At 56.2% G+C, this 57,671-nt stretch carries 44 protein-coding genes and 1 tRNA gene (2 of these 45 cut by a window edge); 14 read left to right on the top strand and 31 right to left on the bottom strand.

The annotated features are described in order from the left end of the window. Both AAGD24_RS07515 and AAGD24_RS07510 read right to left on the bottom strand, forming a co-directional pair. On the bottom strand, positions 1-439 hold the 5' end (the start) of the coding sequence (locus AAGD24_RS07515; RefSeq protein WP_075194511.1) for a mannose-1-phosphate guanylyltransferase/mannose-6-phosphate isomerase. 968 nt of this gene lie to the left of the window's left edge; only the first 439 of its 1,407 coding nucleotides appear in the window; it begins with the start codon at positions 437-439; its stop codon lies beyond the left edge, outside the window. Positions 440-559: 120 nt separating this feature from the next. After that, positions 560-1,000 carry a VOC family protein gene (locus tag AAGD24_RS07510; protein WP_075194510.1) on the bottom strand — a complete coding sequence of 147 codons (441 nt, stop codon included), beginning with the start codon at positions 998-1,000 and terminating at the stop codon, positions 560-562. Between the two features lie 77 nt (positions 1,001-1,077). On the opposite strand from AAGD24_RS07510, the gene AAGD24_RS07505 reads away from it, so the two are divergent. The 3 genes from AAGD24_RS07505 (at position 1,078) to AAGD24_RS07495 (ending at position 5,051) form a co-directional block, all read left to right on the top strand. After that, positions 1,078-2,010 (top strand): DUF1853 family protein, encoded by a 933-nt coding sequence (locus tag AAGD24_RS07505; RefSeq protein WP_379867023.1) that lies wholly within the window; start codon positions 1,078-1,080, stop codon positions 2,008-2,010. A 149-nt stretch (positions 2,011-2,159) separates the two neighbouring features. Then, positions 2,160-4,037: an MFS transporter gene (locus AAGD24_RS07500; RefSeq protein ID WP_379867021.1), complete on the top strand. Its 1,878-nt coding sequence runs from the start codon at positions 2,160-2,162 to the stop codon at positions 4,035-4,037. Positions 4,038-4,178: 141 nt separating this feature from the next. Beyond that, positions 4,179-5,051: an ABC transporter substrate-binding protein gene (locus AAGD24_RS07495; RefSeq protein WP_228210833.1), complete on the top strand. Its 873-nt coding sequence runs from the start codon at positions 4,179-4,181 to the stop codon at positions 5,049-5,051. Between the two features lie 6 nt (positions 5,052-5,057). Here AAGD24_RS07495 and AAGD24_RS07490 read toward each other — a convergent pair whose 3' ends face one another. Genes AAGD24_RS07490 through AAGD24_RS07470 form a run of 5 tightly spaced genes read right to left on the bottom strand, consistent with a single transcriptional unit; the run spans position 5,058 to position 13,441 of the window. After that, a complete protein-coding gene (locus AAGD24_RS07490; RefSeq protein ID WP_085681329.1) occupies positions 5,058-5,441 on the bottom strand; it encodes a hypothetical protein in 384 nt (127 codons plus the stop codon). Positions 5,442-5,498: 57 nt separating this feature from the next. Then, positions 5,499-5,723 carry a hypothetical protein gene (locus tag AAGD24_RS07485; RefSeq protein ID WP_085681330.1) on the bottom strand — a complete coding sequence of 75 codons (225 nt, stop codon included), beginning with the start codon at positions 5,721-5,723 and terminating at the stop codon, positions 5,499-5,501. After that, positions 5,723-10,585, bottom strand: a complete 4,863-nt coding sequence (locus AAGD24_RS07480; RefSeq protein ID WP_379867019.1) for an RHS repeat-associated core domain-containing protein — start codon at positions 10,583-10,585, stop codon at positions 5,723-5,725. The genes AAGD24_RS07485 and AAGD24_RS07480 overlap by 1 nt, the downstream gene beginning before the upstream one ends. Positions 10,586-10,599: 14 nt before the next feature. Further along, on the bottom strand, positions 10,600-11,382 hold the full coding sequence (locus AAGD24_RS07475) for a DUF4123 domain-containing protein (protein WP_136633646.1): 783 nt from the start codon (positions 11,380-11,382) through the stop codon (positions 10,600-10,602). Beyond that, positions 11,375-13,441, bottom strand: a complete 2,067-nt coding sequence (locus AAGD24_RS07470; protein WP_379867017.1) for a type VI secretion system Vgr family protein — start codon at positions 13,439-13,441, stop codon at positions 11,375-11,377. Before AAGD24_RS07470 ends, AAGD24_RS07475 begins: the two co-directional genes overlap by 8 nt. 181 nt (positions 13,442-13,622) lie before the next feature. Between AAGD24_RS07470 and AAGD24_RS07465 the strand changes: the two genes are divergently transcribed. Continuing rightward, complete coding sequence (locus tag AAGD24_RS07465; protein ID WP_379867016.1) at positions 13,623-14,648, top strand: NADP-dependent oxidoreductase; 1,026 nt, start codon at positions 13,623-13,625, stop codon at positions 14,646-14,648. A gap of 26 nt (positions 14,649-14,674) precedes the next feature. Here AAGD24_RS07465 and AAGD24_RS07460 read toward each other — a convergent pair whose 3' ends face one another. From AAGD24_RS07460 to AAGD24_RS07435, 6 genes are read right to left on the bottom strand one after another with little or no spacing between them, the layout of a single operon-like run. Beyond that, positions 14,675-15,640: an NAD(P)H-quinone oxidoreductase gene (locus tag AAGD24_RS07460; RefSeq protein WP_036206891.1), complete on the bottom strand. Its 966-nt coding sequence runs from the start codon at positions 15,638-15,640 to the stop codon at positions 14,675-14,677. Positions 15,641-15,672: 32 nt separating this feature from the next. Next, on the bottom strand, positions 15,673-16,785 hold the full coding sequence (locus tag AAGD24_RS07455) for a DUF3524 domain-containing protein (protein ID WP_036206063.1): 1,113 nt from the start codon (positions 16,783-16,785) through the stop codon (positions 15,673-15,675). Between the two features lie 15 nt (positions 16,786-16,800). Further along, complete coding sequence (locus tag AAGD24_RS07450; protein ID WP_126810389.1) at positions 16,801-18,531, bottom strand: sugar phosphorylase; 1,731 nt, start codon at positions 18,529-18,531, stop codon at positions 16,801-16,803. A gap of 1 nt (position 18,532) precedes the next feature. Continuing rightward, the gene (locus AAGD24_RS07445) at positions 18,533-19,753 is read right to left on the bottom strand and encodes a glycosyl transferase (protein WP_036206058.1); all 1,221 of its coding nucleotides are present in this window, start codon (positions 19,751-19,753) and stop codon (positions 18,533-18,535) included. 29 nt (positions 19,754-19,782) lie between these two features. Then, positions 19,783-20,586, bottom strand: coding sequence for a mannosyl-3-phosphoglycerate phosphatase (locus AAGD24_RS07440; RefSeq protein WP_075195568.1), 804 nt, complete (start codon positions 20,584-20,586; stop codon positions 19,783-19,785). A gap of 11 nt (positions 20,587-20,597) precedes the next feature. Beyond that, the gene (locus tag AAGD24_RS07435) at positions 20,598-21,545 is read right to left on the bottom strand and encodes a hypothetical protein (protein ID WP_227544243.1); all 948 of its coding nucleotides are present in this window, start codon (positions 21,543-21,545) and stop codon (positions 20,598-20,600) included. 115 nt (positions 21,546-21,660) lie between these two features. Here AAGD24_RS07435 and AAGD24_RS07430 point away from each other — a divergent pair, with 115 nt between their 5' ends. Next, positions 21,661-23,115 carry a YdiU family protein gene (locus AAGD24_RS07430; RefSeq protein ID WP_379867013.1) on the top strand — a complete coding sequence of 485 codons (1,455 nt, stop codon included), beginning with the start codon at positions 21,661-21,663 and terminating at the stop codon, positions 23,113-23,115. A 13-nt stretch (positions 23,116-23,128) separates the two neighbouring features. On the opposite strand, the gene AAGD24_RS07425 is transcribed toward AAGD24_RS07430, so the two are convergent. Next, positions 23,129-24,643, bottom strand: coding sequence for a fumarate hydratase (locus tag AAGD24_RS07425; protein ID WP_075195570.1), 1,515 nt, complete (start codon positions 24,641-24,643; stop codon positions 23,129-23,131). Positions 24,644-24,838: 195 nt separating this feature from the next. Here AAGD24_RS07425 and AAGD24_RS07420 point away from each other — a divergent pair, with 195 nt between their 5' ends. Both AAGD24_RS07420 and AAGD24_RS07415 read left to right on the top strand, forming a co-directional pair. Next, positions 24,839-25,612 (top strand): enoyl-CoA hydratase, encoded by a 774-nt coding sequence (locus AAGD24_RS07420; RefSeq protein ID WP_036206050.1) that lies wholly within the window; start codon positions 24,839-24,841, stop codon positions 25,610-25,612. Between the two features lie 295 nt (positions 25,613-25,907). Beyond that, positions 25,908-28,784, top strand: a complete 2,877-nt coding sequence (locus tag AAGD24_RS07415) for an MECDP-synthase (RefSeq protein WP_036206048.1) — start codon at positions 25,908-25,910, stop codon at positions 28,782-28,784. Between the two features lie 121 nt (positions 28,785-28,905). Here AAGD24_RS07415 and AAGD24_RS07410 read toward each other — a convergent pair whose 3' ends face one another. Then, positions 28,906-31,377 carry a penicillin acylase family protein gene (locus tag AAGD24_RS07410; RefSeq protein WP_379867011.1) on the bottom strand — a complete coding sequence of 824 codons (2,472 nt, stop codon included), beginning with the start codon at positions 31,375-31,377 and terminating at the stop codon, positions 28,906-28,908. Positions 31,378-31,706: 329 nt separating this feature from the next. After that, a complete protein-coding gene (locus AAGD24_RS07405; RefSeq protein WP_379867009.1) occupies positions 31,707-32,825 on the bottom strand; it encodes a CaiB/BaiF CoA transferase family protein in 1,119 nt (372 codons plus the stop codon). 177 nt (positions 32,826-33,002) lie between these two features. Between AAGD24_RS07405 and AAGD24_RS07400 the strand changes: the two genes are divergently transcribed. Then, complete coding sequence (locus tag AAGD24_RS07400) at positions 33,003-34,022, top strand: AraC family transcriptional regulator (RefSeq protein ID WP_075195573.1); 1,020 nt, start codon at positions 33,003-33,005, stop codon at positions 34,020-34,022. On the opposite strand, the gene AAGD24_RS07395 is transcribed toward AAGD24_RS07400, so the two are convergent. Then, entirely contained in the window at positions 34,013-34,873 is an 861-nt protein-coding gene (locus tag AAGD24_RS07395) for a hypothetical protein (RefSeq protein ID WP_136633171.1), read from the bottom strand. The two genes, AAGD24_RS07400 and AAGD24_RS07395, sit on opposite strands and share 10 nt — an antisense overlap. Positions 34,874-34,878: 5 nt before the next feature. After that, positions 34,879-36,354: a DNA recombination protein RmuC gene (rmuC, locus tag AAGD24_RS07390; protein ID WP_379867315.1), complete on the bottom strand. Its 1,476-nt coding sequence runs from the start codon at positions 36,352-36,354 to the stop codon at positions 34,879-34,881. A 367-nt stretch (positions 36,355-36,721) separates the two neighbouring features. Here rmuC and AAGD24_RS07385 point away from each other — a divergent pair, with 367 nt between their 5' ends. The 4 genes from AAGD24_RS07385 (at position 36,722) to AAGD24_RS07370 (ending at position 40,524) form a co-directional block, all read left to right on the top strand. Beyond that, positions 36,722-37,108 (top strand): hypothetical protein, encoded by a 387-nt coding sequence (locus AAGD24_RS07385; protein WP_036206881.1) that lies wholly within the window; start codon positions 36,722-36,724, stop codon positions 37,106-37,108. A gap of 154 nt (positions 37,109-37,262) precedes the next feature. Further along, the gene (locus AAGD24_RS07380) at positions 37,263-38,060 is read left to right on the top strand and encodes a RimK/LysX family protein (protein ID WP_126810392.1); all 798 of its coding nucleotides are present in this window, start codon (positions 37,263-37,265) and stop codon (positions 38,058-38,060) included. Next, positions 38,057-39,574 carry an inactive transglutaminase family protein gene (locus tag AAGD24_RS07375; protein ID WP_091644480.1) on the top strand — a complete coding sequence of 506 codons (1,518 nt, stop codon included), beginning with the start codon at positions 38,057-38,059 and terminating at the stop codon, positions 39,572-39,574. The genes AAGD24_RS07380 and AAGD24_RS07375 overlap by 4 nt, the downstream gene beginning before the upstream one ends. Continuing rightward, positions 39,574-40,524: an alpha-L-glutamate ligase-like protein gene (locus AAGD24_RS07370; RefSeq protein WP_036206034.1), complete on the top strand. Its 951-nt coding sequence runs from the start codon at positions 39,574-39,576 to the stop codon at positions 40,522-40,524. Before AAGD24_RS07375 ends, AAGD24_RS07370 begins: the two co-directional genes overlap by 1 nt. Before the next feature lie 63 nt (positions 40,525-40,587). Here AAGD24_RS07370 and AAGD24_RS07365 read toward each other — a convergent pair whose 3' ends face one another. Beyond that, the gene (locus AAGD24_RS07365; RefSeq protein ID WP_075195576.1) at positions 40,588-42,177 is read right to left on the bottom strand and encodes a BCCT family transporter; all 1,590 of its coding nucleotides are present in this window, start codon (positions 42,175-42,177) and stop codon (positions 40,588-40,590) included. A 248-nt stretch (positions 42,178-42,425) separates the two neighbouring features. Here AAGD24_RS07365 and AAGD24_RS07360 point away from each other — a divergent pair, with 248 nt between their 5' ends. Together AAGD24_RS07360 and AAGD24_RS07355 are read left to right on the top strand one after the other, a co-directional pair. Beyond that, positions 42,426-44,072, top strand: coding sequence for an FMN-binding glutamate synthase family protein (locus AAGD24_RS07360; RefSeq protein WP_127400829.1), 1,647 nt, complete (start codon positions 42,426-42,428; stop codon positions 44,070-44,072). 116 nt (positions 44,073-44,188) lie between these two features. Then, a tRNA-Pro gene (locus tag AAGD24_RS07355) sits at positions 44,189-44,265 on the top strand. Between the two features lie 60 nt (positions 44,266-44,325). On the opposite strand, the gene AAGD24_RS07350 is transcribed toward AAGD24_RS07355, so the two are convergent. From AAGD24_RS07350 to AAGD24_RS07295, 12 genes are all read right to left on the bottom strand, one after another. Beyond that, positions 44,326-44,697, bottom strand: coding sequence for a VOC family protein (locus AAGD24_RS07350; RefSeq protein WP_075195578.1), 372 nt, complete (start codon positions 44,695-44,697; stop codon positions 44,326-44,328). 116 nt (positions 44,698-44,813) lie between these two features. Next, positions 44,814-45,179, bottom strand: coding sequence for a MerR family transcriptional regulator (locus tag AAGD24_RS07345; RefSeq protein WP_036204624.1), 366 nt, complete (start codon positions 45,177-45,179; stop codon positions 44,814-44,816). Then, positions 45,160-45,462 carry an integration host factor subunit alpha gene (ihfA, locus tag AAGD24_RS07340; RefSeq protein ID WP_007151838.1) on the bottom strand — a complete coding sequence of 101 codons (303 nt, stop codon included), beginning with the start codon at positions 45,460-45,462 and terminating at the stop codon, positions 45,160-45,162. The genes AAGD24_RS07345 and ihfA overlap by 20 nt, the downstream gene beginning before the upstream one ends. A gap of 3 nt (positions 45,463-45,465) precedes the next feature. Continuing rightward, positions 45,466-47,838: a phenylalanine--tRNA ligase subunit beta gene (pheT, locus tag AAGD24_RS07335; protein WP_379867005.1), complete on the bottom strand. Its 2,373-nt coding sequence runs from the start codon at positions 47,836-47,838 to the stop codon at positions 45,466-45,468. A 59-nt stretch (positions 47,839-47,897) separates the two neighbouring features. Then, positions 47,898-48,896 carry a phenylalanine--tRNA ligase subunit alpha gene (gene pheS, locus AAGD24_RS07330; RefSeq protein ID WP_036204614.1) on the bottom strand — a complete coding sequence of 333 codons (999 nt, stop codon included), beginning with the start codon at positions 48,894-48,896 and terminating at the stop codon, positions 47,898-47,900. Between the two features lie 139 nt (positions 48,897-49,035). Further along, on the bottom strand, positions 49,036-49,389 hold the full coding sequence (gene rplT, locus AAGD24_RS07325) for a 50S ribosomal protein L20 (protein ID WP_007151841.1): 354 nt from the start codon (positions 49,387-49,389) through the stop codon (positions 49,036-49,038). Positions 49,390-49,439: 50 nt separating this feature from the next. After that, positions 49,440-49,631: a 50S ribosomal protein L35 gene (gene rpmI / locus AAGD24_RS07320; protein ID WP_007151842.1), complete on the bottom strand. Its 192-nt coding sequence runs from the start codon at positions 49,629-49,631 to the stop codon at positions 49,440-49,442. A 93-nt stretch (positions 49,632-49,724) separates the two neighbouring features. Further along, positions 49,725-50,267 (bottom strand): translation initiation factor IF-3, encoded by a 543-nt coding sequence (infC, locus tag AAGD24_RS07315; RefSeq protein ID WP_075195579.1) that lies wholly within the window; start codon positions 50,265-50,267, stop codon positions 49,725-49,727. Continuing rightward, complete coding sequence (thrS, locus tag AAGD24_RS07310; protein WP_075195580.1) at positions 50,264-52,189, bottom strand: threonine--tRNA ligase; 1,926 nt, start codon at positions 52,187-52,189, stop codon at positions 50,264-50,266. Before thrS ends, infC begins: the two co-directional genes overlap by 4 nt. A 146-nt stretch (positions 52,190-52,335) precedes the next feature. Next, on the bottom strand, positions 52,336-54,933 hold the full coding sequence (locus tag AAGD24_RS07305; protein WP_379867001.1) for a TRAP transporter permease: 2,598 nt from the start codon (positions 54,931-54,933) through the stop codon (positions 52,336-52,338). Positions 54,934-55,019: 86 nt separating this feature from the next. Beyond that, positions 55,020-56,003 carry a TAXI family TRAP transporter solute-binding subunit gene (locus AAGD24_RS07300; protein WP_036204607.1) on the bottom strand — a complete coding sequence of 328 codons (984 nt, stop codon included), beginning with the start codon at positions 56,001-56,003 and terminating at the stop codon, positions 55,020-55,022. Between the two features lie 188 nt (positions 56,004-56,191). Further along, positions 56,192-57,671, bottom strand: partial view of an RND family transporter gene (locus AAGD24_RS07295; RefSeq protein ID WP_036204606.1) — the 3' portion only. 905 nt of this gene lie beyond the right edge of the window; the window shows 1,480 of its 2,385 coding nt (coding positions 906-2,385); its start codon lies off the right edge, out of view; the stop codon is at positions 56,192-56,194.

The following is a 57,671-nucleotide window of genomic DNA, read 5'->3' as shown; positions in this document are numbered from 1 at the left end:
TGGGCACAATACCGAAGGTAACCAGTTTGCCGGAACGGGCGGCTTCAGCGCCCTGACTCACCGCCTGGCGGAAAACATCCTGATTCTTCAATACGTGGTCCGAAGGCATCACCAGAAGCAGCTCTTCCGGGTTTTCTTCAGCAGCGGCGAGGGCCGCGAGGGCAATGGCCGGGGCCGTATTGCGACCGACCGGCTCGAGGATGATCCCGGCGGTACGCTCCGGTGCCTGAGCCTGCAAATGGGCGGCGACCACAAACCGGTGCTCTTCATTGGTGATGGCCAACACCCGGGCTTTGTCATCCAGTGCCAGGCCACGATCGATCGTTTCCGCCAGCAGGGAATCGTCAGACACCACCGGCAGAAACTGCTTGGGATAGGCTTCACGGGACAACGGCCAGAGACGGGTGCCGGAACCACCAGAAAGAATCACTGCGAGCATGGGTCGTCCTTGTCTTGAATTTTCGCGAATTTTACCCCAAAAACCGCCAACCTGTCCTGCCAGTGACGATTAAACCGGTTCTAACGTGCAAACCTTCACACCTTCGTACCAGGCGCCGGCTTACCAGGTGCCGGTGTTTTCCATACTGGCCCAGGGTTCCTTCGCTGGTAGCGACTCCCCCTTCTGGAGCAGTTCAATGGAAATGCCGTCCGGCGACCGGATAAACGCCATACGCCCGTCACGCGGGGGACGATTGATGGTAACGCCGTTGGCCTGAAGGTGACTACACAATGCATAGATGTCGTCCACCCGATACGCCAGATGCCCGAAATTGCGACCACCAGTATATTCTTCCGGGTCCCAGTTATAGGTGAGTTCTATCATTGGAGCCCGCTCTTCCCTCGCCCGCGCCTCATCCTCGGCAGCCGCAAGGAAAACCAACGTAAAGCGCCCCTTTTCACTGCTCTTGCGACTGATTTCCACCATACCCAGTAGCTCGCAGAAAAAGTGCAGGGTTTTTTCCAGGTTGCTGACCCGGATCATTGTGTGAAGGTACTGCATATCGCCTCTCCTGATGCGTTGCCCCGAGGCCTATGACGGGGACTGATCAAATCAATGGTTTAGGGTATCCTGCCAGAATGAACCGACGCCCTGAAACCACCGCCCATCTCCAGTACCGAGTTCCAGCCGTGCGCCACTTGGCGTGGATGTGTCATGCTCCCCAGCTTATCAGTTCTCCCATGGGTTTTGCCCCGGAAACTTACCTGCCGGATGATGCTGAAGAGCGCCTGAAGGTATGGGACAGTGCGCCCGAACTTGGCCCGGAGGTACTCACGGAACCACCGGCGCGACGGCTTGGGCACTATTTCGAGCGCCTGTACGAATGCCTGATGCAGGACCTCCTGGGCTGGGAGGTTATTCTCAAGAACCAGCCGGTCCGCAGCAACGGCATTACACTGGGCGAACTCGATTTCCTGGTCCGCAACCCTGCCGATAACGTGGTCGAACACCACGAAATTGCCGTGAAGTTTTACCTCGGCCATCAGAATGACGGTCAGGCGAGGCCACTCTGGTACGGGCCTAATACTCGGGACCGTCTGGATCTCAAAACCCAACGTCTGACCGACCACCAGAGCCAACTCACAGCAAGACCCGAGACCCGCAACCTTCTGGCGTCCCTGGACATCCAAACACCCGTTCGTCCACGGATTTTCATGCCGGGGTATCTGTTCTATCCCCTGGATATGCCCCTATCGCCACCGGAGTGCATCCCGGTGGGACACCTGCGTGGTGACTGGCTCTATATCAGCGATCTGGACGAAATGAATGCGACGGGAAACGTAACGGCCGCCGACGGAAAACGATGGATTCCGCTGGTTAAACCTCACTGGCTCGGCCCCTGGCGCCAACAAGAGACCCCCGATCCACAGAGCACCGAAGACGCATTGGCCGTCGTTCGATCGGCCGGTGTCCCCCGCCTGTTTGCAGTGCTGGAGCGGTCGCCAGAGGACGGCTACTGGAGTGAGACCTCCCGGGTGTTTGTGGTTCCGAGTACCTGGCCTGACTCATAAACAGCAACGTCCAAAGCAGTTGCCATCATGTTATTCCGAAAATGACAAACCTGCTCATCACGTGAAGCTCCCTGCAACCAGAACCCTGTTTCAGTAACCGGTTTGTGGCAGAATATTCTCCATCAACAACGAGATGATGGATCGCTATCATGGACGACCACGGCCAGTTCCGGCTGCTTTCAGAGCGACGCTTCCTGCCGTTCTTCCTGACCCAGTTCTCAGGCGCCTTTAACGACAACCTGTTCCGCAACATCCTGCTGTTGCTGATTACTTACACGGCTGGTGGGCTGCTGGGGCTGCCCATTGATGTGGTGGTCAACATCGCGGCGTTGCTGTTTATCCTGCCCTTTTTCCTGTTTTCAGGTATCGCTGGCCAACTGGCGGACAAGTATGAAAAGTCCCGTGTGATTCGCTGGGTAAAACTCGCGGAGATCGCCATTATGGCGCTGGCCGCCGCCGGGCTCTGGGTCGGCTGGTACGAATCGCTGCTGCTGTTATTGTTCCTGATGGGCGTGCAATCCACCTTCTTCGGCCCGGTGAAGTACGCCATCCTGCCCCAGGTGCTTCGGGACGACGAACTGGTGGGCGGAAACGCGCTGGTGGAAATGGGTACCTTCGTGGCTATTCTTGTGGGCACACTCGCCGCTGGCCTGCTTATGGGCAGCGACCAACCGGAGAAACTCGCAGCAATCGGGGTCCTCGCCCTGGCCGTCATCGGCTACCTGGCAGCGCGGCAAGTCCCGGTGACCGGCACCACCAATCCCGACATGACCATACGCCTGAACCCACTGCGGGAAACCTGGCATCTGATGCGCCTGGCCGCGGAAAATCACTCGGTGTTGCTGTGCATTATGGCGATTTCCTGGTTCTGGTTCCTCGGCGCCGCCTACCTCACCCAGTTCCCCAGCTTTGCCCAGACCGACCTTATGGGTGATGAAACCGTGGTCACCCTGCTGCTGGCCATCTTCACCATCGGCATTGCGTTAGGCTCTGTCGCCTGCGAACGGCTTTCCGGCCATCGGATAGAACTGGGTATTGTGCCCATTGGCTCCCTGGGCATCAGCCTGTTCGGGCTCGACCTCTACTTCAACATGCCCGCCAACCCGGTACCAACCGACTGGTGGATGATGATCAGCGACAGCCAGCACCGGCAAGTGGCCATCGATCTGCTGGGGATCGGCTTTTTTGGTGGCCTGTTTATCGTGCCCCTTTACGCATTTGTGCAACGGGAAACCCCGGAGGAACGGCGCGCCCGTGTTATTGCGGCACTGAACGTGTTCAACGCCCTGTTCATGGTGGTCAGCGCCATCATGGGCGTAATGATGCTGGGCGTGATCGGCCTCAGCATCCCCGAATTCTTCCTGGTACTGGCCATCATGAACCTGATTGTGGCGGGCTTTGTGTACCAGCAGGTGCCCGAATTCGCCCTTCGTTTTATTGTCTGGGTGCTTTCCCACACTATTTACCGGGTACACCACGAAGGCCTGAATCGCATTCCCGAGGAAGGACCGGCACTGCTGGTCTGCAACCACGTCACCTACATGGACGCCCTCGTGATTGCCGGCGCGATCAGGCGGCCTGTCCGATTCGTGATGGACTACCAGATCTTTAAAACGCCGGTACTCGGCGCGATTTTCAAGCTTGCCAAAACCATTCCCATTGGCTCCCGCAATCGGGTACCGGAGATCTACGACGCCGCCTTCGAGCGCATTGACGAAGAACTGGACGCCGGCCATGTCGTCTGCATCTTTCCCGAGGGCCGCCTGACCTCCGACGGTGAGGTAGCCACCTTCCGCGGCGGCGTGGATATTATCCTGGAGCGACGCCCGGTACCAGTCGTTCCCATGGCCCTGCGAGGCCTGTGGGGCAGCTTCTTCAGCCACTGCGGCGGGCCTGCGTTGAAACATCTTCCCAAGCGCTTCTGGTCGCGGATTGAACTCATTGCCGGTGAGCCAGCAACCGCGCAGGAGGCCAATGCGGAAATGCTGGAAGAAAAGGTCAAAGCCCTGAGGGGCAATCACCGCTAGGCATCCCCAAAATCGACTGGTTGTAATGATCTGAGCGACTGCTACTCTTTGACTATCATCAACTTCTAGTGCGACCGATCGATGACGGTGTTGTGAACCACCCCCGCCATCCGGCCAGCACCTGCTTTGGTGGATGGACAGATGTTTAAGCAGGGATCGCCCAAGCACGATCGACGACTCATTCGGTTGATCAGGCAGCTATTGAGTCACCTCTACACTACCCTTACCAGTGCGCTGATGGCCTGCGCCCTCGCCTTGCCGCTTCAAGCCGACGAAGCGGCTCCGACCATCAGGCTCACCAATGGGCACTGGCCTCCCTACATGGAAAACACACCACCTCATTACGGGGTCATTTCCCAAATCGTCACCCTGGCCTTCGCCAAGAAAGACATTCCCGTATCCTATGGCTTTTTCCCTTGGTCCCGCGCTCGCCTTCTGGCGGAAAAAGGCCGGTGGGACGGTTCAGTTGCCTGGACCTGTCGAAAGAAATTACTAAAGCATTTCCACTTCAGCGACCCAATCGTCGCCCATAACTACGCCCTGTTTCATCGCACCAGCATGGATTTCGACTGGGAAGACGTAAAAGACCTGGAGAGCTATCGCATAGGGCTGACCCAGGACTACAACTACGGCGAGGAATTCGAGGAAGCCGTCGCCGCCGGCACCATCAGTGCCGATGTCACCACCTCCGACGAATCCAACTTCCGCAAACTTGCGGCTGGCCGAATCGACCTGTTTCCAATGGAGCCCGCCGTGGGCATGGGCATGCTGAAAGAGCTCGGCCTCAGCGGCAAGATCACCTTCCACACCGCGCCGCTGCAATCGGATTACTTGTACCTGATCCTGTCCAAACAGGTGCCAGAAAGTGAACGGTATCTGGAGAAATTCAACGAAGGGCTCAGTGAATTGCGAGCGTCTGGCAGGCTGGAGGAGTTGATTACAACCTCACTGCCGGATTTGCCGGCTAGGTATCTGGTGGTGGAAGATGGGGATAAGGTGCAGTGTGTGGAGTGAGGTCGACTACAATGCCTTTCCAGATTGGTCTATTGCGGGTGAAACTGAAGGACGCCGAGTTACGATTACACCAATCACCTTTTCCGGTATGCCCTCAAAATAAAGCTTGGCTGAATAGTCAGCTCCTTTGAAACCAATAAACTGAATGTTTTCACTTTCGGAAATACTAAGTTTCTCAATTGTTGATTCGAATCCCCAATTCTCAAATCCCGCATTCAGAACTGAATCGTAGTGTATTTTCATCTGCTCAGCCTCCTGCTTCGGCTCGACACTGACAGGAGCTGCATTCACGAACCTAAAATCAGGTGACAAGACTATCTCACGCAACAATGCAGCATCTGTGCTGTTCGCTCTCGTATGAATAACACTTTCTAGATCTTTCTTGATCATGGACTGAACAGCTCTACCTCCTCCGTTGACCTCTAAGAACCTAGAATCGAACCAGATCTATATATATATAAATTTTATATCCTGCAGTATTTCTTTTTCATCATCCGTCAACTTTAAAGTTGCGACACTTTCTAATTCTTCTAAAATAGCTTTCATTGGCAATATCTTTGGATCGAGAAATAGCAAATCCAATATCCTATTTTTATCCTCTTCTTTTACAACGACCCGACTTATAATTCTCTTCAGGTCTCTTTTACATTCATCGATTGTCGGAAACTTCATCATTCCTCCGGTAAAATTTCGAGCTTTCTGAACATTATTGTTTGGCCCTCCGCATGCATTTGAACAGCTCCACCATCGCCATATTTCGGATACGCTTCTGCGAATGGCTCCAATTTACCAGATGCAGGGTTGTCTCCCCCCCAAAATGGAATACGTGAGTTAGGCATCCCGTTTTCGTACAGTTGAAGGGTATCAAACTCTCCCAATAGTCTTGCGTCACTCCATGAATCTGGGCCCAAATCAGGTCCTTTTATCTGAAAAGCGTTTCGTGCTGCACTGCCTGATGAGTATTTGTCGAAACCGAAATATGTCACTGGAGCAGATTTATTCTCCATCGTCATTTCTGCCCATTTGTTTACGGATCCATCATCATTTCTGTACCTCATGTACCTATAACCTGTACTGGGCATAGTTGAATCTGGTCCGCTAGGGCCCACATAAAAATCAGGTCGTGAGCCACTTTCACTCGGGTCATTCTTCGAGACAGAAGTCAGGCCTAACGGATCCACCCACCCCGTAGGATTAGGCACATACTGGTAGTTATTCAACCCACCCGCAAGCCCAATCGGGTCCGGGGTCAGGAAGCGCCCGGTGTTGGGATTGTAGTACCGGTGGCGGTTGTAATGCAGGCCGGTTTCCGGGTCGTGGTATTGGCCCTGGAAGCGGATCGGGTTGTCGATTTCGTTGACCAGGGCGCGAACAACGTTGCCGTAGGCCCGGTAAGTCACCGACCAGACGAGGTCACCCTCGGCGTTGGTGAGTTCCTGGGGTGTGCCCAGGTGGTCCAGGTGGAAATAGTAAATGCTGGCCTGTTCGGGGCCGCAGCCTTCTACCAGTGCCAGGGGTTTAAAGGTATCTGGCTCGTAGACGTAAGTGCGGTACTGGTCGCCGGTTTCCTCGGCGATCAGGCGATCGCCCTGCCAGAGGAATTCGGTTCGTGTCAGGCCGTTGGTTTTGACGATGCGGCGGCCGAAGGCGTCGTATTCGTAGTGCCAGGTGCTGCCATCCGGTTTGGTGACGCTGCTCAGGCGATGTTCGCAGTCGTAGGTGTAGCGGGTGACCAGTTTCTGGTCCCTACCACGGCGTTCTTCAGTCAGGTTGCCGAATTCGTCGTATTCGTAGTGGCAGTCACCGTGCATGGTGAGCCGGTTGCCGCGTACGTTGGCGGTGTTTCCACTGGCCGGGCTTTGGCTTTGTTCCAGCAGGTTGCCGGCTGGGTCGTGGATCAATTGTTCGTAGAGGTCGCCTCGCACGCCAACCAGCCTGTCCATGGGATCGTAAACGTATTCCCGCAGGCCTTTGCGGCTGTCCTGAATGGCCTTTAGGTTGCCGTTTGGATCGTACTGGTAATCCCGCTGGGCAGCGATGTCCTTGATGCGGCCCTGGTGCACCCGGTGCTGGGTCAGACGGCCTTCTTCGTCGTAGACATAGGCACTCAACAGGTCGCCCTGTTGGCGTTCGACTTCCTCGCCGGTGGAAGCCATGCGATGGCGGGTTAGTTGTTTTCCGTTGAGGTCGATGCCAGACAGAAGGCCAGTTTTATCATGCTGGTAGGTCAGCGACTGACCATCCGGGAGCACCATGCCGCGCAAGCGGTCCATCTCGTCGTATTGGTAACGAAGGGTCGCCCAACCCTGGTGCTCCGTTTTCAGTAGGCCGAATTCATCGTACTCAAAGGCCAATGGCCAGCGCCCGTCATCCACAGCGCTCAGCTTACCGTCGGCATTATAGCCGTACTGGATTTCACGGCCGTCTGGCAGCACTTTTTTCAGTAGTTGACCGAGCTCATCCCGCTCGTAGGCCGTGGTCTGCAGTACGTCTGTGGACGTGCCGTACTCAGCTTTTTCGATCAGGTGACCGTTCAGGTCGTACTGGTAAGCCGTCCTGTGACCGTCGAAAGCCGTTTCCTGTTTGACCAGACCATTCGGGTAATAGTCGATGCGATACTCTTCACCACGTTCGTTCTCGATGTGGGTGAGCAGGAAACGGTGGTGATCATACCGGTAGCGCAATTCGCTGCCGTCCGGGTTAATGCGTCGGGTCAGCAGGTGGAGGTTGTTGCCGTATTCGTAGCAGGTTTCCCGGCCCTTCTCGTCAACAAAACGCGTTACTTTGTTGTAGTGGTTGTAGTGGTACTGTCGGCGCCGGTTGCCAGAGAGAATTTCGTCCGTCACCCGCCCCAGGCCATCGTATTGATAACGGGTAATGGCGCCACGGGCGTCTTTCTTGGCCAATAACTGGCCAAATTCATCGTACCGGTATTGGTAGAAAGCACCGGTGGGGGTGGTTTCCTCGATCAGTTGGCCGTGGTTGTTCCAGCCCCATTTGTGGGTTCGGCCATCGGGCAGGTTTACCTGAGTTAGCTGGCCCTCGGGGTTGTAGCTGTAGCGGGTAACCCGTCCCTTTGGATCGGTTTCGCGGGCGAGGTCACCGTGCTGGGTATAGTCGAACGCCCAGGTCTGGCCGCTGCGGTGGATTTCCGCGATCCGCCCTTTGCGATAGGTGAAGAGAACAGGCTGGCCGTCGGGGCCGGTTTTACCCTGCAGGCGTCCGTTGCTGTCGTATTGGTACTCGGTGCGGGCGCCCATGGGGTCAACGGTGGCCTGCAGGCGGCCTTTTTCATCGTACTCGCTGATGTGTTGGGCACCGTCCGGGTCGATCTTTTCCTGCAGTTGCGCTGCACCGTCGTATCGCCAAATCTCCTTGCTCCCGTCGACGTAGCTGACGGTGCAGCTGTGGTTATCGTCGTCCCACTCAAACCGGGTATCAATCTGGGCACTGTCGCCCCATTGGTGAATGCAACGCCCTTTGGGCGAGGCTTCGTCCCATTCCAGATAGAAGCTGTATCCGCCAGCAAGCTGACGACTGGTCAGCATGTGGTTGTCATAACCGTAGCGTTCGATACCACCGATCGCATCTTCAGCCGCGATCAGGTCATCACCGTCATCGTAGCTGTATCGGCGCTCGGTCCTCAGCGCCTGCCACTGGTAACCGGTGTCGGTCAGCTTACGTCGCAGGCGGTTGACCGCTTTGAGATAAGGGCCGTCAAATTCGAATGCGAGGGCGTCTCCAGCATCACTGACCACTCGCTCCAATTGGCCGTGGAGGTCATAGCCAACCTGCAGTTTGTTGCCGTATCGATCGGAAATCTGCACCAGCACACCACGATCCCCCTCCCGGCGGAAGTGGTAGCGTGGTGCTTTCTCCCCGGCACAGGCAACAATCTGCTCGCCGTCTTTCCAGGCGGCCATGCCGGTCTGAGAGTTGGTGCCAAAGGGGGTGCTATCGAGCTCAGGCAGACGGGTATTCTTACCTTCGTGGTCATGCCAGGTGATGCTGTTGCCGTCAAAGCTCAGGCTATGGCTCAGGCTATGGCGCCAGCCGTAACCCATATCCAGGCGCCGATCACTGCTGCCGGAGCGATACACCCGCTTGAATTCGAAGGGCAACGGGCCGCTGAGGCGCGCATCCGTCAGCTCAAGCACCTCTTCACCGGTAACCGTGCTGATCGGGTCTTCCACGCTTTCCGTGGATTCATTGTCCTGCGTGACCCGGCCCTGATCGGTTTCAGAGGGTGATGGATCATCCCGGACCGGAGCCTTGCTGGCCTCACTGGCGGCAGCATGATCACGGCCTCCAGCCTGCAAGTTCACAACCTCGTCATCGTCAGCAATCTGCTGATACATCGCATTGCGGTTTCGAACGTCCGGACCGGGCTGGGTGCTGGACGGGTTCAGGCGGCTACCGCCGGCCACCTGGATGGCGCGGTGATTGGTACCGATATCCTCCATGAAATCCTGGAACTCCCTGGCAAACTGGCCAAGAAATTCCCCGAGAATATTTTTGTTGGTGCGTGCGCCATCCGCCACGTTCATCGCACCTGCAACCGCTTTGCTGCCAATACGGACACCATACTTGGCTGCCAGGCCGGCACCTCCGGTGATGATCAGCCCAACCACTACGTCGAACAGGATCTGCCCAACCAGCTCGCCCGAGACTTCAGCTACCTGAGTGGGTGACAGAAGCCTGAAATACTGACGGACGGTGTACATCACCAGGAACAGGAAGATCTCGTCGTTAGCCACAAGGCACGCCTTGAGATAGGCATCGTCGGCTTTTTTCAGCGTCTCCATCTGTTCCTGAAGATCGTCTGGCAGGTTGCTGAAGTCGTAATCCAGCAAGCCGCAGATTACGTCGTAGATACGACGGATATCATCCAACACGGCGGTAAAGCCATCCGCGATGCCTTCCTGAAGACGGCCGTAAACGGCCAGCGACTGTTCCGTGGAGCTCATTGACAGATAACTGTCCCATTCCTGGCGGGCGCCGTTGTTCCAGGTGCTTTCCAGCAGAGCGCAGCAACGGTCTACGAAGCTCTCGTAGGTTTGATAGAGCGCATCCATCTCCGCCTGGGAGACATCGGGAGACATCACCACCCGGTATTCCTTTCCGGGAGTGACCGGCACTTCCGCAAGGCCATTTTCATCCGTGGTGCCGCTGTGAATCGTGTCCCAGCTATCGAATATCCATCCGGTATTTTCCTGAATCTGGAAACGCGTGGACGGTATCGGGGTCTTGCTCACGTTCTCATGGAAGTGGGCAATCTTGATTTTTCGGGTTTCCTCGCAAGGCGCAACGGTGGACGAGACAATCTCGTTTTCACTGACGTCCTCACGGTTGTTCTCACCATTGACCTCCAGAACCTGCTCATGCCCCATGAAGATCGATGAGAACCAGCCGTCACGCCAGTCATCGTAGGAATTGGAAAGGGATTCCCGAAGCTCCCGGGTAATGGCATTGATATCCGGAAGTGCGCCGGATGTCTGTTCTGAAGCCTGAAGAGCCGTCCGTGACTCGATCATTGATTCATCCTCAATCAGTGTGCGCCCTGCAATGCCTCACGCATCAGAGCTTCGTGTATGGTTTGCACGTGTTCCGGAGACAGTTCGGTGATGGCGTCACCGCTGGTCAACCGCCGTAAATGACGTTCAACTTTCTGGCGGGCGATGGGCCCAGGATACCGAACCAGGGGCGTCTGCTTTTTCTTGCCAAGCGCCGAAACCGTATTGTCCACCAGTTGCCCCCAGCAAAGGGCTGCAATTTTCTTCAGAGCTTCGGCGGGCAGAACAAACCATGGAAACTCTTCTACAGGTTTGGCGGTATCCGGGGCACCCGGGTGCTCAATGACCTCGCCTCCAGGCAACACCACGGTTGCTATCGGCCCCATCAATTGGGCGCGGCATGTCTCATCAACGCTTTCCAGAATCGCGCCAAAATACCGTGCGTCCCAATAGCGAAAGAACACCTCTTGTCGGTCTGGCAGGAGAATCTTGGTCAGGCTGCGGATGTGGCTGAACACCTCCTCCAGCGTGGCGTTACTCACTAATCCCCAGCCCCAGTCGGCACTGTCGGATTCGTCGATCCAGCCCAGGAATGCGCTTGTTTCCGTTACCTGTGCCAGGAATGGCATGACTTCGTGCCACCCCGCGTATTGAGTGCCCTGAAACAGCGGAAGGGCGGTCAAGCCATCCATGGCGTAAAAATGACGAACAGGCTTCGAAGCACTGGTGCCACTCAGTACAAGATAGATGGCGCTTTCGGGCCCAGCCTGCTGACGAACATCGTCAAGACGTGTGCAAAAACCTTGCGATTCAGACATCACACACCCCATCTCGACACTTCACGCACTCTTCACAGAAAGGTGCATCCGACATCAGGTTGTTGAACTGTGGTGCGGTGAGGGGCACTTCGGGCAGCGCTGCTGGCTCAATGGCCTGATGGACCAGCCCCTCCAGGTTCTGGGGCATTTCCGCCATCACCACACCTTGCCCGGAACCACTGCCCGGTGCCCCACCAGAGTTGATCTTGATACCGGGCCCTGCCAGGGTCACGCCGCTCGGGTCCAGTTTCAGCAGGCTGCCGCCGGCGGAGATGGTGAGTTCTGCACCCGCGTCCAGCACCACTTTGGCGCCTGCCTTGTGGTGAACTTCGGTGCCCGCTTCACTTAGCGTGCCCTGGGCGGATTTCTGGTGGAAAGTGCCACCGATGTTCTGACTGCAGTCGCCGCCGACAGTCTGTCGCTTCTCACCGTCCACAGTGCAGTGGTCGCTGCCCTTGATATTGCTGAACTCGTTGTTGTCCACCGTTCGGTGGCTTTCGTTCTTAACCACCTCGGTGCGATTGTTCTCCGTCAACAGGTCCAGGTCTTTCTGGGCGTGGACGTAGATCTGTTCCTTGTCCGCTTCGTCTTCGAACCGCAGTTCGTTACTGCCCTCACCCTTGTGGGTCTGGGTCTTGAGGGTGGTGCGGGTCTTGTGCTCCGGCAGCGCGTACGGCGGCGTATTGGTGGCGTGGTAGGTTCTTCCGGTAATGATCGGCTGGTCCGGGTCGCCGTCCAGGAAGCTGACGATGACTTCGTTGCCGATTCTCGGCAGCGCCATGAAGCCATACTGGCCACCGGCCCAGCCCTGGCTGACCCTGAGCCAGGCGCTGCTGTGTTCGTCGTTTTTTGAGTACCTATCCCAAGGGAATCGCACTTTGACGCGTCCGTGTTCGTCGCAGTGGATCTCTTCGCCTTTGGGGCCGGTGACAAGGGCAATCTGGGGGCCGTCCATCAACGGGCGGTGTTCGACCTGTGGCCGCCAGGTGCGATCTGCGGGGATGGCGTTGAAGGCGTTGTGGTAGGTGGTGGCGCCGTTGTTGCCATCCTCTTCCAGGGCCTGGGGTTGTTCTCCGGTGTGGGTGATGCTGGTGAACAGCCATTCCCGGTTCAGGCGTGGGTTGTCGTGGTCGGTGAGTTCGACTTTGGCGCCCACGGTGAAGTCGGGGCGGTTGCTCTGGCCATCGGCGATGGCGGCGTCGTTCCTGAGGGCATCGAGACGGCTTTCGGTAAAGGGCTGGCCGCTGGCATCCGCTTTGAAGCGGCCGGGGTAATCGTAGTGCTGGTAGTCTTCCCGCTGGCCGTCGAGTTTGTCGGCCTGGTGTTCGTGCATCAATGCATAGGCGGGGTTCTTGAAGGTGTAGTCCTTCATGACCACGGAGGCGGCTTTCACCCGTTCCCGGTAGCGGAACTGGAAGACGGTACTCTGGCGGGTGCTGCCGCCAGCCTTGGCGTTGTATTCCACCGGCTCGAGCCGGGGGGCATCGCCGTGGTGGTCGGCGATGATGAGGGCGGGTTGGTCGTTGCCTTCCACATCGCCGTGGTAATAGCGGTAGTGCCAGCCTTCTTCGGCGGCCAGCCGTTCGACAAAGGCCAGGTCGCTTTCCCGGTGCTGGACGCAGTATTCCCGTTCTTCGGGGGTGCGTTTCAAATCAAACACGGTATCGATAAGGCCCCGCTCTTCCAGCAGGGTGCGCACGATGGCGTCGGTGGCCTGGGTCTGGAAGATGCGGCTGTTGTGCATCAGGTCGAGGCGCCACAGGGGTGGCTGAACGATGACGTCGTAACGGGTGCGGCGGTGGCCGGAATCACCCCGGACAAATTCGTTGATCACGCCGGTAAAGCGCCGCAGCGGAACGCCATCCTGCCACATCACCAGTTCCACGGGCTGTTCCAGCACGTCTTCGGGGGCGATGTCGGGGGAGGTACTGGCCAGTTCCAGCTTGCAGTAGCAAAGCCTGGAAAGGTACTCGGTCAGCTCGAAACGGGCGACCACGAACAGGTCTTTGGGGAGTTGGCCAAGGGTGGCCGTGAACTGCAGTCCGGTTGCCTGGGGCATGTCTTCGGTCCCTGAAGATGTCTGAAATTGGCGTCGTTCAACAAACAGCTCGTCCTGAGCTTGGGTGATTATAACGATCAGGCAGGAGAATGTAACCCCGGTTTCGCAAAGCCGGGATGTTGACCTCAAAACGAATCTGCTGCACCCTAATCTGGTTTCATTATGCAACCGGAGATGATTTGTGACCAACCATACCAATCGAGCGGTGATTCTCAAGCAGCGCCCGCAGGGCGAAATTCAGGAGGGTGACCTGGCCCTTGAAGAGCGGCCAGTCCGCGAACTGAAAGAAGGTGAGGTCCTGGCCAAAGTGCTATGGCTGTCGCTGGACCCTTACATGCGCCCCCGCATGAACGATGCCAAGGGCTACATGGATCCTATTGGCCTTGACGAGGTCGTCGTTGGCGAAAGCGTCGCACGGATCGTCGAGTCCCGGTCAGACAACCTCAAAGTGGGTGACCTGGTGACCTGTTACTCGGGCTGGCAGGAGTATGTAGTGTTCCCTGCCAATGCGGAGATGGTCTACAAGATTGAACCGAAGGACAACGTGCCCCTGCAGGCCTACCTTGGCGTTGCCGGGATGCCCGGACGCACCGGTTATTGCGGCCTGATGTACGTGGGCAAGCCGACATCCGGCGAGACCGTTGTGGTGTCCGCCGCGTCTGGCCCGGTGGGCACGGTGGTTGGGCAAACCGCCAGGAAAGAAGGTTGCCGTACTGTCGGCGTGGCCGGAGGCCCGGAGAAATGCCGGTATGTGGTGGAAGAGTTGGGTTTTGATGCCTGCGTGGATTATAAGGCCGGCAACCTCGAAGCCGATCTCAAGGCCGCCTGCCCCGACGGCATCGACATCTACTTCGAAAACGTGGGCGGTGCCGTAACCCGTGCCGTGGCGCCGTTACTCAACCCTGGCGCTCGGGTACCTATCTGCGGCTTCGTGTCCGCTTACAATGCCGAGGACATGGGGTCCGTGGAAACACCTTTCCACGTACTCAAGGCGCTGGACCCGGTGCCGGAGCACCGTTTCTTCCTGGTCACAGAGTGGCAAGACAAACATCAGGAAATCACCAATATCCTGGCGGACCGTGTGGCTTCTGGCGAACTCAAATACCGCGAGACCATCGCGGAAGGCCTGGAAAACGCACCGGAAGCCTTCAAGGGTATGCTGAAAGGGAAAAACTTCGGCAAGCAGTTGGTACACATCGCCGATTGATCCGGAAAACCTCCAGGGAAGGAGGTTTACCCGGCAACCTGCAACAAGACTTTCCCGATGTTTCGATTCTCCGCCACATAGGCCATGGCTTCCCCGGCCTTCTCGATAGGCCAGGCACTATCAATCACCGGATCAATCTGCCGGGCACTGAGCAGTGGCCAGACATGCTTATACAGGGCACTCATGACGTCACCCTTGTCCGCCACGGGCCGGGACCGAAGGGTTGAGCCGATCAGGCGATGGCGTTTCATCAACATCAACCCCAGATCGACTTCCGCCATACGACCGCCCATCAGGCCAATGAGTATGATGCGGCCATCCATATTCAATACTTTCTGGTCTTCGGCGATGTAGTTTCCGCCAACGGGGTCCAGCACCATGTCCACCCCGCCCCAGGATTTGATGGCATCGACGAACGAACCGTCCTTGCGATTCCAGACACCGCTGGCGCCCAGCCTTCTGCAGATCTCGAGTTTGTCGTTGTCGCCGGCCGTGGCAAACACCGGATTGCCGAGAGCCGTTGCCAATTGAATCACGGCCGTACCAAGGCCACTGGCCGCTGCGTGGACCAGCACTTTCTCACCAGGCTTGAGTGCAGCTTCGTGATAGAGATTCAGCCAGGCGGTCGCAAACACTTCAGGAATGGCCGCTGCCTCTTTCAGGCTGTAACCCTTTGGAACGGGCAACACCTGAACCGCAGGCACCACCACATGGGTGGCATAACCACCGCCCGTAAGCAGTGCGCAGACTTCATCACCGGGTTTGAGGTTATGAACACCCTCTCCCACCCTGGAAATAGTCCCGCTGACTTCGAGGCCCAGGATGTCCGACGCCCCGGGCGGTGGCGGATACACACCGGCTTTCTGCATCAGATCCGCACGGTTGATGGCGGTCCACGCAATATCAATAGCCACATGATTTTCGGGCACCTCGGAAGGCGCTTCATACGCTTCCCAGCTCAGTGTGTCGCCACTGACTTTGATGGCTCTCATCATCTGCGCTTACTCCGTGTTTTGGGTCAGGCTCAGGATACCGTCTGCTGGCCCAGGGTTGCACTGATCACTTTGTAATATTTCATTTGCAGTTCACTGAGCCGCCAATCTCCGGGTCTACAAATCTCCGGTGGTTGATGTATTAAGCGGCTTAGTAGACCGGCTGCGGCGTCAGCCTCCGCCGCTGGATTATCCGCGTGACTGGCATAGCGTTGCGCCGCTGGTACATATTCCGGGTAGGCCAGCCGGTCCGGCGCCAATGCCAGGCAGCCAGATGCCATCGCCTCCAATACCGACAGCCCCTGGAAATCATGAAGAGCGGTGGAGATAGCCACATCGGCTTCGCCCAGCAACCGGTCGTAATCCGCCCTGCTCTGCAGGTATCCCCAGTTCACTATGCGCTCCCGGTGTCGCTCACGTATACCACCGAATGCCTCGGGCTCCTTGCGAAACTGCTCCCCTACCACACTCAACCGGAAGTCCTGGCCGGCGCCGGCAAGCGAATCCAGCAACAGAGACAGCCGGTCTGGCGCCTTGTCGTATTCCCAGCGGTGATTCCATAGGAGGTGGGGGCACTGTGCGTTGATCGGTTTCTCTCTTTCAACAAACAGGCGGTCTTCGATCGGCACGGGAACGACCTGGGATTTCCTGCCGATACCCTCCAGCAGGCCATCGGGGAGCCCGTCCGGCATCATTTCCAGGAAACGTCGGGCGCCATCCAGAAAGCTGTCCCGGTTCCACGCGCTGTTGAACAGCACTTTATCCGCGGCAACGGCGCTGTAGAGATTAACGATTTTGGGCTCGGCACTGGAATGCTGCCGGCCGGAATCCGGGTAGGCAAACTGGTTCTCATGCATGTAGAGAATCGTGGGCGTACCCGCCAGATGAGGATGGAACCCCTTCAGGGACGCCAGATCCACCATGGAGGTCACCACCAGGAGATCATAGTGGGCCTTTAGCGCCGGCTCCTGCAGCCAGGTCAGTGCATTGCCGCGAATCCGCCAGCGGAAAAAGCGGGGCGGGAGCGCCAGCACCTCCCAATCGAAATCAGGCTGGCTGGCCACCAGTTGTTCACGCCAGCGTTGATGGCTGCCGGCGTCGTAGGCGGACAATAGTAAAATGCGGGGCTGAGCTGTCGATGGCATCCGCGCATTCTGCCATCATTCCCGGTTCGACAACCACACACTTTGATAGGGCTTGAGGGTCAGGCTGCCAGACAGATCGTCAATCTTCAGGCCGGAGATCAGGTCCTGCCACTGGTCGGTTCCTATCAGGTTAATGTCGCCAAGGGACACCTGCTGGACCTCATCGGTGATGTTGTGAATGCAGAAGATCGACTGGTCACGGCGCATGCTCTGGCGCCAGAAGCCGAACAGCTGCAAACCGAGATGGAGGGTGAACTGGGTAGCGTTGGGGTGGAAGGCGGGCTGCTTTCGGCGAATGGCAATCAGGCGCTTGAGCTCGGTGAACACGTTGTGATGATGGCTCAGCGGGTCCGCCAGCTCTGCTTCCAAAGTGTCCAGATTCCACTGCCCTCGGTTGATGGAACGCAGACGACCGGTGTTCTCAACCCGCTCATGGTCGTTCTCAGTGCCCAGCAGGCTGTGGATGTAGAACGCAGGAATCCCTTCCAGGGCCAGCATAACGGTGTGAGCGCAGATAAAGCGGTGCAACTGCCAATGGTCAGAGCCTCTCTCCGCTGTTCCCTTTAAGGCATCAAACAACGCCACGTTCATTTCATAGGGCTGATCCTTGCCATCTGGCGTACGCCGATAGGAGACTTTACCGCCGAAGGATTCCATGGTGTTGATCAGTCGCAGCTTCTCTTCTTCCGTCAACAGGCCGTCTGTTGGGCGCAGGCCCACGCCATCATGGGAGGCAATGAAGTTGAGATAGGTGGTGCCCATCTGCGCCGGCGGCATGCTCATCAGCCAGGTTTTCAGGTGGCGGCAGTTGCCAGTGACCAGAGTGTTGATCAGCAGCGGCGGCAACGAAAAGTTGTAGATCACATGGGCTTCGTTGGCGTTGCCGAAGTAGGTCAGATTCTCGCGGTTGGGAACGTTGGTTTCCGTAATGACAACGCTCTCGGGGGTGTGGTGTTCAATCAACAGGCGCAGAATCTTGATCAGTTCGTGGGTTTGCTGCAGATGGATGGACGGCGTACCCACCTCTTTCCATAGAAAAGCCACCGCGTCGAGCCGGAAAATGGTCACGCCCCGCTCAAGATAGTAGCGGATGATGCCCACAAATTCGTTCAGCACCTGGGGGTTTGCAAAATTCAGGTCCACCTGGTCTTCACTGAAGGTGCACCAGACGTAACGCTCGCCATCCTCTGTCTGTACGGCGTTAAGCAACGGGGATGTGCGGGGCCGGACCACAGCGCTCAGGTCGTCTGTTGGCCTGGCCTCGAAGAAGTAATCCTTGCCAGGATCGACCCGTTTCCGGAAATTCTCGAACCAGCGGCTGCGGGCCGACATGTGGTTGATCACCAGGTCCGCCATCAGTTTGTAGTCGTCAGCTATTCGCTCGATGTCTGTCCAGTCGCCATGGGATTCATTGACCGCCAGATAATCCATAACGGAAAAACCGTCGTCCGAGCTGTAGGGGAAAAACGGCAGGATATGCACGGCGGACATGGTGTCATTCAGGCAGTCGTCGAGAAACCGGTTCAGGGTCTGAAGTGGCTTCTCACCCTTGCGCTGGACGGTGTCCGCGTAGGTAATCAACATGACATCAGATTCGTCCCAGTTATTCTGGTGGGCCGGGGGCGCCGACGTACCCCACGCCAGCCCCATGGTTTCGAGCAGTTGATCCGCGAGGACGCCCGTATCCGCTTCCGGGTAAACCACATCCAGCATCGTGGCGAGCTTGTGATGCAGGGTATTGCTCATGCTACCGATACTCCTCGTTGTCCAGCTCTACGGCCTCGAGAAGCTGTTGCTTGATATCCGGAATGGCACTGGTGACGCGATTCCAGCTCGGAATAAACGGTGTGTCCATGGGGTTGTCCAGAAAGTAGGCCCCTGCCCGCATGACATTCTGGGCAAACAACTCCACCGCTTTCTCTTCCTTATGCCGGTCAAAGCTCAATCCGTTGATCACCGCATCGCTCTGGTAGGTTTCAACAAAGTCCAGCGCAATGCGGAAGTAGGCCGCCTTGATGGTGCGGAACTTTTCGTTGGAGAAGATTTCGCCATTGGTGGCCAGCTTGCGGAACAGGGCCTTGCTGATGTCGGTGCTCATTTTGGACAGGCCGCGGCTGGCGTCCTCCGGCGATAATTCCTGATGCTTATGATCGTAGGTATCCGCGATGTCCACCTGGCAAAGGCGGTTGGTGGCATAGTTGCGCTTCATCTCCGAGAGCACGCCCACTTCCAGCCCCCAGTCGCTGGGTATGCGCAAGTCGTTAATGACGTCGGTCCGGAACGAGAATTCCCCCGCCAGCGGATACCGGTAGCTGTCGAGATAGTCCAGGAAGTCGCTAGGGCCGCACACTTTCTTCAGCGCACGAATCAGGGGTGTGACCAGCAACCGACTAACACGGCCGTTCATTGCGCCATCCGCTACCCGGGCGTAGTAGCCTTTGCAGAACATGTAATTGAAACCGGGATTGGCCACCGGGTAGATCAGCCTTGCCACCAGGTCACGGGAATAGGTCAGGATGTCGCAGTCGTGGAGGGCAACCGATTTGCTCTTGCCGGAGGCAAGCACGTAACCAAAGCAATACCAGACGTTCCTCCCCTTACCCATTTCTGTGGGTGCCAGGTTCTGCTCGCGCAGTTGCAAATCCAGCGCTTTCAGCCGTGGGCCGTCGTTCCAGAGCACACGCACATGCTGGGGCAGTTCGGAGAAATACGCCAGGGCGTGCCGATATTCCTCCTCGTTGGCGCGATCAAGGCCGATGACGATCTGCTCGAGATACGGCACTTTGGCGAGTTCTTTCACAATGTTCTTAAGGGCCGGGCCTTCAAGCTCTGAGTACAGGGATGGCAGCACCAGCGACATCGGTCGCTCTTTGCGGAACCCCATAAGTTCCCGCTCCAGCTCTTCCACCGGCCGTCGGCACAGGTTATGAAGGGTTGTGATGATGCCGTTCTGGTAAAAGTCGCCCATGGCGGCTCTCCTGTGGTTAGTACCCGGTTTCAGTAACCGTACTCAATCAGAAGATTCAGCACGCATTCGTTCCACCCCGCCGGACCGGCCTTAATGGACCGTATTGCCCGGCTCTGGGATGGCAGGGATACGCTCTCTGAGTGGACGCCCCGAACGATAACCGCGATATCGGCTTCCTCCAGCATGTGTTGGTCGTTGGGACTGTCGCCCAGTGCAATGGCAATCAGCCGGTCCTGCTCAAAGTGTTCCCTGTATTTACCCAGCAAAAAACGGACCCCATCGGCTTTATCAAAAGTGCCCATGGCATGGAGAAAGCGCCCGCCCTGCACCAGACGGCAGTCGTGTTCATCCAATTTCTCGCGAAATTTGGCCAGCGAATCCTCGTCTCCTTCCCACAGCAATGGCTCTGTGCCGGCGCGGTCTTTCGCCAGTTTTGCTTCCGGTTCAGAGAGTTTGGCGTGCCCGGCCAGCTCCGCCGGGCTCATATCCGCAAAACTGCGGAACTGAAAACCCTCAGCCCGACATTCCTTCAGCAGGGTTAACACCTCATCCCGGGATGCCCCAAAACTCTGCACTTGCTCAGGGCCCGGTCCAAAACAGTTCGCGGGGACAATAACGGCAGCGCCATTTTCAACAATGAAAGGCGCCGTGTTTCCCAGTTGCTCCCGCACGGCGTGTATCTCTCCTGCGGTTTTACTGGAATTGAGCACCACCGGGATGTCCGCCGCCGCCAGCCGCTCAAGCGCTGGCTTCGCAGGCGACCAGTCGTAACTGTCGTGGTCCAGAAGTGTGCCGTCCAGGTCGGAAAACAGGAGCAGTCTGGGTTTGGCCATGGCAATGTCCTCTATTGGCGCTGACGGATCAGCGGTTCACCGAAACTGTGGTCTTCACCGACATTGATCACGCAATCGGCGCGGGCGGGCATTTCTTGCAGGCTGGCGCGGGTGATCCGTTCGTAGTGCATGATGAATCGGGCAATTTCCTCATTGCTCATGATGCGTAACTCATTCCCGGCCTTTTGATCAGACGCGCTCTCTTTTGGTGCAGCCCGAGAACGATCCCTTAACTTCTGCTCCTGTAGGGTGCGCCATGTCAGCACGCACTCCATGGAGGGAGCACGCAGCATGATCAGGCTGTCGAGCTGGCTGAAAAACCGACCATACTGACCTTTCAGGCAGCTATTCACGTTTCGACGCCACAGGCCCTCAGGGTCCTCGGACCGCTCCAGTTCGTTGACTGGCTCCATCAATTCCTCTTCGCTACCCGCTGGAACGGCTCCCACGCACCAGCCCTCCACCAGGATGATGTCGGCCCTGCCCTTGAAAACAGGCCACTGTGCTTTCGGGTAACGGTCATCCCGGGACTTATCAAACGCTGGAATGGCGGTTTCCGTGTCCCGGTGGGCGGCTTTCAGTTGGTCAACAACGTGCTGCCCCAATGCCAGGTCGTGGGTGCCGGGAACGCCCCGGGTAATGAACAGCGGGTGGATTTCGTTTGCTCGCTGCTCCCGCTCTGCACGGGTGAGATAGAGGTCGTCGAGGGAAAAACTGGCCGTGGGGATTCGATAATGATTGGTCAGCAGTTCCCGGAGGAACAGGGTCAGCGTGGATTTTCCAGTACCCTGAGCGCCGTGGATGCCAATGACGATGGGCTCGTTTCGGGCCTGTTTGAGACTGTGCAGGTGCTGGGCCAGGGGTAGGATGGTCTTTTTGACGGTGTCGGCGTAGGAATCGGGAAGAGATTCCTGTTTGATCAATGTACGGATGGTATTGGTCAATTCGGGTGAGGACACGGTTGACGGCTTCCCTGTTGGTTTGTTTTGAGTTTTGCAGGTTTTGTACCAATTGGAGTATAGGCAGTGGTTATTTGGTTTGTGGGAGATTGGAGTTATCTGGGACACTGACGCTATGAGCAGCAACCCGTTTAAAGTCGAACATCGTTATCTTGAGCTTCCGGACAGTTTTTACACCCGGGTGCCGCCCACGCCGTTGAAGGACGCCCGGATGGTGTGTTTTAACCACGACCTGGCCGGGGAGATGGGTTTTCACACGCAGAACCCCGAGGACTGGACCGGCATTGGTGCCGGGACGGAATTGCTGGAAGGCATGGACCCGGTGGCGATGAAATACACCGGGCACCAGTTCGGAATGTATAACCCGGACCTGGGCGATGGCCGTGGGCTACTGTTATGGGAGACGGTGGGCCCTGATGGGCGACGCTGGGACTGGCACCTGAAGGGGGCTGGGACAACGCCCTATTCCCGTTTCGGGGACGGCAAGGCCGTTCTGCGCTCCACGATCCGCGAGTACCTGTGCAGCGAGGCGATGGCAGCGCTGGGAATTCCCACCACGCGGGCATTGTTCATGGTGAGCGCGAAAGACCCGGTGCGGCGTGAGTCGATTGAGACGGCGGCGGCGTTGGTGCGAGTGGCCCAGACGCACATCCGATTCGGGCATTTTGAGTTCGCAGCGCATCATGAGGGCAAACAGGCCCTGAAAACGCTGATTGAGCATGTGATTGCGCTGCACTTCCCTCACCTGATCGACCTCCCGGAGGACGAACGCTATCAACGCTGGTATGTCGAGGTGGTCGAGCGCACGGCGCGGATGATTGCCGACTGGCAGGCCGTGGGGTTCTGCCATGGGGTGATGAACAGCGACAATATGTCGATTATCGGGGACACCTTTGACTACGGCCCCTATGCCTTCCTGGACGATTTCGACGCCGGTTACATCTGCAATCATACCGACCAGGGCGGACGCTACGGCTACAATCGCCAACCCAATGTCGGGTTTGTGAACTGCCAGTATCTTGCGAACGCGCTGCTTCCGATCATGAACGAGGACGACGTAAGACGGGGGCTGCGGCGTTACGAGCTTGCCTACAACGAACGCTTCCTGCAAAACATGCGGGATAAGCTGGGGCTGGCCCAGGAAGACGAATCCGACCTCAGCCTGATAATGGACACCTTCAGCATGCTGCACGAGCACCATGTGGACTACACGCTGTTTTTCCGGGGGCTATCCAACCTCACATCGAAAGGCTCATCACCGGTCCGCGACCTGTTTGTGGACCGCAGTGTGGCGGATGAATGGCTCGGGCGGTATGAACAGCGCCTGCAATCCGAAATCCGCGCCTATGACGAGCGGGAATACCAGATGCGGAAGGTGAACCCTAAGTACATTCTAAGGAACTATCTTGCGCAGCAGGTGATCCTGGAAGCCCAGAACGGCGACTACGAGCCTATGAAGGAGTTACTGGAGGTCTTGAAGAAGCCGTTCGATGAACAGCCGGGGTTCGAACAATACTCAGCGCCTCCCCCGGACTGGGGGAAGCACCTGAGTATCAGTTGTTCTTCCTGAGTTCTCGTGAGGATCACACCGCCTTGGCGGTGATAATCTTCTCGTGCCATTCGGCAGGGCCGGTCTGGTGAACAGAGGAGCCCTTGGAATCCACCGCGACCGTCACCGGCATGTCTTCCACCTCAAATTCGTAGATGGCTTCCATCCCCAGCTCTTCGAAGGCAACCACTTCCGCGTGTTTGATGGCCTTGGACACCAGATAGGCAGAACCACCAACGGCCATCAGATAGACAGCACCGAACTCGCGGATGGCATCAATGGCCACCTGGCCGCGCTCGGCTTTGCCGATCATGCCGGTAAGGCCGGTTTTCTCCAGCATGGTGCGGGTGAACTTGTCCATGCGGGTGGCGGTGGTGGGGCCCGCGGGACCAACCACTTCCTCGCGCACAGGGTCGACCGGGCCGACGTAATAGATGAAGCGGCCTTTCAGGTCCACCGGCAGTTCCTCACCGCGCTCGATCATGTCCACCATCTTCTTGTGGGCGGCATCGCGGCCGGTCAGCATCTTGCCGGAGAGCAGCACGGTTTCGCCCGGCTTCCAGTCTTTCACGTCTTCCGATGTAACCGTATCCAGGTTCACGCGGCGAACGCTGTCACCCACTTCCCAGGTGATTTCCGGCCAGTCGTCCAGGCTCGGCGGGGTTTGCAATGAAGGGCCGGAGCCGTCCAGAACGAAGTGTGCGTGACGGGTGGCTGCGCAGTTGGGAATGATCGCCACCGGCTTGTTGGCAGCATGGGTCGGGTAGTCTTTGACCTTCACATCCAGAACCGTGGTCAGGCCACCGAGACCCTGGGCACCAATACCCAGCTCATTCACCTTGTCGAACAGTTCCAGACGCAGCTCCTCGGAACGGTTGGAGGCACCACGGGCCTGCAGGTCATGGATATCAATCGGGTCCAGCAGCGACTCCTTGGCCAGCTCCATTGCTTTTTCAGCAGTGCCGCCTACGCCAATACCCAACATGCCCGGCGGACACCAGCCAGCGCCCATCTGCGGCACCATTTTCAGCACCCAGTCCACCACGGAATCCGATGGGTTCAGCATGGCGAATTTTGACTTGGCCTCGGAACCGCCGCCTTTCGCAGCCACATGCACATCCACGGTATTACCCGGCACAATCTTGTAGTGGATGATGGCAGGTGTGTTGTCCTTGGTATTGGTGCGCTTGCCGTCCGGATCGGCCAGGATAGAGGCACGCAGCACGTTGTCCGGGTGCATGTAGGCCCGGCGAACGCCCTCATTGATAATATCGTCCAGCGCCATGTCGGCATCCCATTGCACATCCATACCGACCGTCACAAACACCGTAACGATGCCAGTGTCCTGGCACAGTGGCCGCTTGCCCTGAGCGCACATGCGGGAGTTAATCAGAATCTGCGCCATGGCATCCTTGGCCGCCTGGGACTCTTCCTTCTTATAGGCCTCGTGTACAGCCTGAATAAAGTCTTTCGGATGGTAATAGGAGATGAACTGCAGCGCGTCCGCTACGCTCTCGATCAGGTCGTCCTGGCGGATTACGGTGGTCATAGGCGTCTCATCAGGTCTGGTTTGTCTAGTAGGGGTTTTAAACGTGTCTAATAAAGGAAGCGCGAAGTTTACCAGAAAATCCAAAACCGAGGGACCAAACCCGGCGCGAAGGTTTTTAACGACAAACTTGCCTAAACGGCCACGAAAAAATGTAACATCGCTGGTATCTTCGATATAAAAACAGCAGGAGACATCGTGACCGACCTCGTCCTAACTGAAAAAAAGAACCATATCCTAACCGTCCGGATTAACCGCCTGGATCGCAAAAACGCCCTCACCCATGATATGTACACCGCCCTCGGTGATGCGATTGAACAGGCCCGCGACGACAGCGACATTCGCTGTATTCTGTACACCGGGAGCGATGAGTGCTTCACAGCCGGGAACGACTTGAGCGATTTTGCCGCGGGCCTGCCCGGCGAGTTTGAAGACACCCCTGTAGGCCGGTTCCTGTTCCTGATGGCCACCAGCAACAAACCGATCGTAGCCTCCGTGAATGGCCCCGCCGTGGGCATTGGTACCACCATGCTGCTGCACTGTGATTTGGTGTTTGCCGGCAACAACACCCGCTTCCAGATGCCTTTTGCCAATCTCGGCCTGTGCCCGGAAGGCGGCTCCAGCCTGTTGTTGCCCTCCTGGCTCGGCCGGGTACGCGCGGCGGAGCTGCTGATGCTGGGCGGCGCATTCACAGCCGAAGATGCTCAGCGCCTGGGGCTGATCAACCAGGTGTGCGAACCGTCACAAACTGAAACTAAGGCTCTGGAAGCCTGCGCACGGCTTGCAGCCCAGCCCCCGGCGGCCGTCCGCGCCACCCGTGAATTGCTGAACCGGGCCAGCGGAGATGCGCTGAAAACCACCATGCTGGCCGAAGGCAAACTCTTCTCAGAACGCCTGAAGTCACCGGAAAATGCCGAAGCCATCAAGGCCTTCACTGAAAAGCGGAAACCGGATTTCTCAAGCTTCAGCTAGGCTGGCTACCCCTACCCCGAAAGACTCGACAAAAGTCTCGGGGCCAACTATTTTTCAATGAAGCCGAACTCCGACCGTGCGGGTAGGCTCCCAATGATCAGAATCACACTTTAGAGCGATCAACTGTTGCTTTACTGCCGCTATAGTCAGAGTTACAGAAATCAGGCACAGAGCGCTGGCCAGAATTTCAGACAACAGCTAAGCAAACCAGGCCACTGACAACGGGTTTACCGGGCCAGACCGGCCCCGTCAGCTGCCGAACATAACGACACAACAACAGGAAAAGGTTCCACCCATGTTCAAGAAAACTCTAATAAGTCTTGCCGTGGCTTCTTCCGTTGGACTGACAGGCTGCTTTGACAGCGCTGGTTCCGGGTCCAGTAACGCGAATCCCGATTATAAGATCGAAGACACCACCATCGACAGAAGTCTGGTTCGTCCTATTTACGATCCAAACCCACTATCGGCAGACCCACAGTTCCCGATTAACTCGGACCTGATCCTGCTGCTTGGCGCTACTCAAAGCGCAAACTATGACTTCACTGGACTTTCAACCGGCGACACGCCCGCTGATGATGCCGTAAACCGGCTTTCCGGCTTCTCCACTTCCGGTGCTTTCAGCCTCAAGTTTGATGGTGAGCTGAACCCCGCATCGGTCATGGCGAACGCGACCGTTTTCCTGGTACCTCTTAAAGTTCCGCCAGCGGTTGCGTCTGCTCCGGAAGCATTGCCGAACACAAACCCAAGCGGCATTAACCCTGCGGATCCGTTTGAATCCGACCCAGAACTACAGGCCAGCTTCAGGGCCGATGTTGTAAGCCTGGACGGCGGCACCAACAACGCAATCCGCATCGTTCCCCTTGAGCCACTGGCGGAAGGCCAGAAATATCTGGTAATTGTCAGCGATGATGTCAGGGGTGCTAACGGCAAACCTATCGCTCGGGCAGTACAGGACGTTGCGTTGGCCGACGGCACGCTAGGCAACCCGGCACTGGGCAACGTGAAATCACTGCTCCAAAGCCTTGATGCCCTTGGCAACGGTTTCCTGACAGCAATGAGCACAGGATCCGAGTCCGCGCTGTCATACTCGTTCACCACAAATTCGGATACCGATGTATTGCGGGCCATGATGGCGCCTGCGGCGTTCGGGACGGCGCTGGGGCAAAAAGTCGGGTTTACTGCTCAATTAAAAGCTGTAAGGGATAACTTTCCCACGCTCAACTTCTCCCAATTGACAACCAAACTTGCAGAGCTTGGTCAGAAGGCAGCTGCTGTACAGAGCGGGGATTTGGACATTTCCACCTTACCTGCGGCTGAAATTGCTGCCATTACAAGGCTCGGTCAACTTGCGTCTATCACGACCCCGGCCAATATTGGAGCGGCAATTTCGGCAGAAGTTGGTGACTCGTTGCACCTCCCGGTGCCAAGACCCTCATACTTCTCGGCGCCAACATCTGCCAGTGACCTTGCAACCATACAGGGGCTTGCCTTACAGGACCCAAATAGTCAAATCGTGCTTGCCGCAAGTCAGGTCCAAGTGTCGCAGGGCGCTATCGCATTGCCCTACTTTCAGTCGCTCCCAGGTTCAGATGGTGCTGCCCTTTCAACCGGCAGTTTCCAGGGCAGTACCAGTCTGGAGGCCGGTATCAGTGAATCTTTGGAGCCGGGTGTTGATACCTTCCGGTTCCTTCGGGATATCGATGGTGCACTAAACGTCAACGGTTACTTCCCGTTCCCTGAACAGAAGGCAACCACCACTGTTCCGGTAGTGGCATTCCATCCGGCGACGGGAGCAAGCCGTCCTGCCACGTGTACTGATCCCGACGTGCCCAACGGCGTGACCATCTTCCAACACGGCATTACGGTTGACCGCAGTGTAACAATGCTTCCGGGCATCCTTCTCGCCAACCGGTCGTGTCAGGCGGTTATTGCCATCGATCAGCCGCTCCACGGCCTTGCTGGCGCGACAGCCGGAACCGTTCCTGGTCTAACACCGCTTTCGGAAGCCGCTCTTACTACCGAAATCAATACTATTCTCAACAACGGTGGTACAGGCAGCCCCCAACTTGATGCTCAGCTCAACGCCCTGATTAGTGCCGACTACATCGGTGAACGTCACTTCAGCTACACCGCCAACGCCCAGCAGCAGCCGGTTTCGGCTGATCTCGCCGACGTTGAATCGGGTAGCCTGTTCATTAATCCGTCCAACATGCTCAACAACCGTGACAACCTGCGTCAAGGCGTTGTCGATCTGTTGAACGTGGCGGCTTCGGTGCAGACTATGGGTATCAATGGGCTGCCCAGTTCCGGCGACCTAGCCGGCCTGGACGTCCACTTCGTGGGCCACTCCCTTGGAGGTATTTCCGGTACAACGTTCGCGTCACTGGCGAACGATCCGACGCTGAATGGAACCCTGAATGGTATCTACCAGTCAGCAGGTGCTCCACTGAGCTCGTTTACCTTCCCGACACTGTCCACAGTGGTTCTTCATAACACTGGCGGCCAGGTAACCCGTCTGATTGAGAACTCCCCAGCCTTCTCAGCTCCCATCATTGGTGGATTGGCCGCAGCTGGCGTGAATCAGGGCTCTGCTAATTTTGAGAGCTTCTTGTATGTGTTCCAGTCGGTCGTGGACGCCACTGATCCGGTGAACTTCGCCGAAGACCTTGGTGGTTCAACGACCAACATCCTGCTAAGTGAGGTTATTGGAGATACCACCGTACCGAACGAGGCAAATGTTAACCCACTGGGACAAGCGTTTTCTGCGCCGCTTGCATCGACTGAACCGCTGATGGCTCTGATTGACCTTGGTGCTGGTGGAGGCACGCTCGCAGACGGTGCTGGTCTCAGCCTGGTGCAGACAGGTTCTGCCGCCAACGAAGGCGCATTACCAGCAGCCTCGTTCTTCGCAGGCGCTAACCCTTGTACCAATGCCAACCACGGTACGTTTGTCGGCCCGGCTACACAGCCTAATCCTGAAGATCTGCAGTGCCCTGGCGGCTCCAACACCATCCCAGCGTTTTCAGAGATGGTTCGTCAGACCATTCTGGCGATTGCCGGAGCTCCGGTTCTGACAACAACCGGCCCGAACCCGGAAGATGCTGCCAACCTATCAGTACTGGGTGAGAGCGACACTCTGGAGAACGCACTGGATCAAGATCAAACGCCATAACCGGCTCACCGCTAAAAACACCCAGTCCTTAAAGGATTGGGTAAGCACAAAAAAATGCCTCGGATGTGAATCCGAGGCATTTTTGTTTGAGGTTCACGAAATTAAGGACTCTCTCCGAGAACTACTCCTGACTGATAGTGACTTCCTCCAGTACGTTGGCTTCAATCTCATCCTCCGTGAACAAGAGCTTGCGAGACTCCTTATTGGAATACTGCACGCTCTGATCACTGAAGTAGTCGGACATAGCATCCGTGGATTGGGAATAACTAACCAGGCCATACGCCTCCGGCCCGTTATCCGTGAACTCCAGGCCAAAGTGCCAGCTCGTACCCCTTGCCATTAACCATCCATTGAGAGCGCCAGGACCCGTGCCGTCCGCAAGTCCTGCTGTATTGGGGATAGTGGACGGAGCAATTCGGGGGAAGCGGGTATCTTCCGCAAATGGCTCACTCACAACACCAATCGCGTTAAACACACCGTCAATACTGCCGTCGCCCCCATGCCAGGGAATTTCAACGGTCTGGAACACAGGCATATCGCCGGAGCCCGGTACGACACCCCCTGATGCACGGTAATACTGCAGGTCACCCAGGGCGGTTGTGGGAGCAATACCCTGAGACACAAGCGCGTCAACACCTGCCGAGAGTGCCAGAAGCATAGTATCGTCTGGTGTGCCCGCATTGTCTTCTGACGGACTGGCGGGAGTACCGACCGGATCAGAAGGGCTGAACGGCTGGGTTAGATCCGTGTTCACGTCTTCAAGGTAATTCGCCATGAAAACCCTGAAGATATGGGCGCCAACGCTATCACGGTTGTAGAGACCATCCCAGTTTTCCAGCGACTGACACCAGGATGACAGGTCCTGCCCGCCAACCGCTGTGGCACCTATCGCATCGCAACGTTCCAGAAGCTCAGGCAGAAACTGCTCCGCGTACCAGGAACGGTTGTTCCAGATTACACCCAGAAGCTCTTCAGCATTGAACTTACCGTCCTGCCCCGCAGGGAGCGGAGCTGATGGAACGCCCGGCTCAAGGGGATTTTGAAGCATCTTGATACCCAAACGGGTACGGGCATTGATCTCTGCTTTTTCCTGACCAAACAGTGGTGAGTAACCTGTCAGGAACTCATCAGGGTTTGTCGCCCAATAGCTGCTGTTCGAGTTCTGAACCCAGTCGGAGCGAACCAGCTTGGGTTTATCGCTGTACGGGACCAATGGGCCGCACGAGGTTTCAACCCAATCCTCAATGGACTTGCTGCCATCAAGAAGCGTGACACCCTGATCAAACAACCCGGCGTAAGAAGCACTGCCAAACCGCCTGAAATTGACAAGGGCAATTGCCTTGTCAGAAAGGTTGGGCACAGAGCTGCTATCGATGTAGAACGCGTTGCCCTGGTCATCGGCATAGGTGGTGTTCGTCCAGAGTGTAGACCCACAGTTCCTGAATACATCCTGAAATTCAGAAAGGTTGCTCGCCCGGCTCATTTGCAGCCAGGTATCCAACAAACCGCCGGTGTTTGCGTTGGCATCGCGGTACGTCATCGCTACCGATCCGGTCGAATTCAACGCTCCATTGCCACCCCAGGCCGGCAACTGGTTGTTGACAGCATTGGCGGCGATCATGGGTCCGTACTCAGAGAAATAGAAATCCCGCTCAATAACCATTGGCTCCGGCAGGCCGGGCATTTTTACTTCGATCTGGTAAGTCTCAACGTCAATGGGTTTTTCCACACCATCTTTTACATAGGTAAGGTTATCCCCCGTTTTCAGGGTTAACTCATACCAGGTGAATCGCCGGCTCGTGGTAACGGTGTGCGACCACGCCAGGTTTTCATTGAAGTTGATAAGCGGTATTGCGGTACCGAGCAACCCCGCTCCATGAACATTCAGGTACCCCGGAACGGTCATCTGCACTTCGTAGAGGCGCCGGTGCCCGGTGTAGGGGAAGTGAGGATTGGCGAGGAGCGCACCGCGGCCCTGCTCAGTCATCGTGCTACCAATACCCCAGGCGTTACTGGCGAGGCCCATGTCGGTGAAATCCTGCACGGCCCCAGCATTGGCCTTTGCCGTTGCGACGACGTCCTTGCGCAATTGCTCAACCTGTTCAGCGTTGGCAACCGCTGAAACCGCCACCGGGGCAGGACTTTCCCCAGGGGGAACAGCCAGGAAAACCGCGCCCGTTGCGAATTGGGCACCACTGGCATACTGCCCAACCACTCGATAATGGGCCAGGAGATCAACCGGGGTAATCGCCTGCACCCACTCCTGATCCCTGCATTCCTCAGGCAGGTCGCCCGGATCAGTTTCGGCGACGTAGCGATTATAACCCTCGGTGAAACCTTCAATCAGTGCGCGGCTCTCATCCGTTAGCGTCGGGAGCTCTCGTTCAGCGCCACTGTATATTTTTTGGGCTTTGTAGCTGAAATCATTAACTATATTGAGCCCTACACCGAAAGCCGTATTGGGTCCCGGGCCAAAATACTTGGCCCTCTCACTTCTGGCTTTAACAATAGCCTCGGCCAACACACATACGTTGTCCTGGGCCTGGGCATAACCATGACCAAACGCCGCAGAGGCCAAGTCATCCGCCTTCACATGCGGAACCCCGCCGGCTGTCCTCCTTATAGTTGCCTCAAATGTACCGTCCGCCGGGAAAAGCTGTTCGTTCACCGAGCTATCGGAGTCGGAAGAAGAACTGCTTCCGTCGAAACATCCTGCAATCAGAAAGCTGCTGGCCAGCGCTACCCCGGCCGCTTTCAACGCGCTTTTGTCTGCGCTCCTGAAAGGTTTGCGAAGCGATTTCATAGTGATTCGTCCATTGTGATTGTTATGGGTAAGCCAAAGATGACTCACTCTCACAAATTAGCAGACACCCCGTTATTTAGCTAAGGACTGACGAACGATTCAGTTTTTGTCTGGATGCCTCAGAAATCGCCGTTGTCGGCCCCCAGTGTCCGGCCGATATAACGGCTCTCACAGGGCGTGGCACTGAATTTTATCGGGTGGCCGATCTGCTTTTGGGTCCCCCCGTTACCTTTTGCCACATCAATAACCATGCCGCGCGCTTTCAGCTGAGGATGTTCGGCTGCCTCGGTAATGGTCAGCACCGGCTCCACGCACGCATCAACGTTCGCAAATACGTCCTGCCATTGTGCCAACGTTTTTTGTGCAATGTTGGACTTCAACGCCTCCCGGATGGCCTGCTGGTGCTCAGGGTTCTGGCTCAAGGCAAAGCTCTTCATGTCGGGGATACCCAGGGCATCACAAAGCCGGTCGGAAAACTGGGGCTCCAGGCTACCCACAGACAACCATCGGCCGTCGCTGGTCTGGTAGTAGTCGTAGAAGGTGCCGCCGTTGAGCATGGAGCTTTCCGGCTTCTGTTCCTGCCCTCCCGCCAAGGCTGCAGCACCGGCCATCGTATTGAGGGCAAAGGCGGCGTCGGTCATGCTGATATCGATAAACTGCCCCTCTCCTGTTTGCTGGCGGTGAATCACAGCCGCCAGTATCCCCATGACGGCATGGTGTGAGCCGCCTGCCACATCGGCAACCTGGATACCCATCGGTGGTGGCCCGGTTTCCCGGCGACCGCAATGGCTGGAAACTCCGGCCAGTGAAAGGTAGTTGATATCATGCCCTGCCCGATCCTTGTAGGGGCCAGTCTGACCGTAACCGGTAATCGCGCAGTAAATAAGATTGGGGTTGATGGCCTTGAGGGTTTCATAACCAATCCCAAGCCGGTCCATAACGCCGGGTCGAAACTGTTCAACCACCACGTCGTACTCTGTCACCAGCTGCTTGACCAGGTCGGCACTGCCCTCTTGCTTCAAATCCAGCCCAAGGGATCGCTTACCCCGATTGAGGAAGGTGTGGGATGTACTGACGCCATCTTCCAGCGGCGGCATCACTCGGGTCAGGTCCAGGCGGCCAGGGGCCTCCACCCGCAATACATCCGCGCCCATATCCGCCAGCAGCATGGTAGCGTAGGGGCCTGGCAGCAATGTACTGAAATCCAGAACCTTCAGGTTGCTCAGTGGGCCGGGCATGCAAACCTCCTTCTCTATTTTTGGACAACCCTGATGCTGCCCTGTTTTCCCCGCGGGGCCAACTGCCGGTTCCATCATTCCAATTGACTATTTCTTCCAGTGCGGCGCGAGAGTGATGGTTGCATTGTACCCAAGGGGTTTTATGATGGGCTTCGTTCAATAAGGATAAAGGATGATATGTCGGAACTCACCGTTTCCAGGCACTTCGTGGAAGCCGCATTGGTTGGGGCCGAAAGAGCGGGGATTGATACCCATACAATGCTGCGCGAGGCCGGAATTTCACCGGACCTGCTGAAGATCGAAATGGCCCGGGTGAGCAGCACCCAGTACAGCCGGCTGATGCAGGCTGCCTGGAACGCAATGGACGATGAGTTCATGGGGTTGGGGCCACGCCGCTGCCGCACCGGCACGTTCGCCACCATGTGCGCGCTGGTTATCGACTGCCCCAATCTTGAGGCGGTCTATCGCCAGGCGTTTGATTTTTGCCGCCTGTTCGAGCCCATGGTCACCATGAAACTGGAAGTGGACGACAGGACTGCCCGGCTGGTAACGGTGATCGAAGGGGATATCCACGACCCGATGCATTTTTTCCGGGAAAGCATACTGGTCATCTGGCATCGTCTTGGCAGTTGGTTGATCGGGCAACCGGTGGAGCTGCTTAAGGCGGAATTCAGTTACCCCAGGCCGCCCCATGGCGACGAATACCGGCATATCTTCCATTGCCCACTGTCGTTCGAAGCCAGTGAAACCGCCCTGACGTTCGACAAGCGTTTTCTGCAGGCTCCGGTGATACGCGACAAGCCGGAAATGCGGCAGTTCCTGAAAACCTCACCGGCCGACCTGCTGTCGCGCCCGGACGAGAGCAACACCTTCACCGGACGTATCCGCGCACTGATTGGCCGGGATTTTGCGAGATCCCTGCCCGACTTCGAATGGATTGCCACAGAGCTTCACACCAGCCCCCAGACTCTTCGCCGACGGCTGAAGCAGGAAAACACCTCCTTCCAGGAGATCAAGGACCTACTACGCCGGGACATGGCCATCTATTACCTGTCCCGGCCAGACCTGCCGATCAATGACATTGCGTTTCGGGTCGGATTCACCGAACCCTCAACGTTTCACCGCGCCTTCAAGAAGTGGACAGGAGTCACTCCCGGTGCTTACCGCGAAGGCGAACGGGGTCAGCTTCAGGATTGACTGGGGCTCTGCATGGTGCGAATCAGCCGGCCAAGGGTGCGGGCAATTTCCTCGGCCCGTTCGCGATCCGGGCTGAGTTTCATCAACCGCGAGCCATCTCGTGGGTCGTAAATCCAGCAACTGGCGGTTGAACTCTCGCAATTCCATTCAATCTGAGGATTGACTCCGAAAACGCCCATGGACTCGGTTGTTTTGACAACACGACCACCGGACTCACGTCGGGACTCCTGGATACTGATAGTGTCGTTCAGCCTCTCAATCCTGTACGACACATCGGCAGGACGGTCCAGCCTTACAATCCTCTGATCTTCACGCCAACCAGCAACGTCCAGGAGCGTATTGGCATGAATCACCAGCGCGTCGGCGTTCGAATCCGCCAGATAGAGTTCCCGGAGTTTCCCCAGTGACTGCTCGCTTGCAGGCTCGATAATGGCCACTGGCTCCGGATCAATAGAGCCATTGTTCTTGGCACTTGCGCCCTCTTGCTGGCGGGCTTTTTCGACATTGGTTATCAGTTTGAGCGCATCGGTGTAGTGCTCGCCTTCACTGCCCGCCAGACTGACGTACTTTTCCAACGCTGCTTGTGCCTCATTGTAGTGATCAGATTCCAGCATCACGCGGCCGCGAAAATAGAAATAGTTCGCCGGTTTCTCCCCCTCCAGTTGCTGGAGACGGTTCAGGTACTCACCCGCTTCACCCCAGCTCTCTGAGGAAACGGCCTCTTCAGTGGCAAGCATTAATCGACGGGTCTCGTGTTCAGGCTCAAGGGCACTAACCTGACCGGCCATCAGTAGGGATGCCAACATAAAACCACTGACTGAACGACGCCCGACTCGGGTTATCTTCACCATCTTGTTTACTCCTGCTGATTATCCCGGGCGGCGTCTTCGTCCACCGTGGGCCCGACCGGATCGCTGGTGTCATCCACACCATCGGCGTCCACTTCGGCTTGATCCAAAATCGCTTTCGGGAGTTCTTTTTTAACACGAACGCCCAACTCCACAAAGCGATTGGCTTGCGAGATAAGGTTGCCGCGACCACGGGTGAGCGTATTCATCGCCGAATCATAGGTTCCCTGCGCGGTGTGCAACTGGCTGCCCAGCTTTTCCATCGCTTCTACAAAAACCCGAAGCTTGTCGTACACCGCACTGGCACGGTCGGCAATCCTACGCGCATTCTGGCTTTGACGCTCGTATCGCCAGATATTTTCAATGGTTCGCAAGGTCGCAAGCAATGTCGTCGGTGTAACCACAATAATCTTTCGCTCGAATGCTTCTGCGAATAGGTTCTCGTCCTGCTGAAATGCAGCCACAAACGCCGGTTCAATGGGCATGAAAAGAAACACGAAATCCGGAGAGTGCAGGCCATGAAGCTGGCTGTAATCTTTCTCGCTCAGGGCGCGAATATGATTACGCACCGCCTCAACGTGCTGGCGAAGGGCTTCTTCCCTGGCAGTCTCATCCTCTTCCGTTGCCCACTGCTGGTAGGCCAGCAGGGACACCTTCGAATCCACCACCAGGTTTCGGCTGTCCGGCAAATGAACGATGACATCGGGGCGCAGCAACTGGTTGTCATCATCTCGGTAGCTGCCCTGGGTTTCATACTCAATACCCTTGCGCAAACCGGAGCGCTCGAGGACGCGCTCCAGAATCAGCTCGCCCCAGTTGCCCTGGATTTTCTTGTCTCCTTTAAGCGCCTTCGTGAGGTTGGAAGCTTCTTCGGTGATCTGGCGGTTCAGTTCCTGCAGGGATTTGATCTCACCCCTTAATGCCTGTCGATCCCGAGTTTCGGTGGTATAGACATCCTCTACCCGTTTACGGAAATCCTGGAGTTGATCCCGGAATGGGTTCAGCAGGGTGTCGATGCTGGTGCGGGTCTGCTGGCTGAAGCGCTCGCTCTTCTGCTCGAAAATACGATTCGCAAGATTCTCGAACTCCTGTTTCAACGCATCACGATTTCGTTCCAGTAACTCCAGTTTCTCCGTGGTTGCACGGCGCTCCTTGTCCAGCGTTACTTCCTGCTCGCGCTGGGCAACCCTGGCGTCGCCAAGCTCGCGGGAGAGCTCATCGGCTCGCTGCTGCTGGGACTTCCTCTCGGTTTCGAGTTGTTCTATGCGATCCAGCCGCGCCTTACTTTCGGATTCCAGCCCGGCCACCCGATTTTCCAGCGTTGCCGCACGCTGTCGCCAATGTTCGGTGTCCCGGCTCGCCTGCTCTGCCTCGGTTTTGCCGTTTTCGAGAGCAGCTTCAAGCTGATGGAGGCGCTGTTCGTCCATCGCCCGCGTGTACTCAAGCTCCCGAAGTGCGGATCTGGCACGGCCCCCCTTAACCATTGAAAACACCAGACAGCACAGCGCTAGCACCAACAAAATCAGCAAAGTGACGGTTTCCGGCCTACGCCCCACTATATCGATGATTGCCTCGGGCACCCCGATCTCCTCTAAATGACTGACTCAAACATTACGATAGAACAACAGTTTACCGTATTCGTGGAACCTTTTTGTTCGGACTCACGTCAAAGGTTTGCCATTCACTGGTTCTAGTGGACCAATTGGCAAATTTCCCGACCCAAGGCATCCGGCTCTGGACTCGGAACGTAATATCATCTAAAACGGTGAATGTGGCCTGTTTGCCGACAGAATGGCTGGTTTGCTGCCGGGTGCCAAGGTCCAGGAGCAGTATAAGGGACAGGAATTCAACATGCTCAAAGAGCTATGGAGAAAATTGGGATCTGAATTCTCCCATTCCGGGTGTTCGGACGTGGAAGGCCGTGAATACCGCAGGCCTGGCGCTCAAGCCAGCCACGGTGGTTTTCGCATTCTTCCCCATATGACCCACACCGGGGAATTCCACCTGGAAAGACTGACTGGCATCCTGAAGGGGCGCTACGGCAGAACCTTTCAGAACAATGGTGACGAATCCATCCGCGATCTGATTCACTTCGCTTCCCGCATTCAGGATCAGGATGTCCAGAGAGAACTGCTGCTGTTTTACCTGAACTGCTCCCCTGTGGTGCAGGAATACCTTCGTTCCGAAGAAGTTCTTGCTCAAAACCACTTCCTTTCCCGGACATCCGGGAAAAAATAATACCCGCCGTTAATGATCTGTAAACCGACTCAACAGTTATGTTGTTGTATACTGCCGGCCTGTGATTACAAGTGGCTGTTCTAGCACACCCGAATTATCCTTGCAGCACTCTGTAATTAAAGTATCAAAGTCGTGGATTCAGGGGTTTCGGATCTTGTCTATACGTTCAGAGTTTGGAAAGTTGGCCGCGGCCGGCCTTGTGGTATCACTCATCACCGGCTGCACTGCGGATCGTTACTTTATGGTGCCGAAGCAGGATCTTGACGCGCTGAATACCTCCGTTATTAATCAGGGTGAACAGGTCGTTCGCCTTGAGAACCGGACGGATGAGAATTTCCAGGCGCTGACCCGGCTGAATGAGGAATCCACGAAAACCATCCTCGACGCCATCACCGAACAGGTCGAAAAACCCGCCTGCCCTCCCACCCCCAAACAGCAGGCCTGCACAGCGGGGCAGTCTGGTTCCAAAAGCGATGGAAGGGCCGACCGACTCAAGGGCAAGGTTGTTGTTGGAGAGTTGGAGAAATTCTACCTTGCTGGCCCCGGCCTGATTTACGATGCTCGCATTGACAGCGGGGCCGAAACCTCTTCATTGGATGCCCGAAACATCACGCGGTTTGAACGGGATGGGAATAACTGGGTAAGGTTTGACGTGCCGGTACCTGACTCCGAAGACATGGTAACGCTGGAACGGGAAATCTCACGCCGGGTCAGGATTATCCAGTCCAGCACCGATGAATCGGAACGCCGTGTGGTGGTGGAGTTGCAGTTCATGATTGGCAACCACCGGCAACAGGCTGAGTTTACACTGACCAACCGAGAGCACCTCTCACACACGGTGCTGGTTGGCCGCAACATTCTGAGGGACGTCATGTTGATTGATGTGGGCAAGGAGTTCGCCACCGAACTGCCCGACAAACTGCCAGCCGAAGAAAATGGGGACCAACCTTGAGTAGCCGCTCACGCATTCCGTTTTTTTTCGCCATCCTCCTTCTTATTGCGGCTGGAATTTCGATAGCCACTTGGCGGCACGTCGAGCTCGGCATTCCCTGGTTTACGGGGGAGCAAAAGCCGGTCTGGATGGTTGAGGCCCGAGTGGACTTCGATGGCACCGGAGAACCCGTACTCGCCAGCCTGAACATCCCCGATCAGCCACCCCAATTCCGCATTATTTCGGAGCAGGCTGCATCTCCCGGTTACGGTTTTTCCATCGTGGATGACTCCGGTGAACGCCGGGCTGAGTGGTCAAAGCGCAACGTTAGCGGCCCCCAGACGCTCTACTTCAAGGTTCAACTGATACCTGATGACAGAGCCCTGGGCAGCCAGCCCAAACGACCGCCCAAACCTGAACCGGTCTTCTGGGAAGAACCTCAGGCAACAGCCGTGGAAGAGTTGTTGCAACAGGCCGCTGAACGCTCCAGCACGCCTGAGAGCATGACCCGGGAACTGATTAAACTGCTCCAACCGGACCAGGGCGCCCAGAACACCACCCTGCTCGTGTCCGAAGCAAACTACATTGATCTGCTGACCCGGATGCTCAATCATGCAGGCATTCCCGCTCGAACGGCAGACGGCCTGGCCCTGGAAGATGCCAGGCGACGCCAGCAACTTCGTCCATTCCTGCAGATCTATGACGGTTCCCGATGGCTGACCTTCAACCCCCGCACAGCGGAACAGGGGCTTCCGGAACATGTCTTGCTGTGGCGACAGGCTGCAGCTTCCCTGCTGGATATTGTCGGCGGTGACAATTCAGACGTTAGCTTTTCCATGCTTCGGCAAACCATCCCGGCACTGCAATTGGCGCAGGCTCAGTCCAGCGAGAATGGCCTCGGCTTCCTGAGTCTTTACCAGCTCCCCATTGAAGAGCAAAGCATGTTCAGAATGCTTCTGCTGCTTCCCCTTGGGGCGCTCGTGGTGGCCTTTATGCGAATTGTCGTCGGCATACGAACGTCCGGCACGTTCATGCCGATACTGATCGCCGTGGCCTTTGTGCAGACGACACTGATTCCGGGGCTGATAGCCTTTATTTCCGTGGTGGCCATTGGCCTGCTCATGCGTGGCTACCTGTCGAGCCTTAACCTGCTGCTGGTCTCGCGAATATCCGCGCTGATCATTCTCGTGATCTTTATCACGGCCGGGCTGAGCATTGCGGGTTATCAAATGGGCTTCAACACGGGGATGACGGTTACCTTCTTCCCCATGGTGATTATCGCCTGGACGATAGAGCGCATGTCCATACTCTGGGAAGAGGAAGGCGCCCGGGAGGTGTTTGTTCAGGGAGCCGGTAGTTTGTTTGTGGCAGTCTGCGCATTTCTGATTATGAGCGCGCCCCTGGCGAGCCACCTGACGTTTAATTTCCCGGAACTTCATTTCGTGGTTTTGGGGCTGATCCTGCTGATGGGACAGTACACGGGCTACAAGCTCACAGAGCTCCGTCGTTTTTATCCGATGAAGGCGTATAACTGATGGGCTGGATTTCGCCCTTCAAGCTGAACCAACTGGGCATGCTGAACATGAACCGGCGCAATGTGGACTACATTGCGCGGTACAATAGCCGTTCTTCATACCCCTTGGTGGACAACAAACTCAAAACCAAGCTGGTGGTTGCCGAATACGATGTTCGCACCCCCAGGCTGCTGCAGGTGGTGCGTCAGCAACACGAAATCTCCCATTTCCGGGAAATGGCAGAGGACCTGGACGGCTTTGCCATCAAACCGGCCAAGGGTTCCGGAGGTAAAGGGATTACCGTGATTACCGGCCGGGACGATAACGATTACGTCAAGGCCTCGGGCTCGCGGGTATCCTCGAGCCACCTTGAGCGCCACCTGTCCAACATTCTTGCCGGGCTCTACTCGCTGGCCGGCACGCCCGACGTCGCCATTGTCGAGAACCTGGTGGAATCGATTCCATCACTCGCCAAGTATTCCTTCCAGGGTGTACCGGATATCCGCATCGTCGTTTTTCAGGGCTACCCCGTGATGGCAATGCTTCGGCTGGCTACAACCGCTTCAGATGGCAAGGCTAATCTACACCAGGGTGCCGTAGGTGTTGGACTCAATATCGCCAATGGCCACAGCCTGAATGCGGTACAGTTCAATCGACCGATCACCCTGCATCCCGATACAGGCCTCGCCCTGGAGAACCTGGTGATTGATGACTGGCAGGAAATGCTGGTAATGGCATCACGATGCTACGAGGCAACCGGGCTGGGATATATGGGTGTCGATCTGGTCGTGGACGCAAACGAAGGGCCTTTGCTGCTTGAGCTGAACGCCCGCCCCGGCCTGGCCATCCAGATGGCTAATGGTCGCGGTCTGTTGCCGCGCCTGAGGCAGATCGAAGCCCTCCGAAGGACGCACTTCACCCCGGAAGAAAGAGCCGCATTCGCCATGGATACCTTCACGTCCAAAACCTGACCTTCAAATAGCAGGCACAAAAAAACCGGGGCGAACCCCGGTTTTTTTACTTTCTCACACTTCTCAGAGCTTACCTTCGGCAATCAGCAGCTTGCGCTCATGGGTGAGGCCTTTCAGCAGCCCCCAGGTCATGACCAGCAATACTGCTGTAAACGGCAGTCCTGCCGTAATGGCAGCCGCCTGGATAGCGCCCAGTGCGTCTTCACCGCCACCGAAAATCAGTGCTGCGGCAATGGCACCTTCCATTACCACCCAGAACACACGCTGAGCTGTCGGCGCGTCGGTTTTACCACCCGCGGTAATGCTGTCGACGACCAACGAACCGGAATCAGAAGATGTCACGAAGAACACCAGCACCAGCACGATACCCACGAAGGATGAGATGGCAACGAACGGTAGGTTAGCGAACATCTGGAACATTGCCAGGGACACATCCGTCAAGCCATTCTCAGCCAGAGCACCAACACCGTCCTGGATCTGCTCCAGTGCGGAACCACCAAATGCGCTCATCCAGACCACGGTAATAACGGTTGGTACGATCAGCACCGCTGTCACGAACTCACGAACCGTACGACCCTTGGACACGCGGGCGATAAACATACCAACGAACGGTGACCAGGAAATCCACCAGGCCCAGTAGAAGACTGTCCAGCCGTGGAACCAGGCCTGGTCTTCGCGACCAAACGGATTGCTCAGTGTCAGGGCGTTACCAACGTAACTCGATGAGGTTACCCAGATGGTTTCAAAGATGGTCATGGTCGGACCGGCGAAGATGATGAAAAACAACAAAATACCGGCCAGCGACATGTTGAGGTTACTCAGAATCTTTACACCACCGTCGAGACCACGCAGCACCGAAATCAGGGCTACGGCCGTCACGCCGGTAATGATCGCCATCTGCACATTGATACCTGACGAAATCCCGAACAGGTAATCCAGGCCGGAAGCAGCCTGTTGCGCACCAAAACCAAGAGACGTGGCGAGACCAAAAATGGTTGCCACCACCGCCAGGATATCAATGATATGACCGGGCCAGCCCCAAACCCTATCACGGAGCAGTGGGAAGAACGCAGAGCGAATGGTCAGCGGCATGTTCTTGTTGTAGGCGAAAAACGCCAGAGACAGAGCCACAATCGCGTAGATTGCCCAGGGATGCAGACCCCAGTGATACATGGTCGCACCCATGGCCAACCGCGCGCCCTCGGCCGTATTGGCCTCAACGCCGAGCGGCGTTTCATACCAGCCTGTGTAGTAGGCGACTGGCTCGGCGACGGCCCAGAACATGAGACCGATACCCATACCTGCTGCAAAGAGCATGGCAAACCACGACATCGTCGAAAATTCTGGCTTGGCGTCCATCCCGCCGATGCGGATTTTGCCAACGGGCATGAATATAAGAGCAAGGGAGACAACGACAAAAATGTTGGCACTGATCAGGAAAAACCAGTCAAATTGTGCGATGGTCCACCATTTGGCGCCGTCGAGGAGCTCCTTCGCCTCTCCCGGGAAAATCAGCGTCCCGATTACAAACGCAACAACGATTATTGCCGTAATCGGAAAAACTGGCGCGTGTAGGTCCAGGCCAAACGGATTAATATTATCCTGGCCTGCGACGTAATCCGTTTGGTACTCGTCTTTTACAACGTCGCCCACGTTTTGAGCCTCCTGTTGGTGAAAATCTTTTCAATATTCGGATGCAAACGTTACAAGCTCGCCATCTTATTGCTTTGAGTTCAAAACATCAAAGAACGGACAACTTACGCCCTGAAAACAATCTTAGACCAATATTTCAGTGTTCGTACAAATTACTCCTTGATCCGTCTTGCCATACGGGAACGTATCTCCCGCACTTATACTGTTAATATTCTGCAAACATACTACACATCCACTCAGAGGAGTTTATGGCTAAAACCGAAACCTTCCCCTTCCGATATACGCTTTATGCGCTGAGCCTGACCGGCTTTATCGTTTCTCTACTGGCCAGTACCATCTGGGGGGGCTGGTTTTATGTCGTCCCCGTCCTGCTCGGGGGATTGGCGGCAACCGGCACATGGGATCTGCTTCAGCGTAAACGCACTGTTAGCCGAAATTACCCCATCCTCGCCCATTTTCGATATTTTCTTGAATCGATTGGCCCGGAAATACGCCAGTACTTCATCCAGTCCGACACCGACGAACGCCCCTTTTCACGTGAACAGCGCACCATCGTTTACCAGCGAGCCAAGAACGTACTCGACAAGCGCCCTTTCGGCTCACAGTTAGGTATGTATGACGAGGGTTTTGAGTGGATCAACCATTCCCTCCAGCCTTCTGCACTGAAAGACGCTGACTTCCGGATCGTGATTGGCAAACAGTGCGCCAAGCCCTATAACGCCAGCGTCTTCAACATCTCGGCGATGAGTTTTGGCTCGTTGTCGGCCAATGCCATCCTGAGCCTCAATGCTGGCGCAAAAATGGGGAACTTCTATCACGATACCGGCGAAGGCTCCATATCCCGCTATCACCGGGAACCGGGCGGAGATCTGGTCTGGGAAATTGGTTCCGGATACTTCGGATGTCGCAACGAAGACGGCACTTTCAACGAAGAGAGGTTCGCCCGCAATGCCACTCTCGACCAGGTAAAAATGATAGAGGTCAAACTATCCCAGGGTGCCAAACCTGGACATGGGGGCATTCTTCCCGGCGAGAAAGTGACACCGGAAATTGCCGAGGCCCGCGGCGTCGAAGCTGGCAAGGATGTCGTTTCCCCGGCAAGCCATTCAGCGTTCTCTACACCCAGGGAATTTCTCGAGTTTCTGGAGAAACTCCGTGAGCTATCGGGCGGCAAACCGGTGGGCTTCAAACTGGCTATAGGCCATCCCTGGGAGTGGTTCGCCATCGTCAAGGCCATGCTGGAGACAGGAAAAACACCCGATTTCATCGTTGTGGATGGCGGTGAAGGCGGCACCGGCGCGGCTCCTCTGGAGTTCATCAACCGTATTGGAACACCCATGACGGAGGCCCTGTTGCTGGTACACAACACACTCGTGGGCACCAACCTGCGCGAACACATTGCCATTGGCGCTGCGGGCAAGATCACCTCAGCATTCAACATAGCCCGGACCCTGGCCCTGGGGGCAGACTGGTGTAACGCGGCAAGGGGCTACATGTTCTCTCTCGGCTGCATACAGGCGCTCAGTTGCCATACAGGAAAATGCCCCAGCGGTGTTGCAACCCAAGACCCAAGGCGAAGCCAAAAGCTTGATGTTCAGGATAAGAGCCAGCGTGTTTACAACTATCACAAGAACACCCTGGAAGCCTTGATGAACCTGCTTGAGGCGTCAGGGCTCAAGCACCCCTCCGAACTTGGGCCGGAACACATCATCCGCCGCACCTCCAAGACGGAAACCCATTCCTATATGGACCTGTTTCCCTTTCTGGAGCCGGGTGCCCTTCTGGAAGGAGAGACCGGTGAAAGAGTGTTTGATACCTACTGGCCGAACGCTACCCCGGACAGCTTCGATCCGCCGGAGTTTATTCGTCAGCTTCGAGAAACCAAACTGCGATAGAAATGCCCGAAGAATTCGGCGATTGGATGTTTATTTTTATCCGAGGCTGGTGTAGACTTCGCTCCCGCTAAGCCACTGAGATATCTCTCAAGTTTCTCTCTGGCCACTGGCAATTTCGGGGCGTAGCGCAGCTTGGTAGCGCACTTGCATGGGGTGCAAGGGGTCGTAGGTTCAAATCCTACCGTCCCGACCAAATTCCCTACACAAAGCCCGGGCCGAAAGGCCCGGGCTTTGTTGTTTTCACAGACGACTGCTAGCCAAAGTGGAAGAAGGCCAGCTTGTTACCGTCCAGGTCTCTCACGTAGGCGCCATAGAACTGATCAGGGATCCGCTGGCCAGGCTCGCCGTCACAGCTCGCACCCAACTCCAACGCTCGCTTGTAGTGGGCATCTACCGCCTCCTTGGACCCTGGGTGAATGGCGACCATATTGCCATTGCCCGGCTGATTGGGTTCGCCATCGTAGGGAGTGCACACGGCCAGCATCGGCGCCTTCATACTCTCCCCAATAAACGCAATGCGGCCCATATCCAGAAGGACCCTAGCGCCGATATCTCCCAACAGTTCCGAGTAAAAGGCCTTGGCTCGGGACATATCACTGACGCCAATCGTTACGTATCCAATCATGCTGTTATTCTCCGGTGTGAGTGTCGGTCAACTATACGACCTATTTGTTCATTTCGGCGACTGCCACCAACAAAAAAGCCGAAGGCGAACCTTCGGCTTTCAGCTTCAAAAACGTCTCACTTCACCGGCGTATTGAGCACGTCGAGAACATCTTCCAGTTCGGTAATCATCTGCCGGATCAGCTGCTTGTACTGGGAGGTATCGTCTTTCACCTCGTGGCTGCTGAGCTTCTGCTTGGCCCCGCCAATGGTGTAGCCCTGATCATACAACAGGCTGCGGATCTGGCGGATGGTAATGACATCGGCACGCTGATAGTAGCGGCGGTTGCCACGGCGCTTGACCGGAGAAAGCTGAGGGAACTCTTGCTCCCAGTATCTGAGCACGTGCGCTTTTACAGCACAAAGTTCGGCAACTTCACCAATGGTGAAATAACGCTTCCCCGGTATCGTGGGTAATTCGTTGTTATGACTGGGTTCCAGCATACGCTTCTACTTTCTGTTTTAGTTTTTGTCCCGGGCGGAACGTAACAACACGCCGTGCACTGATCGGAATTTCCTCACCGGTCTTCGGGTTCCGTCCCGGCCGCTGTTTCTTGTCACGCAGATCAAAGTTACCAAATCCCGACAACTTCACCTGTTCGTTGTGGCTGAGAGCGCCTCTGATCTCGTCGAAAAAAGCTTCCACCATTTCCTTGGCTTCACGTTTGTTGAGACCCAACTCCTCGTACAACCGCTCTGCCATCTCCGCTTTCGTCAAAGCCGCCATCTGCTAACTCCTCAGTGTTGCCCCCAACTCTTCGCGCAGTGCGTCAATCACACCGTTGAAGAGCGAATGCACCTCTTCTTCATTTAGTGTGCGCTCGGGATGCTGCCAGAACAGGCTGAGAGCGAGGCTTCGGTTGCCTTCACCCAGGCTTTCACCTTCATAAACATCAAACGCACGCAAAGCCGTGAGGTGCTCCCCGGCGTGCTTTTTCGCTACACGCTCGACGTCTGCAAACCCCACGTCGCTTCCGATAATAATAGCCAAATCCCGCCGAACTTCTGGGAATTTTGAAATATCTTTGAAATTAGGCACATATCCAGAAACGACCGAATTCAAGAATAGCTCAAACATCAGAATCGTGCCATTAAGTTCCAGTTTTTTCTGCACTTGTGGGTGCAATGTGCCCAGCCAGCCTACATGTTCTCCGTCCCGCATCAACTCCGCCGTCTGGCCCGGGTGCAATGCGGGATGCTGACTGGCAAGGAACTGAACCTCGATACCAAGGAGCTGGAACAGACTCTCCAGCTCTCCTTTTACGTCAAAGAAATCGGCGTTTCTGCGACCGTTTGCCCAATTCTCTGGCAATTGCCCACCTGCGATCACCCCAGCGAGCATGGGCTGCTGATCAATCCGGTCGCCGTCTTTCACGAAACGGAGCCCGGTTTCGAACAGCCGAATTCGAGGTTGCTGACGGTTCTGATTGTAAGCCACGGTTTTCAGCAGTCCGCTCCAGAGGCTCGTGCGCATGACAGACAGATCCGACGAAATCGGGTTTGCCAGCGCAATGCCTTCCCGCTCTGGATCAATCAGGCCCTGAACCTTCGGGTCTACAAAGCTGTAGGTAATCGCTTCCTGGTATCCACACGTCACGAAATAGTTCTGGATAGCCGATACCGGGCGGACGGCCTCTTCCTGCGTGCGAAGGCCGAGTGATCCCGTGGGTTCCGTGACCGGCAGGTTGTTGTAACCGTATATCCGTCCAATTTCTTCGATCAGATCCTCTTCGATACTGATATCCGGGCGGAAACTCGGCACGTGTACCCGCCAGCCATCCTTCAGCAGCTTATCGATATGAAGGCCCAGACGGGTCAGAATTTCTTCCACCGTAGTGCGGTCGATCTCCAGCCCCAACACGTCGGCAACACGTGTCTCCCGAAGGTCCACCGTGCGGTCTTCAGGCAAGTCCTGCTTGCTGACAACCTCGACAATATCCCCAGGCTCGCCACCCACGATGGACATCAACAATGCCGTTGCACGCTCCATGGCATCGCGGGCAAGCTCGTAGTCCACGCCACGCTCGAACCTATGTGAAGCGTCCGTGTGAAGGCCATAGTGGCGCGCCTTACCCGCCAGAGTAATCGGATCAAAATAGGCAGCCTCAAGGATCAGGTCGCGGGTTCGCTCACTCACTCCGGAATGCTCGCCACCCATCACACCGGCAATCGCTATCGGCTTGGCGTGATCCGCGATAACCAGGGTATCCGGGGTCAGTTCCACTTCCTGTCCATCCAGCAATACCAACTTTTCACCCTGCATTGCCCGGCGCACAACAATGCCACCCTCTATTTCCTCACGGTCAAAGGCGTGTAGGGGCTGACCCAGTTCAAGCATCACATAGTTGGTAACATCCACCGCAGCGTCGATAGAGCGGATCCCGGAGCGGCGAAGCTTTTCCTGCATCCACAGTGGGGATTCAATGCTAAGGTCCACGTTGCGCAGGATTCTCCCCAGATACCGGGGGCAGCCTTCGGGGTCTTTCACGGCGATGTCAGGCACCTCTGAGTGCACTGCTTCCACGGGGAGAATTTCCGGCCCCTCAACCACAAGGCTGTTCAGTACCCCGACTTCCCGGGCGATCCCTTTGATCGACAGGCAATCACTGCGATTCGGCGTCAGATCCACATCGATGGTGACGTCGTTCAACTTGAGAAACTCACTCAGCTCCTGGCCTACCGGCGCATCGTCCGGCAACTCCATCAGGCCGTCATGGCTGTCCGAAAGGCCAAGCTCTGACTCTGAGCACAGCATTCCTTCCGAAGGTTGCCCACGCAGCTTGGCCTTCTTGATCTTGAAGTCGCCCGGCAACACCGCTCCGACGACGGCAAACGGCACCTTCAGGCCGTCGCGCACGTTGGGCGCACCGCAAACCACCTGTACCGTTTGAGCACCATCACTGACCTGACAAACCCGAAGCTTATCCGCATCGGGATGAGGCGATACCGACACAACCTCACCCACAACAATGCCACTGAACTTGCCGGCTACCGGCTCAAATCCGTCAACTTCCAGACCCGCCATGGTGATCTGATCCATCAATGCCTGGGTATCATTCGCCGGATTGACCCATTCGCGTAGCCACTGTTCACTGAATTTCATGGTATCTGCCTTGTCCTGATGCGGTGTTGCCTGTTAGTTCGTTTACCTTGATGGCGTGTTCAACGGAACTGCCGCAGAAAGCGGAGGTCGTTCTCAAAGAACATGCGCAGGTCATTCACGCCATAGCGAAGCATGGCAAGGCGCTCTACGCCCAGACCAAACGCAAAGCCACGATATTCCTCGGCATCGATACCGCAATGCTCGAATACTTTGGGGTGAACCATGCCGCAGCCCATCACTTCCAGCCATTTGATGCTGCCATCCTCTTCGCGCCCCCATTCGATATCCACCTCGGCGGACGGCTCCGTGAACGGGAAATAGGACGGGCGGAATCGCACTTCCAGGTCGCGCTCGAAGAATACCCGCAGGAATTCCTCAACGGTGCTCTTCAAGTCCGCAAAGCTCACGTCTTTCTCGACCAACAACCCTTCCACCTGGTGAAACATGGGAGTGTGGGTCATATCCGAGTCGCAGCGGTAGACGCGGCCGGGGCAAATCATCCGAAAAGGTGGCTTGCCATCTTCCATGGTGCGAATCTGAACCGGTGAGGTGTGGGTTCGCAGCAATGTGCCGGGATTGAAGTAAAACGTGTCATGCATGGCACGGGCCGGATGGTGGCCGGGAATGTTGAGAGCTTCGAAGTTGTGATAGTCGTCTTCGATTTCCGGCCCCTGCTCCACGGTATAGCCCGCGCGGGAGAAAAATTGCTCAATACGCTGAAGGGTGCGGGTAACCGGATGCAAACCACCCAGATCCTGGCCTCGCCCGGGAAGCGTCACATCAATGGATTCACTGGCGAGTTTTTGCTCGATGGCGGCGCGCTCAAGGTCTGTACGGCGGGCGTTGATAGCCTGCTCCACCTGCCCCTTGGCGTCGTTGATCTTCTGGCCGGCGGCGGGACGTTCTTCCGCAGACAGCTTACCCAGTGTCTTCGCCTGCTGGGTGATCACACCCTTCTTGCCAAGGTATTCAACACGAATCTGATCCAGTGCCTGCAAACTGTCGGCACTTTCAACCGCCGCCAGGCCGTCCTGAACGAGTTGATCCAGGTTTTCCATTGACCCTGCTCCAATCCAGAAATGGAATCACTCTAAACAAAAATAGGGGAAGAGCGCGCCCTTCCCCTATCAGAAGGCGTCTTCATGAACCCATGGAGACGCCTGAATCGATCGGTTAACCGATGAAAGAGCTAAGCGATCACAGAGACGCTTTGGCCTTCTCAACAACAGCGGTAAACGCCTGCTGCTCGTTCATGGCCAGGTCGGCCAGAACTTTACGGTCGATCTCAACATTGGCCTTCTTCAGGCCAGCAATCAGACGGCTGTAAGACAGGCCGTTGGCACGGGCGCCAGCATTGATACGGGCAATCCACAGTGCGCGGAACGAGCGCTTACGGTTACGACGGTCACGGTAAGCGTACTGACCGGCCTTGATAACCGCCTGTTTGGCTACGCGGAAGACGCGGCTACGCGCTCCGTAATAACCCTTGGCCTGACTGAGAATCTTTTTATGACGACGGCGTGCAACCACACCACGTTTTACGCGAGGCATACGTTAATCCTTCTACCTTTAAACCTAAAAAGAAATGGCTAGCGGCTGAATCAGCACGCCGTCATACGTTTGATTGAAGCCACATCGGACTTGGCAATCAACTTGGTACCACGGAGCTGACGCTTACGCTTCGGGCTCTTCTTGGTCAAGATATGACTGGTGAAGGACTGCTTATGCTTAAAGCCAGTAGCGGTCTTCTTGAACCGCTTGGTGGCCCCGCTTTTGGTTTTCATCTTGGGCATTTTTAAAACTCCGCATTCTGTTTTTAAGTGATATCAATGTGCCCCTGAACGACAAATCCCCCGCGACCGCGGGGGATCAGCACCGGATCAGGTTCACTTCTTTTTACGGGGGGCCACTACCATGGTCATCTGGCGGCCTTCCATTTTCGGCCGCTGTTCTACCTGGGCAAGCTCTTCAATATCCACTTCGATCCTGTTCATGAGCTTCATACCAATTTCCTGGTGTGCCATCTCACGCCCACGGAAGCGGATAGTGATTTTGCCGCGGTCCCCGTTTTCAAGGAAACGTACCAGGTTGCGTAGTTTGACCTGATAATCCCCTTCTTCAGTTCCTGGCCGGAACTTAAGCTCTTTGACCTGCGTCTGCTTCTGCTTTTTCTTGGCAGCCGCTTTGGCCTTCTTCTCATCGAAGATTTTCTTGCCGTAGTCCATTATCTTACAGACGATCGGATCGGAATCCGTAACCTGAACCAGGTCAAGAGACGCTTCTTCAGCCTGCTTGAGTGCATCTTCAATCGGTACGACACCGACCTGATTGCCTTCGGCATCGATCAGACGGACTTCAGTTGCGTCAATGTTCTCGTTGATCGGCGCTTTTGGAGTGCGCCCCCGATTCGCTCGCTGTTTAATAATCAGATCTCCGTTTTGGTTCTGCCTTTGCGATTGATTTCGTCAGCCATCAGCTGCTCAAACGCTTCCAGCGATAAAGTTCCCAGATCCTCACCCTTGCGGGTTCTCACCGCAACGGCGTTGTTTTCAACTTCTTTGTCGCCGATAACAACAAGGAAGGGAACTTTGTTAATAGTATGCTCGCGGATTTTAAAGCCGATCTTCTCGTTTCTCAAGTCAGCATTAACCCTATAGCCAAGGGAATCCCACTTTTTCGCAAGATTCTGGCAATAATCCCGCTGATTGTCGGTAATATTCAGCACCGCGATCTGCGTTGGCGCAAGCCATGTCGGGAAAGCGCCCTCGTATTCCTCGATGAGGATACCAATAAAGCGCTCGAACGAACCAAGAACCGCCCTGTGCAACATCACCGGCGTCTTGCGCTCGGAGTTATCTGCCACATATTGGGCACCCAGCCGTCCCGGCATGGAAAAATCGACCTGAATGGTACCACATTGCCACACCCGTCCGATGCAGTCTTTCAGCGAAAACTCGATTTTCGGGCCATAAAAGGCGCCCTCACCCGGCAAAAGCTCCCAATCAACGCCTTCCCGGTTCAATGCTTCTTCCAGCGCGGCTTCCGCTTTGTCCCAGACTTCGTCCGAGCCAACCCGCTTTTCAGGACGGGTTGAGAGCTTGTAAAGAATCTCCGTAAACCCGAAATCCGCATAAATCTCGTGGAGCATGCCGATAAAGTCAGACACTTCCTGCTGAATGGCATCCTCTTCGCAGAATATGTGGGCATCGTCCTGGGTAAATCCGCGAACCCGCATCAAACCATGCAAGGCACCAGACGCCTCGTTACGGTGACAGGAACCGAACTCGGCCAGACGCAGAGGCAGGTCCTTGTAGCTTTTCAGGCCCTGGTTGAAAACCTGCACATGGCAAGGACAGTTCATCGGCTTGATGGCGTAATCGTGCTTCTCGGACTCCGTGGTAAACATGTCGTCCTTGAACTTGTCCCAGTGCCCTGACTTTTCCCAAAGCGCCCTGGAAACCACCTGCGGCGTCTTGATCTCCTGGTAACCATGCTCATGCTGCTTGCGGCGCATGTACTGCTCGATCTCCTGATACAGGGACCAGCCATCCGGATGCCAGAACACCATGCCCGGGGCCTCTTCCTGCATGTGGAACAGGCTCAATTTCTTGCCGATCTTGCGGTGGTCGCGCTTCTCGGCCTCTTCCAGGCGATGCAGATAGGCCTTCAGGTCTTTCTTGTTGCCCCAGGCAGTGCCATACACCCTCTGCAACTGCTCGTTGCTGGTATCACCGCGCCAGTAGGCGCCGGCAACCTTGGTCAGCTTGAAGGCCTTGAGCTTGCCGGTGTTGGGCACGTGAGGGCCACGACACAGATCGATAAAGTCACCCTGGCGGTAGAAGGACAGATCTTCCTCACCGGGAATATCCTCAATGATTCGAACCTTGTATTCCTCGCCCATCTCATCAAACAGACGGACAGCTTCGTCACGGGACATGACCGATCGGGACACCGGAATATCCTGCTTGGCCAGCTCTTCCATGCGCTTTTCGATCCGGCTCAGGTCTTCATTGGTGAACGGCCGGTCGAATTTGAAATCGTAATAGAACCCGTTATCCACAACCGGACCAATAGTCACCTGAGCGGAAGGAAACAGTTCCTTGACCGCCATGGCCAGGAGATGTGCGGTGGAGTGGCGGATAATGTCGACGCCGTCTTCATCACGCTCGGTGACAATGGCAAGCTCAGCGTCTTCTTCAATCGGGAAGCTGGTATCGACCAGTTGGCCATTTACACGGCCGGCAATGGCGGCCTTGGCAAGCCCGGCACCAATGTCTGCGGCGACATCGTGAACGGTAACAGATTCGGCAAAACTGCGGTGACTGCCATCCGGCAGGGTAACAACAGGCATAGTAGGCTCCTAGGGACTCAGAGGTGATCCGTACCAAAGACCACATGTTGACGGTTGGCCGCGATACAAACCGCGGACCGTTGCGCGCAGGAGTTTAACAGAAAAAAGCCCGGCAGGTTAATGCCGGGCTTTTAAGGGGAAAAGGGTCAGCCGTAGGCGCTGGCCTCTTCGGGTGTGCGTCGCCGCAATTGGCCGAACGCGACAAGACCAAGCAGTATAAGCGCGGGAATGAACATAAGTTCCTTCGGCGGGCGCTCATTCTCAACCTGCACGGCATCAATGGTCCAGCCGAAGCTGACGCCGGCGTTCTCTGCCTGGCTACCATAGCCAACGAAATCCACCACCATCGTGTCATCCTGACGCGACAGCTCAAGGCCAGCGCTCGCCAGTCTCGCCTCCGGGGATTCCGCTGCGGGTAGCTCCAGACTGAGATAGGTGGAAACTTCGTCACCACTCAGGGACATGCCCGATGCCTGCACTACCAGGGACTCGCCTGCGGGCACATTTTCAATATGCTCAATCACCTCGGTACCCGGCCTGTCCTGCGTTGCCGGGTAGACCATGTCCCACCAATACCCTGGACGGAACAGGGTAAACGTGATCAGCAGCAGCAGAGCCGACTCCCACTTGTAGCTCTTGGTAAACCAGTAACCCTGAGTGGCCGCCGAGAAGACCAGCATGGCCGTCACCGCACTGGCAACCGTCACCAGCAAATCCACCCAACCCGTCAGGCCAATCAACAACAACTGGGTGTTGAAGATGAACATGAAGGGCAGAATCGCTGTCCGAATATCGTACGTGAAGCCCTGCACACCCGTTCGTATCGGGTCCGCCCCGGAGATAGCCGCCGCCGCGTAGGCGGCCAGCCCCACGGGCGGCGTATCATCCGCCAGTATGCCGAAATAGAACACGAACAGATGGACAGCGATCAAAGGCACCAACAAGCCATTCTGGGCGCCCAGTGTCACGATAACCGGAGCCATCAGGGTGGAAACCACGATGTAGTTGGCGGTCGTAGGCAGCCCCATACCCAGAATCAGACTGATAATCGCTGTGAAAACCAGCATCAGCAACAGGTTGCCGCCGGAGATGAACTCCACAAACTGGGTCATCACCAGGCCAATGCCTGTCAGCGTCACCGTGCCCACCACAATGCCGGCGGTGGCTGTCGCCACACCGATACCAACCATATTCCTCGCGCCAGTTACCAGCGAGAGGGTGAGGTCAACGAGGCCGGTTTTTGTTTCCGCAAGGAAGTGACCTTTTTTGCGGAAAAACGCTTTCAGTGGCTGCTGAGTGATCACGATGAAAATCATAAACACCGTGGCCCAGAATGCTGATAGCTGGGGCGAAAACCGCTCAACAGTCAGGCACCAGACCAGGACAACCACTGGCAACAGGAAGTACAAGCCGGTCTTAACCGTTGGCCCCACGTCAGGCAGTGTATCCATTGAGGATTCAGGATCGTCCTGAGCCAGTTCCGGAAAGCGGGTGGAGTACCAGACCAGTCCGATATAAATGAGCAGTAGCAGCGGCCCGAGAACCCACACAGCCGCTTCGCCCAGAAGCACCTTCAGCCATCCAATGCCGTAATACACGATGAACGTGAGAGCACTCAGGCCGATCAGAATCACAACCCAGTTCAGCATACGCTGCGCGAGAGTCGGGCGATTCGGACGTTCAATACCCTTCATCTTGAGCTTACAGGCCTCAAGGTGAACGATGTAGATCAACGCCACGTAGGAGATCAACGCTGGCAGGATGGCGTGTTTGATCACTTCCAGGTAGGAAATGCCCACGTACTCAACCATCAGGAAGGCTGCCGCGCCCATAATGGGAGGCGTCAACTGACCGTTAGTGGATGCAGCTACCTCAACAGCACCCGCCTTGGTAGCGGGGAAACCAACCCGCTTCATCAGGGGGATGGTAAAGGTGCCGGTTGTCACCACGTTGGCGATGGACGAACCTGAAATCACACCGCTCAGACCACTGGATACCACCGCAGCCTTGGCGGGACCGCCGCGCATGTGCCCGAGCATGGCGTAGGCAACCTGGATAAAGTAGTTGCCCGCCCCTGCCCGTTCCAGCAGCGCACCGAATAACACGAACAGGAAAACAAAACTGGTGGAAACGCCGAGAGCGACGCCAAACACGCCTTCCGTACCCAGCCACATATGGGAAGACAGCTTGCTCAGACTGGCCCCTTTGTGGGAAATCACATCCGGCATATAGGGGCCGGCCAGCGCGTAGATAAGGAACACACCAGCAACGATGGTCAGCGGCAGCCCCAGTGCGCGGCGAGTTGCTTCCAGCAGCAGTACCAGACCACCAAGTGCAATGATCAGGTCCTGGGTAATCGGCGAGCCCGGACGCGTCGCAAGCTGGTCATAAAACAGATACAGATAAGAGGCTGCAAAAGCGGCAGCCAGGGCAAGAATCCAGTCGTAAACCGGTACGTGGTCAACATTCCTGCCACGAATCATGGGATAAGCCGCAAACGCGAGGAACGCTGCAAAGGCGAGATGAATGGATCTTGCTTCCGTCGAGTTAAAAACACCGAACTCAACAATGTAGGGGAGCGGTGACGCTATCCATAGCTGAAAGAGGGACCAGAGCAGAGGGACAACAAAGAGAATCTTTGCAGCCGTACCGGTCGCAGCCCTTCCACCGGTCTCGGTTTGGAGAACCTCTGCAACCTTCTTGCTGTCGATGGTATCCCCGGCTCTCGGTTCGCTATTGGTCATAGCTGGGTCCTGTAAGAATATAGCGGGTCGGAGATCAGAACACCGCGGGCAGGCCTGCCCGCGGTGTCGTTTTACCGGTTACAGGATCAGTCGATCAGGCCGGCTTCTTTATAGTACTTCGCCGCGCCCGGGTGCAGAGGTGCACTCAACGCGTCGGATACCATTTCTTCTTTCTTCAGGTTGGCAAACGCAGGGTGCAGGCGCTTGAAGCTGTCAAAGTTCTCGAATACAGCCTTGACCACTTCGTACACTACGTCCTCAGATACCTCGGTAGACGAGACAAACGTTGCCGCCACACCAAACGTGGTCACGTCATCGTCAGAACCACGATACATACCACCCGGGATCACCGCTTCACGGTAGTATGGGTTGTCTGCAACCAGCTTCTTGGTCGCTTCGTTATTGACGCTGACGATCACACTGTCACAGGACGTGGTCGCTTCCTTGATCGCACCGGAGGGGTGCCCAACGGTGTAGAAGAATGCATCAATATTGCCATCACACAGAGCCTGGGATTGCTCCGCAGCCTTCAGTTCCGCCGGAAGCGAGAACTTGTCCATGGTCCAGCCCATTTCGTCCATCAGCACTTCTGCTGTGGCGCGCTGGCCGGAACCGGGGTTACCGACGGACACGCGCTTGCCTGCAAGATCTTCAAACGTCTTGATACCAGACCCCTTGCTGGCAACCACCGTGAATGGCTCGGGGTGCAGCGAGAATACAGCACGCAGCTTCTCGTTCTTTCCATCTTCCTCGAACTGACTGGTGCCGTTGTAGGCGTGGTACTGCCAGTCAGACTGGGCTACCGCCAGGTCCAGCTCACCCTGGCGAATCGCGTTCAGGTTATAGACCGAACCACCGGTGCTCTCTACAGAGCAGCGAATACCATGTTCCTTACGATCCATGTTAACCAGGCGACAAATCGCACCACCAGCCGGATAGTACACACCGGTTACGCCCCCGGTACCGATGGTGACAAATTTCTGCTCCTGCGCGGTAACCGCTGTCGAAGCGGTTCCAAGGCTGACCGCTGCTGCAACTGCAAGTGCGGAAAATTTCTGTTTCAGTGCCATGACTTTTCCCTTATCTGTTCATTATTGCTTTTTTGGGCCCGCGTAACGAAACGGACACTCCTCACTTTCGCCTTAAAACATAGACCACTTTGCGATATAAATAAAGCAAGGGTTAGCTCGCTAACCACTTGAGCAAAAAAACAAAAAAGCCCGCAGAGCGGGCTTTTTTGATCAAGCGGTCGCGAATCTTATTTGTTCGCGCGGGCCTTGGCAACCATTCGATCCGGGCGCAGGAGGAAACGCGCCAGGGCCGGCAGCAGCCAGATAGAGCCCACCATGTTCCAGATGAACATGAAGAACAGCAACAGCCCCATATCCGCCTGGAACTTGATCGGCGAGAAGATCCAGGTAACCACACCGATACCCAGCGTGACACCGGTAAAGATAACCGCCTTACCAGTAGACCTCAGGGTCTCGAAGTATGCTTCCTGGAGTGTCTTGCCCTCCAACAGGAACTTCTCGAGCTTGCTGTAGATATAGATACCGTAGTCGACACCAATACCCACGCCCAGCGCAATAACCGGCAACGTCGCTACCTTGATACCAATGCCTGATACCGCCATGATCGCCTCGGCCAGGATCGACGTCAGGCCCAGTGGGATCAGAATACACAGAACCGCACGGATAGAACGGAACGTCAGCAGGCACAATGACGCGACCACACCGTAGACGAAGATCAACATCATGTTCTTCGCACTTGAGATGACATCGTTCGTGGCAGCTTCGACGCCCGCATTACCGGCGGCCAGCATGAACGTGTATTCGTCGTTGTTATTGTTGCTGGCGAACTCCTCAACGCGTTCGGTGACTGTTTCCAGCGTTTCTGCCTTGTGATCCTCAAGGAAAACAAGCACCGGTGTCAGATCACAATTGGTATTGATCAGGCCTGCCGGTGCCTCACGGATCGAGGCATTGATAATAGTCTGGTTGCGGGAAATCTCATACCACTTCCAGTTACCCTCGTTCAGTGCTTTGGTAACAATCTTGGACACATCGGCCAAAGACGCCGAGGACTGCACGCCAGGCGTGTTCTGAAGCTCCCACTGAAGGTTGTCCATCGCGCGGAGAACGTTGTACTGGGTACACTGCTCTTCCTCGGTTTTCACCATCACGACCAACACATCGGCACTCGTTGAGTAGTTGTCGATGATGTAGGCATTGTCCTTGTTGTAGCGGGAATCGGCCCGCAGCTCCGGCGCACCCTGATCAAGGTCACCGACTTTCAGGCCTTGCTTGTAATAAAGGCCAAGACCCAGGCCAATAACCGCTATCAACAGAGAAATCGGTGCCACACCGGGATGTGCGAAGTAAGACATGACGCGCCACTTGCGGTCCTGCTTTTCACCATGATTCTGCACATGACGAACACCGCCCTTGGAGATACCAAGGTACGACATGATCAATACGTGCAATACCAGGTTGGTCAGAATGACGAACGCCACACCGATGCCGGCGGCAACGGCCAGATCCCGGATAACATCGATCTCGATGAAGAACAGAGTCAGGAAGCCGAAGGCATCTGAAATCAGAGCCAGCATGCCCGGGATGTAGAGCGCCCGGAACGCAAGGCGGGCCGCGGTAACGGAATCAAACCCTTTCGCCGCTTCCACCGCCATGGCATTCACAATCTGAACGCCATGACTGATGCCGATGGCAAATACGAGGAAC

This window comes from Marinobacter sp. M5B (assembly GCF_042604615.1).
Taxonomy (GTDB): domain Bacteria; phylum Pseudomonadota; class Gammaproteobacteria; order Pseudomonadales; family Oleiphilaceae; genus Marinobacter; species Marinobacter salarius.
This window is presented reverse-complemented; position numbering and strand designations above follow the sequence as displayed.

Bases quoted from the DNA above. Each gene is read 5' to 3' on its own strand.
- AAGD24_RS07400 (WP_075195573.1), top strand. From the start codon at position 33,003: ATGTCGGAACTCACCGTTTCCAGGCACTTCGTGGAAGCCGCATTGGTT.
- AAGD24_RS07405 (WP_379867009.1), bottom strand. From the start codon at position 32,825: ATGCCCGGCCCACTGAGCAACCTGAAGGTTCTGGATTTCAGTACATTG.
- rplT (WP_007151841.1), bottom strand. From the start codon at position 49,389: ATGCCTCGCGTAAAACGTGGTGTGGTTGCACGCCGTCGTCATAAAAAG.
- AAGD24_RS07485 (WP_085681330.1), bottom strand. From the start codon at position 5,723: ATGAAGTTTCCGACAATCGATGAATGTAAAAGAGACCTGAAGAGAATT.
- AAGD24_RS07385 (WP_036206881.1), top strand. From the start codon at position 36,722: ATGCTCAAAGAGCTATGGAGAAAATTGGGATCTGAATTCTCCCATTCC.
- AAGD24_RS07475 (WP_136633646.1), bottom strand. From the start codon at position 11,382: ATGTCTGAATCGCAAGGTTTTTGCACACGTCTTGACGATGTTCGTCAG.
- AAGD24_RS07490 (WP_085681329.1), bottom strand. From the start codon at position 5,441: ATGATCAAGAAAGATCTAGAAAGTGTTATTCATACGAGAGCGAACAGC.
- AAGD24_RS07495 (WP_228210833.1), top strand. From the start codon at position 4,179: ATGTTTAAGCAGGGATCGCCCAAGCACGATCGACGACTCATTCGGTTG.
- AAGD24_RS07395 (WP_136633171.1), bottom strand. From the start codon at position 34,873: ATGGTGAAGATAACCCGAGTCGGGCGTCGTTCAGTCAGTGGTTTTATG.
- AAGD24_RS07445 (WP_036206058.1), bottom strand. From the start codon at position 19,753: ATGGGCGACTTTTACCAGAACGGCATCATCACAACCCTTCATAACCTG.
- AAGD24_RS07470 (WP_379867017.1), bottom strand. From the start codon at position 13,441: ATGCCCCAGGCAACCGGACTGCAGTTCACGGCCACCCTTGGCCAACTC.
- AAGD24_RS07300 (WP_036204607.1), bottom strand. From the start codon at position 56,003: ATGGCACTGAAACAGAAATTTTCCGCACTTGCAGTTGCAGCAGCGGTC.
- ihfA (WP_007151838.1), bottom strand. From the start codon at position 45,462: ATGGCGGCTTTGACGAAAGCGGAGATGGCAGAGCGGTTGTACGAGGAG.
- AAGD24_RS07350 (WP_075195578.1), bottom strand. From the start codon at position 44,697: ATGATTGGATACGTAACGATTGGCGTCAGTGATATGTCCCGAGCCAAG.
- AAGD24_RS07305 (WP_379867001.1), bottom strand. From the start codon at position 54,933: ATGACCAATAGCGAACCGAGAGCCGGGGATACCATCGACAGCAAGAAG.
- AAGD24_RS07460 (WP_036206891.1), bottom strand. From the start codon at position 15,640: ATGAGAGCCATCAAAGTCAGTGGCGACACACTGAGCTGGGAAGCGTAT.
- pheT (WP_379867005.1), bottom strand. From the start codon at position 47,838: ATGAAATTCAGTGAACAGTGGCTACGCGAATGGGTCAATCCGGCGAAT.
- AAGD24_RS07440 (WP_075195568.1), bottom strand. From the start codon at position 20,586: ATGGCCAAACCCAGACTGCTCCTGTTTTCCGACCTGGACGGCACACTT.
- pheS (WP_036204614.1), bottom strand. From the start codon at position 48,896: ATGGAAAACCTGGATCAACTCGTTCAGGACGGCCTGGCGGCGGTTGAA.
- AAGD24_RS07510 (WP_075194510.1), bottom strand. From the start codon at position 1,000: ATGCAGTACCTTCACACAATGATCCGGGTCAGCAACCTGGAAAAAACC.
- AAGD24_RS07370 (WP_036206034.1), top strand. From the start codon at position 39,574: ATGGGCTGGATTTCGCCCTTCAAGCTGAACCAACTGGGCATGCTGAAC.
- AAGD24_RS07345 (WP_036204624.1), bottom strand. From the start codon at position 45,179: ATGCTGGAACCCAGTCATAACAACGAATTACCCACGATACCGGGGAAG.
- AAGD24_RS07360 (WP_127400829.1), top strand. From the start codon at position 42,426: ATGGCTAAAACCGAAACCTTCCCCTTCCGATATACGCTTTATGCGCTG.
- rmuC (WP_379867315.1), bottom strand. From the start codon at position 36,354: ATGGTTAAGGGGGGCCGTGCCAGATCCGCACTTCGGGAGCTTGAGTAC.
- thrS (WP_075195580.1), bottom strand. From the start codon at position 52,189: ATGCCTGTTGTTACCCTGCCGGATGGCAGTCACCGCAGTTTTGCCGAA.
- AAGD24_RS07415 (WP_036206048.1), top strand. From the start codon at position 25,908: ATGTTCAAGAAAACTCTAATAAGTCTTGCCGTGGCTTCTTCCGTTGGA.
- rpmI (WP_007151842.1), bottom strand. From the start codon at position 49,631: ATGCCCAAGATGAAAACCAAAAGCGGGGCCACCAAGCGGTTCAAGAAG.
- AAGD24_RS07450 (WP_126810389.1), bottom strand. From the start codon at position 18,531: ATGAGCAATACCCTGCATCACAAGCTCGCCACGATGCTGGATGTGGTT.
- AAGD24_RS07480 (WP_379867019.1), bottom strand. From the start codon at position 10,585: ATGATCGAGTCACGGACGGCTCTTCAGGCTTCAGAACAGACATCCGGC.
- AAGD24_RS07430 (WP_379867013.1), top strand. From the start codon at position 21,661: ATGAGCAGCAACCCGTTTAAAGTCGAACATCGTTATCTTGAGCTTCCG.
- AAGD24_RS07425 (WP_075195570.1), bottom strand. From the start codon at position 24,643: ATGACCACCGTAATCCGCCAGGACGACCTGATCGAGAGCGTAGCGGAC.
- AAGD24_RS07505 (WP_379867023.1), top strand. From the start codon at position 1,078: ATGAACCGACGCCCTGAAACCACCGCCCATCTCCAGTACCGAGTTCCA.
- AAGD24_RS07500 (WP_379867021.1), top strand. From the start codon at position 2,160: ATGGACGACCACGGCCAGTTCCGGCTGCTTTCAGAGCGACGCTTCCTG.
- AAGD24_RS07455 (WP_036206063.1), bottom strand. From the start codon at position 16,785: ATGCCATCGACAGCTCAGCCCCGCATTTTACTATTGTCCGCCTACGAC.